We start from the raw sequence: 57,315 nt of genomic DNA, 5'->3' as shown, positions 1-57,315 counted from the left end.
CAAAAGGTCAGCTTGCCCGGGAAGCTGCGGAACTGGAAATTAATCGTCTAGGACGAAAAATAGGGACGCAAGACCACTATGCTGCAGCATATGGTGACTTTAATATTTTCCGGTTTTATCCGAACTTACGCACATCGGTCACTCCGGTTTTGTATAAAGCCGAAAGAGTCACCGCGCTGGAACAGCGATTGCTGTTGTTCTACACCAGAAAAACCCGAGATGCCGGTGAACTGCTGGCTGTACAATCACAAGAAATGAGTCAAAAACAAAAGTTTGATTCCTTGAAACAAATGCTTCAGTACATTCAACCACTTGAAGAGACGTTGACTGGAGGCCGACCTCTGGATGACTTTGGCGAGATCCTTCATACCGGCTGGATGTTAAAAAAGCAGCTCAGCAGTTTGATTGCTGATCAGCAAATTGACGAGATGTATAGCAAGGCCAGAGCGGCCGGGGCTATTGGCGGAAAATTACTGGGCGCAGGTGGTGGTGGGTTTCTGTTGGTTTATGTCCGCCCTGAGCAGAGACAACAAGTGATGCAAGCAATGAATGGCTACTTTTGTCTGCCCGTAAGATTCGACACCGCAGGGTCCCGCATTACGTATTTTGATAGTTTTAGTTTGTAATCTGAAGCATTTAGAGAAGGCATTTATGAATACTGATTATACAAAAATGGGAACTAGCCCATTTGATGGCGATATATGGTCTGAGCTGGCTCAAGTGATCAGCGACAATCAATTGACCAGTCAGGATGTGCTGGAAAACTTTATGTTGTTCTATCGCCGGGTAAACTTTGCCAAATTTGTTACCCATATTGAGTTGTTTAAGCATACTGTGGATTTACCAGGCTCTATTGTCGAGCTTGGTGTCTTTAAAGGTGCATCTTTTATGACTTTTTTGAAACTCTGTGATGTGTACTGCGCAGGAGACACTCTCAAAAAAGTTATTGGTTTTGATACCTGGACAGGGTTTGTGGACTTAGATGTAAAGGACGGTGCGGAAAACATCAAACGGGACAAAGTCGTTGGTGGTTTTAACGCATCGACCTTCCTTCCAGTGCTGCGCCAAGCGATCGAAATTGAGCAAAGAGACTCGATGATCCCCCGGTTTTCCCGAGCGGAACTTGTACAAGGGGACTGTCGCCATACAATTCCTCAATATCTCGAGAAAAATCCTGGTTTGCGTATCTCCATGCTACACCTTGATTTGGATTTATATGAACCAACGAAGGTAGCACTCGAGCATTTGTATGACAGGGTTGTACCTGGCGGAGTTGTGATCCTTGATGAGTATGGTATGGAAGGTTTTCCCGGAGAAAGCCTTGCTTTTGATGAATTTTTTGCGGGACGTAGACCTGTACTAAAGAAATTCCCTTTTATCTCTACGCCGGGTGGTTATTTCATCAAAGGTGAATAAGGAGCCTGACATGCAGCCCAATCAGGAACTGTACAATCAGGAAGGCATCCTGAAAATACAACTTGGAGCCTCGGTGATGGAGCTCAAATTGAAGCTAGCCGAGGAGATTTGTGCATGGTTAGCATATTGGGGATATCCATATTGTCGTCCGTCGTCACTGGCAACCGATTTAATGCAAATAGCCCGTAGTGATAGGGCTTTGCTTGGCAAACTTTACAAAGTTTGCCGACGTTTTCCTTCTATTAAACAATTGGCGGCTGCACCGGATTTCGTTCGGATCGCCGGCCAGTTAATGGCTTCCCCATTAGTTTCATGTTGCAATTTTGTTTGTTTACGGTTTGATATTCCGGGAGAAGATAAATATTTGCTTGGTATACATCAAGACTTTCCCTACATTCAGGGCAGCGAAAATGGCCTTACATTCTGGCTTGCTCTCGGAGATGTTGAATTGGAGATGGGGCCACCAGCTTATGTCAAAGGCTCACATTTAAATGGGACTTTGCATGTGACTGAAAAAAAATTGTCGGATACTTATGGGAAAAATGGCGGAAGCACTATTCAAATAGCGAACTTGGATCTGATGAAGGATTGTAAGTTTGAAAATGAAGCGGTGTCAGATCATGAGTGTCTGGTTTTTTCGACGTTGTTATTACATCGAAGCGAACAAAACGTAAGTAATAAAGTCAGAATCAGTTTGCAGCTTCGGTTTGATGACTTATGCAATATCAAAAGTTTTGAGAGAAATTATCCGGAAGGGTTGTATCTGGGAAATCAGTTTTCCGATAGTTATCCAGAGTACATTCGTTGAAACAAAATACTCGACTATTTTAACAATCGTCGATAAAAAACAATGGGAGGCGTTAGCCTCCCACCATGTCGAGCTTTGTATTTGCCGGATGTTGTAACCAGGCTAGTCCTGTGCGAGCCAGAAGGCCTGATTTACCATTGTCGGTAATAATTAAAGGTAACAGTCTGCGTTCCACACACACCTGGAAAAAAGCATTTGCCCAATTTAAGTCGTCCGCTAATATCACTGCATTTTCGCTGAGTTTTGGCCAAATGATCTCGAATTCTCTAAGAACAAAATTGTGAGCATGGTCACTGTCATGCATAAAAATATCAATTTGTTTATCAAATAATGGCAACGTTTGATGACTATGGCCACGAATTAATGTCCATGCCTTTTTTAGATTCTCATGGACCATGAATCCCACATCTAATCCAGCTGGAATTATTTCTGAATCACCAACGAGATGATGCCTGTTTAGATCCTGAATTTCGTTGGCTGCCAGATCAAATGAGTACAGATGGCCTTTGCCATTACGACGTAGCGCGTTCAGAATGAAAGCTGTATTGCCGCCATAAAAGACTCCGGTTTCAACAAAAACTTCAGGCTGTCTCATCCGAACCAATACATACAAGAGTATTCGCTGAATCCCAAACCAGTCGACGCTATCTAAGGATTCATGCCTAAAGATGCCTTTTTGATGATACTGACGACAGAATGCTAATTGCTGATTAATTTCACCGAGGAACTGCTTGTCATCCAAAAGCTCCTGATAAATTTGCTGTATTTCCAGTTCCGGAGCCCCAAAATAATCAGCCAGTAACGTGATAGTCATTTTATTTATTTCACGGCAGATAAAAGCATCCATATGAGATCCCGAAAAAATTGATTTGTTATAAGCTAACACGTGTTTGGAGTTTCCGGGAGTCAAGCAGCTTACAAATTCAGTTTTATCCTTTCGGTTTATCCAAAAAATAAACAGTCGGATGCCGAAGTACTTTTATCGCTAAACATTTTGCCGTGATCGTCGATAAGGTAAAAACACAATACGGTGGAATAAAAAAATGCAAAATTTAGAAAAACTAACCATCGTCATACCTACATATAACAGGCCTGAGTTCGTACTTCGAAACATGCGCTATTGGTCCGGCAAGGGTTGCACCGTGATCGTGATGGATGGCAGTTTAACACCCATTGCCGAGAGCCAGTTAAACGGACTGGCTGTTAATATTCAATACGTCCATTCTCCAGTTGGATTGACAGAGCGCTTGCTTCAGGCGTGCGATATGATCCAGACGCCTTATGCATCCATGTTATCAGATGACGATTTTTTCTCAGAACAAGGCATCTCCGAGGCCATTGATGAACTAAACGAAAATACTTCGTATGCTTGCGTCAATGGCAATTGCGCTAGTTTTCTGTGGAAGGCCAGTGAACAACAGATATCGACTCGTATGCATTATGCGGAGCAAGCGCAGTTTGAAATGCTTCAGGAACAATCCCGTGACCGGCTATTGACTCACTTCAGACATTACACGCCTGTCTCATGTTACGGAGTTCATCGTACGGCAGGTTTCAAGCTGGCTATGCGAGCTGCGGCTCATAAAAATAGTTGTATTTACAGTGCCGAACTTGCGTTCGAATTGGTGACTGCCTGGTTGGGCAAAACTAAAACGATTCCACATTGTTATTGGTTACGTAGTATGGAGAATGAGCCGGTAAACGTGCCTGGGTCTCCTCGCAGTTTCCGATTTCATCATTGGTATACAGATCCAAAATATGTGAAGGAAGTTGAAAGCTGGTATGTGCATATCAGTGCAGTACTCGGTTTTAGGCCTGGGCCGGAACGAGTGAACTTTTATCGTACCTTGAGGCAATCCTGCGAGAACTTTATGGATTTTTGCCGTGAGTACTTCGCAGGCCAAAATCGTGCGGAAAGAGAAAATCCTGGTTGTTGGCAAAATACCGCTGAGAATTGGCAGGTACGAGGCGTGAAAGTCTCCAGCGATATCGTCGAATTTTTAGACCAAGTAAAACAATTCCATATGCAATCTGACCATCATTCACTTCCTTCAGTAATATTAGAATCGGTATGAAAACAGTCATCACTTACGGCACCTTTGATTTATTCCACATTGGTCATTTGAATCTGCTGAAACGCGCTAAATCGTTGGGCGACAAATTGATTGTCGCGGTGTCCACCGATGAATTTAATGCCGGCAAGGGCAAAACTACCTTAATGCCATTTGAGCATCGGGTTGAATTATTACGCAGTGTGCGGTTTGTTGATGAGGTGATTGCTGAAACCTGTTGGGAGCAAAAAATCACCGACGTGCAGCGCTTGGGCGTGGATGTATTTGTGATTGGTGACGACTGGCAGGGGAAATTCGATTTCCTGCAAGAATTTTGTGAAGTCGTCTATCTGCCGCGAACCGATAATATTTCATCCACCGATTTGAAAAAAGCGATACAAGTTTTTATGCAGCTCAAACGCGACTTTTTGGATTAAGAGGTACAAGTGGCCCCAAGCTGTTATCCGCCTGAATATTTCAGACAACTCAAAGTTTATGTTGCACCGGACAATCCGGCAGGGCGTCATCTGGTTGAGGAGTTGTCAGCGTCTGGTGTCCAGGTGTTGGGGATCATCGATAATCTGAAAACCGGTGTCGATGTGATTAATCATGCTGAGCGGGCCCTGCCTTATGACGCTGTTTTAATTGCCCGTAGTGATTACCAGCCGCAAATTGCGGCCGGGATGTGCGAACGTGGCTTTGATAATGACCGCATCTGGTGTTTGCAGGCGGACGGCAAACACTATCAGCGTTATCGCATACCTTCGCTGCTCCAGCGCTGGTCGCAACGGCTGTTGAGTCGGTTGCAGCGCTTACCTTTATTATTTCCGCAGCTTTTCACTGTCTATTACGCAGAAAAATTTGTCGACAGCAATGTGCTGGTGGCGTTTGATTATCATCAGGCTATCGGGTCCAGAGTACGGTTGGTTGTACGTGAACCAGATCGTGAGTTTCATCCGGAGCAGTGCCGGTATCCCTGGCTGGGATGGCTGTATTTATGCTGTGCCCGGGTCGTGGTGATGGATCACGAATCGACCAATCCACTGTTAAATCAACTGCGTCAGCAGCGAAAACTGGTGCAGCTCTGGCATGGGTTGCCATTTAAATATCTGGCTGGCAACAAACATTTTCCGCATGTATTGGACCATTGCTTTGTCTCGAGTTCGGCCTGGTTTAACCGGCACGTTTTTCCGCAGATGTTCAAAGCGAGCAGTTATCTTGCTTTAGGTTATCCACGCAACGATGCACTGGTGCAGATTTCAGAAGCAAGATGTTGGTATAACGCGCTGAGCGCAGCGCAGCTGCAGCAGCTGCGTCAAGGCCGTAAACTGGTGCTGTATATGCCGACTTACCGCGATAACGGTAAAGACCAGCCGCCCATCGACTGGCTGGCGCTTGACCAGCTGTTGCAGGCGTTGGGTGCAGTACTGGTGGTAAAAAACCATCCGTTTCTGGCGCCGTTTGACGAGCTGCGTGCGCAGCCTGATTGCGCGGCTATTTTTCATTACCCGGGCCGGCGCAATGTGTATCCCTGGCTGGCAGACGCCGACCTGCTGCTCACGGATTACTCCTCCGTCGCTTTTGATTTTCTTGGCGTCGACCGGCCAATCATCCATTTTATGTACGATCTTGCAGAGTACCGGCAAGTGCGTGGCCAGTTCCTGATCGACAGTGAAGATTTTATTGCCGGCGACGTCGCGACCGATTTTGCTGACTTATGTCAGGCGCTGCAACATAACCTGACCCAAGACCAACACAGTGAAAAACGACGTTTACTGCGGGAGAAGTTTGCCATCAATACTGATGTCGCCACACCCGCGTTGGTGAGCTATATCGAACAACTGCGCTGACATGCTGTTCAGCTGACGCGGATCTGCTGGCTCAATGCATGGACCAGGTACTGGCCAGCCCATTTCAATGTGAACTCCCGCCCGGGCCTTCGGTGAAGGTCTCTCCACTGGCGATACGCTGCAAGGCCTGATAATGCACTTTACCGTTACTGGTATAAGGAATGTCCCTTACTAAAAGTACTTTAAATAAACTGGGATGGAGTTGCAGACTTTGTTGCAGATAGGTGCTGACAATATTTGCGGCGCTGGATTCGGCATTGGCGTCTATCACTGCGACCACTAAAAAGTCATCGCGGCCGGTACAGACTGTTTGCCAGTGCTCACGCTGCAGCAGTTGTTCGAGCTGGTCGAGTTGCAGGCGTTTACCCTGTAGTTTCAGCATCCGTTTTAACCGGCCAGTGATTTTATAGAGCCCGTTTGGTAGCCGTATCGCCAGATCTCCGGTTGCCAACTCACTGAGTTTATCGGTCGAGCGCAAATCTCCGGAGTTTTGCGCATAATCCAGCATTACATTCGGTCCCTGATAGCAAAGTTCGCCTTCGGTATCGGCCTCAGTAATGACGGCGCGGCTTTGCACCTCGCGCAACATTAAATTGCCACCAGGGATAGCTTCACCAATACAATCGGCGTGATCAGCCAGATACTCAGGCCGCAGCCAGGCAATCCGAGCTGTCGCTTCCGTCTGACCGTACATCAGATAGACCGGCAGGTGCTTCTGTGCCGACAGCTGCTGCACATATTGCCGTAAGTCATCATCCAGCGGGCCGCCGGCCTGTGTCAGATAACGCAGCGCAGGCAAGGGTAAACGCTCAAATCGCAAGGTCTTTAACATCTTATAGCTAAAGGCGACACCGGCCAGGCTTGTGACTGCAAAATCGCGCATCTGCTGCCAAAACTCTTTATTAACCACCGAATAGTCGCTTAACAACACAGTCGCGCCACATAGCAAATGGCTGTTGACCACCGAAAGTCCATAGGAATAGTGCATCGGCAATGCGGTGATGGCGACATCAGACATCTGAATCGGCAGATAACGTGAAATGGCCAGCGCATTACTGTGCAAATTATCCAGCGACAACATCACACTTTTCGGGTCGCCAGTGCTCCCTGAAGTGCTGAGTAATAATGCCAGATCAGGCCGGGTACGAAAGGCACTGGCGCTGACCCGCCGCATCGTTCCTAAATCATCAATCAGCACGGCAATTTCGAGCTGGCGGACCAACAGATCCAGCTGGCTTTGCGGCAGGTTAGGGTCCAGTAATAACAAAGGCCGCTGGTGGCGTAAACAGCACAGATAGGCGACTATCGTCGTGAGGTTGTTGCGGCACTGCAAAGCGCAGGCTTGGTGCGGCCAGACGTCAAACTGGACAAAACGTTGTGCGTAATGATCGGCCAGCTGCGCTAGTTTCAGATAGCTAATCGCAGTGCCGTTGGGCAGTAATAACGCGGTTTGTTCGCCAAATCGTTCCAGATTTTTCGCGAAGTGCAGACTCATAACACCAGACCACCTTCAATAGTCATCTGCTTGGCTGGGACACAGCCTGCGGCGTCCGTATATATAAAGGCAACCGCAGCGCTCAGGCACTTAGCAATGCCCGACAGGTAAAATAAAAAAGTGGCGTTAACATCCAGCGTAAGTGACGTCGCCAGAGGACTGGGTTTGGTCGAAGCAAGGTTGTTGCCCTGCATCATATTGGCGCTCGAGGTGAATGTAATAAGTCTAGGTGCCGAATTCGTCATACAAAGGCCTGCTGCAGCTCGTTGTGGTTGCTTTGCTGTAATTTTTGATATTGCATACGCATCTCCACAGGTTGGCTGTTAACGGGTAAAGCGGGCAAACCGGCTGGTTGCTGCGGTAAATCCGGCCAGGTCAAGCTGCATCTGCTGCAAAACAACCGGGCCAGCTGCAGTGCTGAACTCTCGTTGCACTGTGCTCTGATAACCCAGCTGCTGGTTAAAGCGCAGGGCTGCGCTATTGTCCAGTTTGACATGTGCCAGCAGTGTCGTACAGCCAAGCGTTTTAAAGCAAAACTGATTGAGCGCAAGCGCCGGAAAAAACGCCAGCATAGAGCCCCTAAAACGCGGGTCTGCCAGATAAAAACCGCTTTCCAGTACTGCACTGCCAGAAACAGGCTGGCCCTCAGGCTGTTTCAGATTACAGGCGCCGACCGCGTCGTTTTTATAGCGGATGACAAAATGCTGCTGACTGGCATCTGGCTGAACGCGTTCATACCAGCGTTGTTGGTCGGCTTCGGTTATCTGGCGCTGGTCCAGCATCTGCGCACTGATATCAGGCCGATTGCGCCATTGCCGCAGCAAGGCTAAATCATCAGTAGTGACCGGCGTTAGCACCACGCCATAAGCGGCAATTGGTTCTACCGGTGTCATGCCAATAAATTCCAGCTCAGCGCTGTGCCGCGCGCGACGTCGGTTTTGACGGTTTTGCCCAGTACCATTGGTAGGTATTTAGGTGCAAGACCAAGGCCAGGCCGAATTGAACGCACATTGTCAGTGCTCAGCACATCACCGGCTTTTAAATCCATCGAAATGTATAAGGAGCGACGATGCCGGCGTGAAGCCACTTCTTTGCTGGTGACGCCATAATGTACGGTACCCAGCGCCAGCTGGGCGCGACGGGTTTCATCGACCAGCATTTTTAATTCTGCCGGTTCCAGCGAAAATTCGGCATCGACGCCACCTTCGCAGCGGTCCAGCACAAAGTGTTTTTCAATCACAGTCGCGCCTAAAGCGACGGCGGCGACTGCGACGCCAATTCCGGTGCAGTGGTCGGATAAACCAGCCTGGCACTGAAAAAGTTCAGCTAAATGCGGGATAGTGCGTAGGTTGGCGTCGATCGGTTCAGCCGGATAATTGCTGGTGCATTTGAGCAGGATCAGGTCTTTACAGCCATGAGCACGCAGTACTTCAACGGCCTCAGCCAGCTCGCTCTGGCTTGCCATGCCGGTGGACATGATCACCGGTTTGCCGGTGCGCGCTACGGCAGCGAGCAGGGCATGGTCAGTGTTTTCAAAGGAAGCGATTTTGTAGCAGGGCACCTGCAATGTTTCGAGGAAATCCACTGCAGTCAAATCAAATGGCGTACTAAACGCCACTAGGCCGAGGGCTTTGGCGCGCTCGAAGATAGGTGCGTGCCAGTCCCACGGCGTATTAGCGATTTGGTACAGTTTATAGAGGCTTTGGCCGAACCAGAGACTGTCCGGGTTATCAATAAAAAAATCACCGCTGTCGATGTCGAGGGTCATGGTATCTGCGGTATAGGTTTGCAATTTAATCGCATGGGCGCCAGCGGCAGCGGCTGCATCGACCATGGCTAAGGCTTTATCCAGCGACTGATCGTGATTGCCGGAAAGCTCGGCGATGATAAAAGGGGCTTGCCCGGCACCCAGCTGGTAAGAGCCCAGTTGAATATTCTCAGCTTTGGTCATGTCCGCTGTTCCGTTGGTTGATTATTGGTTGTTGTCAGGAGTCTGAGCCTGTTTCCAGCAGTGCAATAAGCTTTGCTACACCACCGCCGGCGGGCACCAGTTGACTGGCGGTCGCAGACATCTGGCGTCGGCGCTCCGGCTGCGCCAACAGATAGTCGACTATTGACGCCAGACTACTACTGTCCAAGGTGCTGGCAACGCCCAAATCCACGCAAGCGCCTAGGCTTGCCATGTAGGCGGTGGTCGCCAGTTGATTGTCCGCCAGCGCCACAACCACTGCGGGTAAGCCCAGACAGGCGCGCTCCCAGTGGGTGGCGCCGCCGGCGCCAATCATTAAATCCGCAGCTGCCATCAGCCCGGCCATCCCTGGCGTCTGTATGTGCAGGGTCAGACGCCGGTCCTGTGCACAAAGTTGCTGCAACAACAGACGGTGCGGGTTGGCCTGACCGATCACGATATCGGCCAGCCAATTCGGTTCCTGAAGTTGCTTCAACGCATTAATTGCGATGTTGCTTAAATTGTCGCCATCCGTGCCACCGAAAAAGATCAGCAGCCGGGCTGGAAGTTGCGCGCTAAACTGTGCCGGGAATTGTCGGTCGGCAGTGTGGAATGCCGCAAATTCCGGTCGCAATAACGCCCATTGTGGTCCGAGCAAAGCCCGGCATGGCGTTGGTAGCAAGCCGTCGTAACGGCTGTTGAGATCCGGCAACAGGTTCTGATCCAGCAGCAGGTCGCAGTCATAGTGCCGGTTGGCTAAATCGTCGATATGTAAAATTGCCCGGCAACCCGGACGCATCGCCGCACAGAATTTAGCGCCAAGGCCGTAGTGGTCGACGACCAGCCAGTCAAAGCGGTGGCCAGCGAGCTCTGGCATCAGTGCAATCACCTGTTGCAGAGCCGACGCATCTTCCGCTTCAGTGGCCCCCAACCAGGCGGCATAACCGTGTTCTGGCGGCGTAGATAATTCAGCGAGTGTCAGCGTTGGAAAACCTTCAGCCTCGAGCACACTCAGCATATGGCCGGGGTGCTGCCTGCAGGCAAACCAAATCTTGTGGCCTTTCACTCGCAGGGCACGCGCAAGCGTCAGGCAACGCATCAGGTGACCGGACCCGATGGTCAGGGAAGCATCAGTGCGAAACAGCAGCCGCATCAGCGACTCCGGTTTTGTTGTATTAACAGTTGCTGTAACAGTTCTGCCCGTTGCCAGTCGGCTTCAGTATCGATGTCCTGTACCCGGTGCTGCGGCAGTTCCTGCAGATAACTATGCGCGGCAAACATTGGTGCGCCGCTTAGCCAGGCCTCAGCGCTACCGAGATAAAACTGGCCGGCATCGTGGAAGGTTTCAGGTAAATCCTGCGAGCGTTTTGGCATAGCATCCGGTTGTACAGGTTCAACCTGACCTTGTGCATTGCGATACAAGGCGCGCTGAATAGGGAAGCTGAAGCGGCAACCGGAGAAGACAAATTTCAGCGCAGGATTTTCTGCGAGTGCTGCCGCGGCCTGCGAGAGATCTTCAGGGCATAATAATGGTGCTGTTGCGTAGATACAGCCAACCAGAGTCACTTGTTCGCGTTCTGACAGCCACTGCGCAGCATGGCGTACGACTGCACTGGTGCCGGTGTGGTCATCTGCCAGCGTGGCCGGGCGCATAAATGGCACTTCAGCACCAAAGGCGCGCGCGACGTCAGCGATCTCCGCATCGTCCGTCGACACAATCACCCGGTCAAAGACGCCGCTTTGCAGCGCGGTCTCCACAGACCAGGCCAACATCGGTTTTCCGTTAAACAGGCGGATATTTTTGCGCGGAATGCGTTTGCTGCCGCCCCGGGCCGGAATAATCGCAACCTTCATCGCTCACCTCGTACCGCATGCCTGACGCAGTGCATCGGCGACTTGTTGCTGTTGCGCGATGGTGATGCCGGCAAATAGTGGCAAACTAATGATTTCGCTGTAAAAACTCTCAGAATGCGGGAACTGGCCCCAATCAAAGCCAAGGTTCTGGTAATAGGGCTGGGTGTGGATTGGAATGTAATGTACATTGACCCCAATGCCCGCAGCGCGCAGTTGTTCAAACACCTGCAGCCGCTGCAGAGGCTGTTGCAGCCGGATTATATAAAGATGCCAGGCCGATATACCGTCGACAGCTGGCACTGGCAAATTGACCGGTAAATCCTGCAGCAATTGCTGATAAATCTCAGTGGCTTTGATCCTTTGTTGCACAAACTGAGGCAGACGGTCAAGCTGACTTAGCCCCAGGGCTGCCTGTAAATCGGTCATCCGGTAGTTAAAACCAAGACCGATTTGCTGGTAGTACCAAGGGCCATGGGACTGTTCGGTCATCTCGCCTGCATCGCGCGTGATGCCGTGGCTTCTAAGTAATCGGAGCTGGCTGTCGAGTACCGGATCGTTGCAAAGGGCCATGCCGCCTTCGGCGGAGGTAATTATCTTTACCGGGTGAAAGCTGAAGACGGTGATATCGCTGTACTGACAACAACCCACCGGTCGCTGTTGGTACAAAGCGCCAATAGCGTGTGACGCGTCTTCAATAATCCTGATACCGAAGGGGCTGCAAATAGCAGCGATTCGTTCCATATCGCAGCTGTGGCCAGCCAGATGGACTGGGATCACCACTTTGGGTAAAGTGCCGCTGGCTTGTGCTTGCTGCAGTTTCTGCTCTAAAGCTGCAGGGTCCATCAAACCGGTTTGCTCATCGACATCAACGAAATCGATATTGGCACCGCAGTACAAGGCGCAGTTGGCCGAAGCTACAAAGCTGATGGGGCTGGTCCAGACCACATCGCCAGGGCCGACCTGCAAGGCTAGGCAGGCAAGGTGCAACGCCGACGTTGCGCTATTCATTGCGACAGCAAAACGCGCCTGGCAATGTCTGGCGACTGCTTGTTCAAACGCCGGTACCTTAGGACCTTGTGTTAAAAAATCTGATTGCAGGGTCTCAATGACCGCAGCGATATCCGTAGCGTCAATTTGCTGACGCCCATAAGGGATCATAACATCGCATCCTGATTAAACTGGCAGATCTCCTCGGGCGTCAGAAACCACGGGTTTTTATCTGAAACGTACTCAGTACCCGGTTCCACTTTGCGTCCCCGTTCTTTGAGCGCATTGATGGTGAAATCGTTACTTCGGTTTGAAAACAGAATGGACGGAGCTATTACAAAGTGGTCATCGTATTCATAAGTGTTGTAAGACATATCACCCGGACACATCATCTCATGTAGTTTTTCGCCAGGGCGGATGCCGACATTTTTCAGTGGCAGGTTCGGCGCAATCGCTTTGGCCAAATCAACAATTCGGATCGAAGGGATCTTCGGTACGAAAATTTCACCACCCAGCATGCGTTCAAAGTTTTTCAAAACAAAATCAACACCTTGCTGCAAACTAATCCAGAAGCGAGTCATGTCGGGGTGGGTGATTGGGATATGGTCTGCGCCGCTATCGCGCAGCTTTTCGAAAAATGGCACGACAGAACCGCGTGAACCCACCACATTACCGTAACGCACTACTGAAAAACGCGGTTTACTGCCGCCGGAGATGTTATTGGCGGCCACAAACAATTTGTCTGACGCCAGCTTGGTGGCTCCATACAGATTGACCGGGTTTGCCGCTTTGTCGGTTGACAGCGCTATGACTTTTTCAACGTTGTTTTCAATGGCGGCGTTGATGACGTGCTCAGCGCCATTGATATTCGTTTTGATACATTCCATCGGATTGTATTCCGCGGCGGGAACTTGCTTCAGCGCTGCGGCATGGATCACATAATCCACTCCTCGCATCGCCCGGATCAGCCGTTCCTGATCGCGCACATCACCGATGAAATAACGCATACAAGGTGCGTCAAATTTTTGCTGCATCTCATATTGCTTTAATTCATCGCGGGAAAAAATGATGATTTTGTTTGGTTTATAGCGCCGGAGCAGGGTTTCCGTGTACTTATGGCCAAAAGAGCCGGTACCACCAGTAATAAAAATATTCTTACCATCAAACATTGCAACCCCCTGACGAGCGTGCGAGAACCGTATTTTTCTGCGTCTGCCAAACCATAGCATAATTTATTCCATCAATAAAAAATCCTTGTAGTTAAAGGTGTTAGCCTTGTTCCGTGGAAGGCTGGTTGTGACAAACTCAAATTGTACGAAAAATATCCGGTAAAGACTTTGCGGACATTCGCTATATTCGCGTAGACTGAAGCAACGCCCAGTGTTGGAGGAAGATGTGATGAATATCGGTAGTACTTCATCTCTAAACGATACATTGCTGCGCCTGAATCAGGCGGAGCAGGACGACCGGCTGAAAAAGCTCGCGTCCGCTAAACGTATTAACTCAGCCGCTGATGACGCCGCAGGCCTGCAAATCGCCAACCGGCTGACCGCGCAGAACTCCGGCACTCTTCAGACTGAGCAAAACTTGTATGATGGTTTGTCGCTGGCGAATCTGGCGGATCAATCCTTACAAGGTGTCACCGACGGCCTGAATGAAATTGGCCGGCTGGCCGCTCAGGCGGGCAGTGGTATCCTCAATGCCGACGATAAAGCTGCGCTGCAAAAGCAGGTCAATGCTATTACCGCCGGTATCAAAGACCAGATTGCCAACACTGAATTTGCCGGGAAAAAGTTGTTTTCAGCCGACGGCAGCATTGCACTCGGTGGCGAAAAAGCACAGCTAACCCTTAAAACCAGCGATCTGACCAAACAACTGCAGGATGGTGGAGTTTTCACCATTGATTTGACTCAGGCGGATGGCGTTGAAAAAGCCTTAGCTGTAGTGAAAAGCTCGACAACGCAAATCGATAATCAACGTACTGATATTGGTGCCACAGCCAATGCGCTGACATCCGCAGCACGGAATCTGTCGAACCAAAACGTCAATGAGCAGGCAGCGATTAGCCGTATTGCTGATTTGGATTATGCCAAAGCAAGCACTGAGCTGGTACAAAGCCAAATCCGTGAGCAAGCCGGCATCGCAGTGGCTGCGCAAGGTCGTGTGCAGTCTGAACAAGCGCTGCAACTGCTGAGTTAACACCAGCAACGCTGTTTTTTTGACGCAGTATTCATTGAAGTGTCAAAAAACCAGCGTTTGTTGCTTGCAAGGGCGGCAGGCCTTTGCAACAATAAGAAAAAAGCTGGCAGTTCGACCATATGAACCCACAATTATTTATTCTGGATCAACAGGATAGCCGGGCGCAGCGCCTGAGTGTGATCCTGAACTTTATTCATGAGCCGCATGCTCTGCTGACTGAAGAACAGCTGACAACGACGCTCAATGCAGATCCAAAAGCCGTGGTGCTGCTCGGTGCTTTGACCTCGCAACAACATGAACACATTCTGCAGCAGTATCCGGCCTGCGCCTTTTTGTTATTAGGCGAAACCTTAAAGCCCTTACTTAAACACGCCAACGCTGTTGGTCTGCTGACGGAGCCATTTGCTTATGCGTCTTTAACGCAGCAGCTGCGGGATTGTCAGGAATATCACCGCTTACTACCCGGCCAGCGTCAGCATGATTTGCAGCACCGTTTTGTCGGTATGGTCGGCACCAGTCCGGTGATGCAGCAGGTGCGATTTTTAATCCAGCAAGTTGCCAAGACCGACGCCAATGTGTTGATCCTCGGTGAATCCGGCACTGGTAAAGAAGTGGTAGCCCGCAACATTCACGTGCTTTCGCATCGCTGTGACGGGCCTTTTGTGCCGATCAACTGTGGAGCTATTCCGGCAGAATTGTTGGAAAGCGAATTATTTGGCCACGAAAAGGGCGCCTTTACCGGCGCTATCTCAACCCGTAAAGGCCGGTTTGAACTAGCGCAGGGCGGCACTATTTTCCTCGATGAAATCGGCGATATGCCGCTGCCGATGCAGGTCAAACTGCTGCGGGTGTTGCAGGAGCGCACGTACGAGCGGGTCGGCGGCAGTCAGCCGATCCGTGCAGATGTGCGGATCATCGCTGCGACGCACCGTCAGCTGGAGGGAATGATTGAGGACGGCCGGTTCCGCGAAGATTTGTACTACCGGTTAAACGTGTTTCCAATAGAAACTCCGGCGCTGAAAGAGCGTGCTGACGATTTGCCGTTGTTATTAACCGAATTACTGCAACGACTCGAATTGCAGGGCCAGTCCGGCGTCAAGTTTACCGAACGGGCAGTCGAGAGCCTGAAGTTACATCCCTGGCCTGGCAACGTGCGCGAGCTCGGCAATCTGGTGGAACGCCTGACCATTATGTTTCCAAACCAGGTGGTTGATGTGGCGGATTTGCCACAAAAGTATCGGCATATTGATGTCGAGACTTATGTGCCGCATTATCCGGAAGCATTATTGGAACGCGACGCCATCAACGAATTGTTTCAATTCGGCAGTGATGATGAAGACAGCGCAGAGGATGAAGTGGGTCAGGCGCCGGGTGGCGATGCGCTTGGATTGTTGCCGGATGCGGGCATGGACTTAAAACAGTTCCTTGCTGATTTAGAAGTCAGTCTGATTAATCAGGCGCTGGAACGTCACGACTTTGTGGTGGCGCGTGCGGCGGATATCTTATGTCTGCGACGCACCACGCTGGTGGAAAAAATGCGTAAATACAACCTGATGCGCGACGAAGCCGATGCAGCAGAAAACGACTGACTGCCAAAAAATTGGCAATGAAAATTGCCGTAAGTATCTGAAATACAACATTAATATATATGGCATGATTTCTGCTTAGTTAGGGTGTGTTCAAAACCCTGACGGTGAAATTATGCTCACTTCCCCGCAAGCTGTACTGAAAAAGACGCCTGCGCCCGCGTTGTCGATGCCGCCATTGGCTGCGTCGCCCGGACTGGCGCCCGCTGCCGCGCCCGTGGTGATGACTGACGCTGAACGTCAGGAACTGCAACGTCTGCAACATCTGCTGCAAGTGCTGCCAAACGGCATCGTTGTGCTGGATCAGCGTGGTTATGTGATGCAGGCCAATCCGGTGGCGGTGGCGATGCTCGGTGAACCTCTGCACGGACAGCGCTGGCTTGACGTGATTAACCGCAGTTTCAGACCGCGCAATGACGATGGTCTGGAAGTATCGCTGCATGATGGGCGGCGTGTTCAGCTCGCCATCAGCCCGCTGGAACCTTTAGCGGGCCAGTTAATAGTGCTGACCGACCTCACCGAAACCCGGCAGCTACAAAGCCGCCTGTCGCATCTGCAGCGTTTATCTTCTCTGGGCAAAATGATGGCGTCGCTGGCGCATCAAATCCGCACGCCTCTATCCGGCGCTTTGCTGTATGCCCGCAATTTGCGTAACCAAAAATTAGATCCGCTGGCCCGCGAGCAATTCAGCCAGAAATTATTAAATCGACTGACCGACTTAGAGCAGCAGGTCAACGACTTATTGCTGTTTGCCCGTGCCGGTCGTGAGCAGCAGGCTCAGCCATTGTCAATGCAGCAACTGCTCAGTGAAGTGTTTGCCGCAGTGGAGCCGCTGGTACTGCAGCAGCAGGGCACTGTGCTGGTTGAACTGCCAGATCCGGACGTGATGGTACTTGGCAATCATACCGCTTTGGCCGGCGCACTCAGTAATCTGGTGCACAACGCGCTGGAGCACGCTGGGCCCGGCGCCCGCATTCAGCTGTCCGCCATTGCCAGTGCTGACGGGCGTCAGGTGGTGCTGGCAGTCGAAGACGAAGGCCCTGGAGTCCCTGAACATCTGCGTCAGCAAATTTTTGAACCGTTTTATACCACCCGTAGTAACGGCACCGGCCTTGGTCTGGCTGTCGTGCAGGCAGTGGCCACATCACATAGTGGGATCGCCCGATGCCTGCAAGGTGCAACAGGTGGCGCCCGTTTTGAATTAGTCTTGCCGGTTTGTCCGGTAACTGTTGGCACCACCTTTGGCGGTGTAAGCTCAATCAAGGAGTTCAGTCATGCAGAAGCCTAAAATTCTGGTCGTAGAAGACGACGCTGGCTTACAGGAGGCGCTGGCGGATACGCTGAGCCTGGCACAATATGATGTGCTGCTGGCCAGTAATGCCGAGCAGGCGCTGCAACAGCTCAAACAGCATAAAATCCGCCTGGTGGTTAGCGACGTGCAGATGGGCGCCATTTCGGGTCTGGAGTTGCTGAAATCAATCAAACTGAATTATCCACAGCTGCCGGTTCTGATGATGACGGCTTATGCGACAGTGAATGATGCAGTGACAGCTATCCGGTTAGGAGCGGTGGATTATCTGGCAAAACCTTTTTCGCCGGAAGTGCTGGTTAATATGGTCGGTCGTTATGTCAGCCCAGAGGAAGTATTGCCGTTTGAGCCGATTGTGGCGGCGCCATGCAGTCAGCAGCTGGTGAAACTGGCGGCCAAAGTCGCACGGGCCGATGCCAATGTGATGGTACTGGGCCCCAGTGGTTCTGGTAAAGAAGTACTGGCACGTTATATCCACTTGCAGTCAGCCCGTCACGAAGGCCCGTTTGTCGCCATCAACTGCGCGGCCATCCCGGAGAACATGCTGGAGTCAACCTTATTTGGCTATGAAAAAGGCGCCTTCACCGGGGCTATTTCAGCTTGTTCCGGTAAATTTGAACAGGCGCAGCATGGCACCATTCTGCTGGATGAGATCAGTGAAATGGATTTAAATCTGCAGGCTAAATTACTGCGTGTGTTGCAGGAACGCGAAGTTGAACGTTTGGGCAGCCGCAAAACCATTAAACTCGATGTGCGGGTGATAGCGACCAGTAACCGCGACTTGCGTCAGGCTGTTGCGCAAGGTCAGTTCCGCGAGGATCTGTTCTATCGCCTGAACGTGTTTCCACTGACCTGGCCGGCGCTGTGGGAGCGTCCGGAAGATATTCTGCCGTTGACCACTCATCTGATCGAGCGGCACTGTCAGCAGCAAGGCGCCGCAATACCTGAACTCTCACCAGGCGCGAAGCGGAAATTGTTGGCGCATGAATGGCCGGGCAATGTACGTGAACTGGATAACGTGATCCAACGCGCGCTGATCATTCACAATGATGGAGTGATCACCGCAGACGATGTTTTGCTGGAGAGTAGTCCGGTCAGTTTGAACCGCTCGGAAGCTGTACCAGCAAATCTGGACCCTGACATCAGCGTGTTTAAGTCCGGTGTCTATGAACAAGAGCATCGGATCATTTTGGAAACGATGCGCGCCTGTGCCAATCGTCGCAAAGATGTGGCGGAAAAACTCGGGATCAGTGCCAGAACGCTGCGTTATAAATTAGCCAGAATGCGGGAGTCTGGTATCCCATTACCCGGTTGACATCATTCAGTCATAAGCCACTTGTCGCTGGCAGCCATCCTGGGTTGCCGGCACTTCTTGTTTAACTCTATTACCCTCCCGCCAGCAAATTTGTTCCTACGTTGTTTGGCAGAAAATCATTGCGTCTTGAAAGTGTCGTTTTTTTGACTCCGGAAAATTCGGTTAGGTTATTGAATTTTATCAATAAATCATTGGCACGACTTGTGCTTAAGCCTGTTATATCAATAGCTTTACAGGCGGCAGCATCATGGATATCAAAGGCGCAGGGCTTTATCAGGAAATGCAGGCATTTGCCCGGCAGGCCCGGAGTGTGTCCGCTGACATGCAGACAGGTCCGGTTCAGGTCGACAACACCAGCCAAAGCGATTTTTCCCAGTTGTTCAAACAGGCGTTGAATACCGTGAATGGTTTGCAAAAGAACAGCAATGAGCTGGCCACTGCAGTTGAATTAGGCGATCCGAAAGTGTCACTGGCGCAGGCAATGATTGCCGGCCAAAAAGCGTCGGTTGCTTTTGAAGCCACTGTGCAGGTGCGCAACAAGCTGGTCGAAGCCTACAAAGAAGTCATGGCCATGCCGGTATGATGGGAGCAATCTAAATGGCTGAATCAACAGAATTAACTTTAAGCTCAAACGACTTTAACCAACCGGTGGACAGCAGCACGCCGGTGGAACAAAAGTCGGGTTTTATCGGCTCTATGGGTGGCATGGATATCGTGCGTCAGGTTGCGCTGATTATTGCGCTGACTATTTGTATTGCCATTGCCATCCTCATCATCATGTGGGCGCGAGAACCCGATATGCGTCCGCTCGGTACTTTTGAAACCACTGAGCTCATCAGCCATCTGGACCATCTGGATGCGCAAAAAATCGAATACAAACTCGAAGGCAACACCATCTTGGTACCTGGTGATAAGTACCAGGACATCAAACTGGGGTTAAATCGTGCTGGTCTGGAAAAAGCAACCAACAGCGGTGATGAGATCCTGATGCAGGACAGCGGCTTTGGTGTTAGTCAGCGGCTTGAGATGGAACGGCTGAAGCATAGTCGGGAACAACAGTTGGCCCGCACCGTCGAAGAATTCCAAAGCGTCGCCCGTGCACGCGTCTTATTGGCTATTCCCAAAGAAAACATTTTTGCCCGGGTTGAAAAACAACCTTCTGCGACTGTGATGATCACCGCCAAAGGCGGCAAAGCCATTAAAGACAGCGAAGTAGACGCCATCGTTGATTTAGTCGCATCAGCGGTACAGGGGCTGGAACCTTCTAAAGTGACGGTCACCGACCAGAATGGCCGGTTGCTCAATAGCGGCTCGCAAGATGCAGCTTCTGCCCGGTCCCGCCGCGAGTACGAAATCGAATTAAAGCGCGAAGATGAATATCGCCAGAAAATTGACTCTATCTTAATTCCGATCCTCGGGCTGGAGAATTATACGGCGCAGGTCGACCTGCTGATGGATTTCACCGCGACTGAACAGACGCAAAAACGCTACAACCCGGATTTGCCGGCGGTCCGCAGCGAGATGACGTCAGAAGAAAACAGCGTTGGTGGCGGAGCCATGGGGATCCCTGGCGCGTTATCCAATCAGCCGCCGCTGGATTCAAACATTCCGGAAAAAGCCAACAACGGTGAATCGCCCGTGGTGCCGGGTCGCAACAGTAAAGAAGTGACCCGTAACTATGAACTGGACACCACGATTAGCCACAGCACGCAGCAAAGCGGAGTCATCCGCCGTATCAGCGTGTCAGTGGCTGTAGATTATAAGTTAGGTGAAGGCACTGCCGAAGCGCCAGCCAAGCCTGAGCCGCGCTCACAGGCTGAGCTGCAAAACATCCGGCGCTTATTGCAGGGCGGTGTTGGCTTTGATGTACAACGTGGTGACACCATCGAAGTGGTATCAGTGCCATTCACCCGTGAAGCTGTGGTGACCACCGCTGAGCAACCAATCTACGAACAAGAATGGTTTATGCGCGTCGTTCGTCTTGCACTGGCAGCTCTGGTCATCATCGTGCTGATCCTGGCGATTGTGCGGCCAATGCTGAAGAAACTGATCTACCCTGAAGATACCTCTGAGACTTATGACGAAATGTCGCTGTCGCGTGGCGTGGATCTCGGTGACGATACCATTGACATGCTGAGTAAGGAATTTGATGCGAAATCTGTTGGTTTCGCTGCAGATGGCACCTTAATGCTGCCTGATCTGCATGGTGATGAAGACTTATTAAAAGCGGTGCGGGCGCTGGTTGCCAATGAGCCTGAACTTTCCTCTCTGGTCGTGAAAAACTGGTTGGCTGAAGATGAGTAACGTAGAAACCACACAAAAACCGGCGTTTGACGTTGGTAAACTGGATGGCGTGGAAAAAGCCGCCATCCTGCTGCTGAGCTTGTCGGAAGAAGATGCGGCGCAGATTTTAAAACACCTGGAACCGAAGCAGGTGCAAAAAGTCGGTATGGCGATGGCGTCGATTGAGGACCTGAATCAGGCCAAAATCTCGGCAGTGCACCGCCTCTTTATCGAACAAATTCAAAACTTTAGTACCATCGGCTTCCAGAGCGAAGACTTTATCCGCCGCGCCTTAACGGCTGCCTTGGGTGAAGAAAAAGCTTCGAACCTGATTGACCAAATCATCCTGGGTGGCGGTGCTAAAGGTCTGGATTCACTGAAGTGGATGGATTCGAAGCAGGTTGCTAACATCATCCGTAACGAACACCCGCAGATCCAGACCATAGTTCTGTCTTATCTGGAGCCGGAACAATCGGCCGAGATTTTGTCGCAGTTCCCGGAAAAAGTCCGTTTGGATCTCACCATGCGGATCGCCAATCTGGAAGAAGTTCAGCCAGCGGCATTGCAGGAATTAAACGAGATTATGGAGAAACAGTTCGCCGGTCAGGCCGGTGCGCAGGCGGCGAAGATGGGCGGCCTCAAAGCTGCAGCCGACATCATGAACTACCTCGATACCAATATCGAAGGCCAGCTGATGGATTCTATCCGCGAACACGACGAAGAAATGGCACAGCAAATTCAGGACTTGATGTTTGTGTTCGAAAACTTACTGGAAGTCGACGACCGGGCTATTCAGGCCATTCTGCGCGAAGTACAGCAGGATGTGCTGATGAAGGCGCTCAAAGGTGCCGACGACAATCTGAAAGAGAAGATCCTGAAAAATATGTCAAAACGGGCGGCAGAAATGCTGGCCGACGACCTCGAAGCGATGGGGCCGGTGCGGGTCAGCGAAGTCGAAACGGCACAGAAAGAAATTCTATCCACTGCACGGCGTCTGGCCGATGCCGGCGAAATTATGCTCGGCGGCGGTGGCGGAGAAGACTTCCTGTAATGAACCCCGGGTGGGGCGTACGGCTTTAGGAGTAGCAAATGAGCCTGAACGATTTTATCAAGCACCGGCCTTTTGAGCCGGATGCTGAAGTGCTGGAATTGCTGCGAAATTGGCCTGCGCCGGATTTTCAGGCAGCGCCACAGAAAAAAAGCCTGAAAACCAATGCGTTGTATAAAACGCCGCCTCAGCCTGGGCAAAAACTAGTCGCCCGGGCGCCGGAAGAAGAAGAGATTAAACCGCTGACGGCGGAAGATATCGAACAAATCCGTCAGGCCGCTTACGACGAAGGCTTAGGTCAGGGCAAAGAAGAAGGATTTAGTCAGGGTTATGCAGAAGGCCGTGAGCAGGGTTATCAGGACGGTCTGCAGCAAGGCCAGGCCGAAGGCCGCAAAATCGGCCTTGCCGAAGGCGAGGGCCTGATCCGGGAGCAACTGGCGCAGCTGCAACTCCTGCTTGATCAGCTGCAACAGCCGCTGCAGCAAGTCGACCAGCGGGTTGAACAGAGTCTGCTGGAATTAACAGTCGCGATGGCGCAGGCCGTGGTTGCGGTCGAAGTCAAAACCAATCCGCAGGTGATTTTACAAACCTTGCGTCAGGCGATTGACGCGCTGCCACTCAAAGCCAGTCAGCTGCAAATCCGGCTGCATCCTGAAGATTTGGCGGTGATCCAACAACATTACAGTGCAGACGATTTGGTCGAGCGCCAGTGGCAGTTGCGCGCAGAGCCTGCGCTAGAACGCGGCGATATCCGTATTGATGCTGGTGATTCTTCCGTCGAGCGCAATTTAAAACAGCGCCTGCAACACAGTCTGGAACACTTCCTGCAATCCAATACTCAGACTGATTAATTGCCGTGAAGTGTCAAAAGCATGACATTTGAATCCAAAGCTACAGCCCTCGCCGGGCGACTGCAGCAACAGCAGCAGTACATCCGGCAAAACCGCCCGGTCGTGGCGGGCCGCCTTGTGCGGGTGGTCGGGCTGACACTGGAAGCCACCGGCCTTAGCGCTGCCATTGGTCAAACCTGCAGTGTCGACACTTTCGACGGGGAATTGCTGGCCGAAGTGGTGGGGTTTGCACAGGACCGCATTTTCCTGATGCCAAAAGATGACATCACCGGTGTGATACCCGGCGCGCGGGTAACGCCTCTCAGTGATCATCTTGGTGTACCGCTGACGATGGCGCTGCTAGGCCGTGTCATTGATGGTGCCGGCAATCCGCTCGATGGCAAAGGCCCGGTGCGCGCCACCGAATTTGCCCGGCAAAAGAAAAATCCAATCAATCCACTGAATCGCCGGCCTGTAAAACAACCGCTGGATGTTGGCGTGCGCGCCATCAACAGCATCATCACTGTCGGTAAAGGTCAGCGTATGGGCCTGTTTGCCGGTTCCGGTGTCGGTAAATCGGTATTGCTTGGCATGATGACACGTGGCACGGCCGCCGATGTGATTGTGGTCGGTCTGGTCGGTGAACGGGGCCGTGAAGTCAAAGAATTTATCGACGAAATTTTAGGCGACGAAGGCCGTAAGCGTTCAGTAGTAGTGGCGGCGCCTGCCGATGTGTCGCCGCTGATGCGGCTGAAAGGCTGTGAAACCGCGGTGCAAATTGCCGAGTATTTCCGTGACCAGGGACTCGATGTGCTGTTACTGCTCGATTCCGTCACCCGTTATGCCCAGGCACAGCGGGAAATCGCGCTGGCCGTTGGCGAGCCACCGGCAACCAAAGGTTACCCGCCTTCTGTGTTTGCCAAATTGCCGGCGTTGGTAGAACGCGCTGGTAACGGCGGGGAAGGCCAAGGTTCTATCACGGCATTTTATACCGTGTTGTCGGAAGGCGACGATCTGCAAGACCCTATTGCCGATGCGGCACGGGCTATCCTCGACGGCCACATCGTTCTATCGCGTCAGCTGGCGGACAGTGGCCATTTCCCGGCTATTGATATTGAACGCTCGATCAGCCGGGTGATGCCGGCGGTGACCAGTATGGAACACCAGAAGCTGGCGCGTGCGGTCAAACAGCTCTACGCCAGTTTCAGTCAGAGCAAAGATTTAATTTCCATCGGCGCTTATGTCAAAGGCTCAGATCCGATGCTGGATCAGGCTATCAGCCTGATGCCCAAAATTAACCGTTTCCTGCAACAGGGCATGACCGATGTGGTGCCTTATGACGAATGTCTGGCAGGGCTGAACACCTTATTACCTGCGAACCGGAGCTTTTAAGTATGGCGCTGAAACAACTGCAATTATTAGTACAGGTCCAAAAAGAAAAAGAAGAAAAGCTGCTGGCTAATTTTGTGCAGGCGCAACAGTTTCTGCAGACCTGTAATGACCGCTATCAGGGCCTGGCCGACTATCGCACTGACTATATCCGCCAGACCCAACAGCGTGGCGCCGAGGGCGTGCAAAGCCGTCAGTTTAACCAATATCTGAATTTTATTACCAAACTGGACCAGGCGCTGGAGCAACAAAACCTGCAGATCCAGCAAGCCCAGCGTGTGGTCGATATGCGTCGCACCGCCTGGCTCACTATGCAGAAAAAACGCAAAGCCATCGAGTTATTGATCGACAAAGAACTAGCCTCCAGTCAGCAACGGCAAAACCGCCTCGAGCAAAAGCTGTTGGACGAAATAGCCACGCAGCAGTTTTTCCGCCGACTACAGCAGCAAGGGGTTTGATTTCAGCCAGTCTGGCGTGAAATTTGTATAAGTTCGTAAAAGTTTGGCTAAGAAACCGAATAAAGTCCGCGAACCATGCGGCCGGAGACAAGATGATGAACCTCAGTATCAACCTGACTTTGGGTAGCCCTGGCGCTGAGTCGGTTCTCAACACCGCGCCGGTGCCGGAAGATGGCGCCGTGGACAGTTTCAGCCTGAAGCTGGCAGACGAACTGAGTGAACAGGAATTAACCCCGCCTATTGTGGTTGAGGACACCAGAGCAGTTGACCCGGCCTTGTTGGAAGCCATTGCCGCGCGGCAGAAGCTTGCCGCAGACAGCGAAGTGGCCACCGCAAAAGATGGCAGAGTCTGGTTAGATGATCCTTTAGCCGGTTTGCCGGTCACCGCTGAGAACGAAGCTGAACTGACAGATACCGGGACCGAAGATAAACCATGGTTTGATATCATCGAAAAAGCCAAAAGCTATGGCCCGGCACTGCAGGCCAATAAAACCACTGAAGGTTCGAATACAACCGCTCTGCTGAACCAAGACCACGCCTTGGTTGGGGCTGAGGACCTGCCGCAGTTACCCCTCGCTGATTTGCTGACGTTGCCAGAGCAACCTGCAACGATCAGCTCAGACGCAGCAACAGCAGAAGCGGTGTTGGCAGCGGCCCGGGTTGAAACCGACTCAACGGCACTAACTAAAGCTGCAAGCCCCGCAGCTGCAGTGGTTAGTGCAGAAGAGCCTACAGCCCCTGCGCATCAGGTGATGGCTGAAGCCAAAGTATCGGAGCTTGTGAATAGCGGGATCACACAGCACGACGCTATGTCCCAGTCAAGTCATAACCTGGTGACTCAAGCCGCGGTTGAGCAGGTTGTTGCTGAACAGCAGGTCGTCGGTTCTGACGGTGCCAGCAATAACAGTGCACCGCAAATGGCGGACGCAACTTCATCAGATCCAAGCGCCGCAGCCTCGGCGGCTACAATTGTTACAACTGAATCTGTATCAGGTACGGCACAAAAAACAGCACTGGCTGCTGGTGCTGAACCTTTAGCGGAGAAATCCATCGTTGCAGATGAGGCTGAGTCTCTACTGGCAACAGCTGTCGCCGGTCACACTGAGACAGCGAAGGACGTGGAGACGACTGTACAGTCAGCGAAGCAGCCAGCTGATGTCAAAGCCAGTGGTTCTGTGCTGGCAGCTGCAGCATCTGCTGAAAATGCAGTGTCAGCAGCCTCGCAACAGACTGAATCCCTGCAGCAAGCCGAGCTGGTGTCACCGGCAATGGCTGTACCGGTGAATCCTGGCCGGACGACTACAACTGTCAGCGGCGACAAAACTCAGACGGTTAATACATTTGCTGAACATATGAAGGCCGTCAATCAAACACAACAGCAACAACTGCAACAGCAAGCCGGTGAGGAACAGCAAACCGGTCAGGGCCAGTCAAAAGCTGCTGCTGAGATGATGCTGGCGAATCAACCGGCGCCAACAGCTGTAAACGCCGTATCATTCAGCCAACACTTACAACAGCTGCAACCAACGCAGCCATTGACCGAGCAGACTGCAACAACTGCAGCGCTGACTCAGCCAGTAGCACAGAGTTCAGCAGCTGGTCAGGCGACTCAGCTGGCGGCCCGGCCGGCTGAAACTTCAGGTTGGCAAGCGCCGCTGGCACTGACTGAGCCTGCGGCAGCTCAGCAACTGAAAGATCGGGTGATGGTGCAGATCCAGCACAAACTACAAACAGCAGAAGTGCAGTTGCACCCAGAAGATATGGGGTCAATGCAAATTAAGCTGAATCTGCAACAAGATCAATTAAGTGTCCAGTTTGTGGTGCAACAAGGTGCCGCGAAAGAAGCGCTGGAACAACAGATGCCGAGATTACGTGAATTGTTAGAGCAGCAAGGCATTGCCTTAACAGAAGGCCAGGTTGAGCAGCGCCAGTCGGGCGGACAACAAGAGCAGCGGCAAGGCCGGTCCGGTCCATCCGCTGGTGGTGAGACAGATCTCCCCGCAGTGCAAACGGTACAGATGAAAGTGTCGGACCGGATGGTGGATTTTTATGCGTGATTGCAGGCGTGATGCAGACAAAACCGGCAGATCCGCCGATGTTGATTGCCTTTGTCCCGTAACGAAGTAAATAATAACAAAAATAACGGAGACGGAGTCCAGTCATGGCGGCGGAAAAAGAACTCGAAATTGCTGATGGTGGCAATAAAAAGAAAAAAATGATCATCATTGCAGCGGCAGCAGTGGTGCTACTTGGCGGCGGCGGCGCGGCTTTTATGATGATGGGTGGTGATCCGCCACCAGCCGCAGAAACTGCAGCTGAAGGGGCTCCGGCGGCCGACGGTGCCGCGGCACCCGCTGCGGATGGCGCAGCACCGGCTTCAGGTGGCGCTGAAGTAGGGTCTGCTTTGTATGTCGGGATGCCAAGACCTTTTGTGTTTAACGTGTCCGGCGCAAACCGGGACCGCTTAGTGCAAATCAAAGCGCAACTGTTAGTACGTGGTACGCAGAACGAAGAAACGGCAAAACAACATATTCCGTTGATTGAAAGTACCATGCTACGCACTTTCAGTAAGGCAAATGCCGATGAACTGGTCACAGCGGCCGGCAAAGAAACCATCAAAGCCGCAGCCTTAAAAGATGTTCAGGAAGCGTTAAAAGGTGTGGCAGGGTCTCCGGTGGTTGAAGAGATCCTGTTTACCGGTTTTGTTATGCAGTAAAGCCGGTTTGAACCGGAGGGCAACAGATTGACTGATTTATTATCCCAGGACGAAATTGATGCGCTATTACATGGTGTTGATGACGTCGAAGAAGAAGAGATAGAAGACAGTTCCGGTCCGGGCGGTCGCCGCTCGGCTATGGAATACGACTTCTCTTCACAGGATCGGATTGTCCGGGGCCGGATGCCGACTTTGGAGATGGTCAACGAGCGTTTTGCCCGCCATATGCGCATCAGTTTATTCAACATGATGCGCCGCACCGCGGAGGTTTCGATCAACGGCGTGCAGATGATCAAATTCGGCGAATATGTGCACACCCTGTTTGTACCAACCAGTCTGAATATGGTGCGCTTCCGGCCGTTAAAAGGCACCGGCCTGATTACGATGGAAGCGCGGCTGGTGTTTATTCTGGTAGATAACTTCTTTGGCGGCGATGGTCGTTACCATGCCAAAATCGAAGGCCGTGAATTTACCCCGACCGAACGGCGTATCATCCAGATGCTGCTGAAACTGATTTTTGAAGACTACAAAGAAGCCTGGGCTCCGGTGATGGACGTGTCCTTTGAATATCTGGACAGCGAAGTGAACCCGGCGATGGCGAACATCGTCAGCCCGACAGAAGTGGTAGTGATCAGTTCTTTCCATATTGAGCTGGACGGTGGCGGCGGTGATTTCCATGTCGCTTTACCTTATTCGATGCTGGAGCCTATCCGCGAATTACTCGACGCCGGTGTGCAGAGTGATAAAGAAGACACCGACTTACGCTGGAGTAAGGCGCTGCGTGATGAAATTATGGATGTCAAAGTCAATCTGACCACCAAAATGATGGATGTCGATTTGACGCTGGAGCAGGTGATGAACCTCAAAGCCGGCGACATTATTCCGGTTGAAATTCCGGAAACCATTACAGTGCTGATTGAAGACTTGCCGACTTATCGCGCCAAAATGGGTAAATCCCGTGACAATGTGGCACTGAAAATTGTCGAAAAAATCAAAAGACCTGAATCGGTTAAATCTGAACTGCATGTGTTTACCAAAGGCGGTCGCCGCTTAGACAGTGACGCAGATATCAGTGAACTGGAAGCCGATTTGATCCTGAATGAACGTAGTGAGGAAAGATGGTAATGGCTGACGACAAAGACACAATGGACGAATGGGCCGCCGCCCTGGCCGAAGCCGAAGGCGGTGCCGATGGCGTCGAAGCGGCCGAACTGGACGAGTTGCATGAAGAACATGCGCCGTTATCCGGTGATGAGCGGCGCAAACTCGATACGATTCTTGATATTCCGGTCACCATTTCGATGGAAGTCGGTCGCGCTAAAATCAGCATCCGCAATCTGCTACAGCTCAATCAGGGCTCTGTCGTTGAACTGGAGCGGGTCGCCGGTGAACCGCTGGACGTGCTGGTCAACGGTACGCTGATTGCGCATGGTGAAGTGGTTGTGGTCAACGATAAGTTCGGTATCCGCCTGACGGATGTGATTAGTCAGATTGAACGTATTAAGAAGTTGCGCTGAGATGCATCACAGGTTGTTATTGTTGTGTTCGCTACCGGCAAGCGCTGTCGCACAAGTGACGGTGCAAACGGGTTCTCAGGCTGATGTAGCAACACAGCCGCTGCGCCAGAGTGCCAATTTACCGGGCCTTGGCCAGATCGTCATTTCTTTGGCGCTGGTGGTTGGTGCTATTATTGTGCTGGCGCTGCTGTATAAAAAATTACAGTTGAAAATGCCCGGCTCCAAACATTTTAAGGTGGTCGCCACTTTACCGGTTGGCCAGAAAGAACGCATCTTAGTCATTGAAATACAAGGGAAACAGCGTGTCATCGGCGTAACGCCACACAGCGTCAATTTCCTGTTTGACCTCGAAAATCCTCTTCCTGAAGAAAAGTTGGCATCAGACTTTCATACGCAGTTACAGTCGTTCCTGAAAAAGTAATCTGCAGTTATGTTTCGAATCCTTTTAACGCTGCTGGTGCTGTTAAGCCCGGCAGTGCTGGCTGACAATAGCGGCCTCTCTGCGCTGCAAATCACCACCAACCCTGATGGTAGTCAGGAATACAGTGTGACTTTACAAGTGCTGGCGATGATGACGGCGCTGAGCTTCCTGCCGGCCGCTCTCATCATGATGACCAGCTTCACCCGTATCATTATTGTGCTGGCGATTTTGCGCCAGGCGATGGGACTGATGTCGAGCCCGTCGAATCAGGTATTGATTGGTATTACGCTGTTCCTGACTTTTTTCATCATGGCGCCGACTTTTAAACAAGTGAATGACACCGCCATTCAGCCCTATTTAAAAGAAGATATCACCTCAGTGCAGGCTCTAGATGCTGCGATTATCCCGATGAAAGCCTTTATGCTGCATCAGACCCGGATCAAAGACTTAGAGACTTTCGCTGAGATCGCCGGTCATCCGAAAGTGGCCAACAACCAGGATTATCCAATTACTATCGTGATCCCGGCTTTTGTTACCTCAGAGCTGAAAACCGCCTTTCAGATTGGTTTTATGATTTTTATCCCGTTTTTAATCATCGATTTAGTCGTCGCCTCCGTGCTGATGGCGATGGGGATGATGATGTTGTCGCCGATGATTATTGCGCTGCCGTTTAAGCTGATGATGTTTGTGCTGGTAGACGGCTGGCTATTAGTGATGGGCACCCTGGCTAACAGTTATGGCATAGGAGTCTGACATGACGCCGGAAACCTTTGTCGATATCCTCAATGACGCTTTGTATCTGGTGATTTTGCTGGTCAGTATTATCATCATGCCGTCGCTGGCGGTGGGGCTGGTCGTGTCGATTTTCCAAGCGGCGACGTCAATCAACGAACAAACCTTAAGCTTTTTGCCGCGGCTGATTGTGACCTTGCTGGCGCTGATTTACGGCGGTCACTGGATGACGCAGACGCTGATGGATTACACGACCACTTTGTTTTTGTCGATCCCGAGTCTGGTGAGCTGAGATGGAATATCCGCTATCCGTGCTGATGCAGGGCATCGCGGACTTTTTACTGCCGCTGTGCCGTATTGGCGCTATGTTTGCGTTGATGACCGGCATTGGTGCTAAAACAGTACCCAACCGCATCAAAATTGGTCTGGCTGTGATGTTCACATTGGTGGTGATGCCGGTGATCCCACCGGTGAAAGATACCAACCTGATGTCGGCATTTACCGTTATCCAGGTCATGCAGCAATTGCTGATTGGCACTGCGATGGGCTTTATCTCGATGATTTTTATCAATGCCTTTGTGCAGGCGGGGCAAATTCTGGCGACTCAGACCGGCCTGGGTTTTTCCTCACTGGTCGACCCTTCCACCGGGGTGAACATACCGACCATAGGTCAGTTTTACCTGATCCTGGCGACGCTGATGTTTTGGGTGTACGACGGTCATTTGATCATGTTTCAGATGATTGTGTTTAGTTTTGAGTCCCTGCCAATTAATGGTGAATGGTGGGATGTGGACAATTACCTGACCATTGCAGAATTTGGCAGCTGGATCTTTGCCACATCACTGGCGATCACCCTGGCTCCTGTGACGGCGATGTTATTGGTCAATCTGGCTTTTGGCGTGATGACACGCGCGGCGCCGCAGCTGAATATTTTCTCGATTGGTTTTCCGGTCACGATGATCGCTGGTTTATTGATCCTGTGGCTGACGATGAATACCTTTATGTTCCATTTTAATCTGCAATGGCAGCACGGCATCGAAGTGACGTGCAAGCTCATTGGTTGCTGACGGAGGACAGAAATGGCTGCCGACAGTGATATGGAAAAAACCGAAGACCCCACGAGTAAAAAACTCAGTGATGCGGCGGAAAAGGGCAATATTGCCAGGTCGCAGGACCTGGCAACTGCCATGGTGTTAATTGGCAGTAGTCTTGGCATTTTAATGTACGGCACAGAACTCGCCGACACTACTTTGCAGGTATGCCGGCGATTGCTTAGTCTGAATCAAAAAGATGTGCAGGACCCGACCATGATGACAGCGGCTGCGCATGCCGCGGTGGTCGCAGTGGCACCAGCCTTTTTGAAGTTGTGTCTGGTGATCCTGATCGCCGGTTTTGTTGGCAATATACTGCTCGGCGGTTACAACTTCACCTGGTACGGCGCCAGTTTCAGGGCAGACAAACTAAGTCCTCTCGCCGGCATCAAACGCATGTTCAGTCTCAATTCAGTGATTGAATTATTCAAAGCAATACTAAAAGTTTCAGTCGTGGCCGGCAGTGCCTATCTGCTTTTAAAAATATTCTTTAACGACATTATGGCGTTGTCGCTGATGACCAGTCCTGAAGATATTGCAGCTGCTGTCTATTTGCTGTGCTGGATGTTTTTCGGGCTCTGCGCCAGCACACTGATTATTGCCGCGATAGATGCGCCATATCAGAAGTGGCGGCATAACGAACAAATGAAAATGACCAAACAAGAGGTTAAAGACGAATACAAAAACTCTGAGGGTAACCCGGAAATTAAAGGTCGGATCCGGGGGATGCAAATCCAGATGTCGCGTCGGCGCATGATGCAGGCAGTGCCAACGGCCGATGTGGTGGTCACTAACCCGACTCATTATGCTGTGGCGCTGAAATATGAACACGGCAAGCAACGGGCGCCTGTCGTGGTGGCCAAAGGTGTCGACGAAATGGCGATGTATATCCGTCAAATCGCTGAAGCGAACAAAGTGCCGATTATCCGCTCGCCGGCACTGGCCCGTTCGGTCTATCACACCACAGAGCTTGACCATCCAATTCCGGAGCAGCTGTTTTCGGCAGTGGCTCAGGTGCTGGCTTATGTCTATCAGCTGAAAGTATACCGGCGTGGTAAAGGCCAGAAACCGAAACCACTGGCCAAAGATTTACCGATCCCGGAAGGTTTCCGCCACTAATCCGGTATTCTGCGGGGCAACCAGGCATTGATGGAACGAATTTTGCCTTGAATGACTGAATGTCAATTTTCCGGCGGAATTTCAATGCAGCTAGCCAATGTACTGACACGATTCGATCGTTCGCAATTACAACATCTGAAAGGAACCGGTACTCCGTTGCTTATCCTGGCCGCACTGGCCATGATTGTGCTGCCGTTGCCGCCTCTGCTGCTCGACATCTTGTTCTCTTTTAACATAGCACTGGCACTGGTGGTGTTGCTGGTGACTATCTATGTGCAAAAACCGTTGGATTTTGCGATTTTTCCGTCGGTGATTCTGGTTGCTACCATTCTGCGTCTGGCCTTAAACGTTGCCAGTACCCGGGTCGTGCTGTTGGAAGGTCATACCGGGCCTGACGCGGCTGGCGCGGTGATTGAAGCCTTTGGTCATGTGGTGATCGGCGGCAACTATGCAGTAGGTATCGTTGTCTTTGCCATCCTGATTATCATCAACTTTGTTGTTGTGACCAAAGGTGCTGGCCGCATTGCGGAAGTCACCGCACGCTTCACCCTGGACGCGATGCCAGGTAAACAAATGGCGATTGATGCGGATTTAAACTCCGGGTTTATCGATCAGGATCAGGCGCGTAAACGCCGGGAAGAAGTAACAGCCGAAGCGGATTTTTATGGTTCGATGGACGGTGCGACTAAGTTTGTCAAAGGTGATGCAATCGCCGGTTTGATTATCTTGTTTGTTGGTCTGATTGGTGGGATTTTCATCGGAACATTGCAGCACGACCTGGCATTTAGTGAGGCGCTGGAAGTATATACATTGTTGACCATCGGTGATGGCCTGGTCGCGCAAATCCCGGGGTTATTGCTGTCGATTGGCACCGCGATTATCGTCACGCGGCAGAATAAAGAAGGTGACTTTGGTGAACAAATGAGCGGCCAGCTCGGTAACCTGAAGGTACTGGTTGTGTCTGCGATGTTACTGACAATCATGGGCATAGTGCCCGGTATGCCGCATCTGGCGTTTTTGAGTCTGGCTGCCATGCTCGGTGGTGTTGCTTATTTCATCTATAAACGCAGTCAGGTGCCAGCAGTTGCTGCAGGGCAGGCGAGATCTGAACTGGTGCCGGCGGCGGATTTAGCGCCGCAAAAAGAGATTGGCTGGGACGATGTGCATCCGGTGGATGTGATTGGTCTGGAAGTCGGTTATCGCCTCATTCCGCTGGTCGATAAGGCACAGGGGGGCGAGTTACTGGCGCGGATTAAAGGGGTGCGGAAAAAACTGTCGCAGGAGCTTGGATTTCTTATTCCGGCTGTGCACATTCGCGACAATCTCGATCTGGAACCAAACACTTACCGTGTGACTTTGATGGGCGTCAATACGGGGCAGTCTGAGCTTCGGCATGATAACGAGCTGGCAATCAATCCGGGCCAAGTATTTGGCAGTCTGAAAGGCATACCAACCAAAGATCCGGCCTTTGGCCTGGAAGCAGTCTGGATCCCACGCAATCAGCGGGAACATGCTCAAACACTGGGTTATACCGTGGTTGATGCGGCCACAGTGGTGGCGACCCATCTCAGTCAGATCCTGACGAATAACGCTGCCAGTTTGCTGGGTCATGAAGAAGTACAGAATCTGTTGGATATGCTGGCAAAAACTTCGCCGAAGCTGGCCGAAGCGTTAGTGCCTGATACCTTACCGCTACGCTCTGTGGTCAAAGTGTTGCAGAATCTTCTGCATGAAGGCGTGCCTATCCGCGACATGCGTACTATTGCCCAGACGCTGGTGGATACCGGCGCACGCAGTCAGGATATTGATGTGCTGACGGCATCTTGTCGTATCGCTCTGCGCCGGTTGATCGTGCAGGAAGTTGCTGCCGGCGCTGCAGAAATTCCGGTGATGACTTTTGCTCCTGAGCTGGAACAGATGTTACATCAGTCTATGCAGGCAGCGGGTAGTGACGGAGCCGGCATTGAACCGGGTCTGGCTGAGCGCATTCAGCAGTCGCTGCGCGACGCGTCACAACAACAGGAATTGGCGGGTGAACCGGCAGTGCTGCTGACGTCCGGCATTTTACGAAGTGTGATGGCACGATTCGTGAAATACACCATTCCAGGATTGCGGGTATTGTCATATCAGGAAATTCCGGATGACAAACAGGTTCGCATCGTCAGTGTGGTTGGCCAGGCGGGTTAGGAGTTTAAACGATGAAAATTAAGCGCTTTGTAGCAAAAGATATGCGCACTGCTTTGGCAGAAGTAAAAGAGTTTTTAGGCCCTGATGCCATTATTTTATCGAATAAAAAAGTAGCCGGAGGTATTGAGCTGGTCGCTGCTGTCGACCCGGAGGCTGCGCCAGCTAAGGCTCCGGCTGCCGAACCTCAGGCTAAAACAACGGCAAGCGCCGCAGGCAGTACTCTGAACATCCGCGTGGACGACGATGAACCTGAGCAGGACGCGCCAGCAGATTCATTACGCGCGCTGCTGGCCAGGCAAATGATTAAACAGCAAAAAGCTCACGTTGAGCCCATTGGCGGCAGCGACAGAAAATTGACTGTAAAAACCTTGGCCGAACCGATTCAGTCGCCGTTGTTGCAAAAAACAAAAGCAGTGGCACCAGAGCGTCAAAATCCCGCCATATCATCATCGATGATGGCTGACCTGAATAAACTGCAACAGCAAAATATGCAATTGATGCAGCAGCAGTTCGAGACTATGCGCCAGGAAATGAATTCCATGAAGCAGTTATTGCAGCACCAGGTTTCCGGCCTGATGTGGCAAGACCTGGCGCGGCGCGAACCAGTGCGGGCGCTGGTGATTGAAAAGCTGCAGCAGCTGGGTTTAAGCGAAGCCATGGCCGATCAGCTGGCCTGCTTTATGCCCGAAGATATTGCCGATGGGGAAGCCTGGGACTGTGCCCTTGAATTGCTGGCGGGCCAACTGACGACAACCAACGACGATTTAATGCGCCGCGGCGGCGTTGTTGCGCTGGTTGGGCCGACCGGCGTCGGCAAAACCACTACTGTAGCGAAACTCGCGGCACAGTTTGCCCGTTTACACGGAGCGGATCAGGTCGCATTAATCACCACCGACACTTTCAGAATTGGCGCTTTTGAACAATTAGCCACTTTTGGCCGGATCATCGGCTGCCCGGTGAAACAAGCCAAAGATCATGAAGAATTAGCCATTCTGTTAACCCAGTTACAGCAGCGTAAACTAATCTTGATTGACACTGCAGGTATGAGCCAGCGCGATGTACGACTTGCTGAAAAACTGTCCGCTCTGATGCATAATTCGCGTGTCAAAATAAGAAGTTATCTGGTATTGTCTGCGACCTCGCAAGCCCGCGTGATGCAGGAAACTGTGGAACACTTCAAACGAATTTCGCTGTCGGGTTGTATTTTCACAAAACTTGATGAATGCTTAAGCTTGGGTGAGATTATCAATATCGCAATTCAAAATGCTTTACCAGTCAGTTATTTGACCAATGGCCAACGAGTGCCTGAAGATATTGAAGCAGCGCAGGCGAAAGCCATGATCGACCAGGCTGAGCAGTTACGTCTGGCACATGCCAGTGCAGGACATCAGTGGTATCAGGATGTAGCAGCCCGGGCGGATGGAACCTATGCATAATCATGAATTAATGTATGATCAAGCCAGCGGCCTGAGAAGAATGAAACAGCAGATGGTAAAAGTAATCGCAGTGACAGGTGGTAAAGGTGGTGTTGGTAAAACCAACGTCACTCTGAACCTTGCCATGGCGATGGCCCAAATGGGCAAAAAGGTGCTGGTACTGGACGCAGATTTGGGACTTGCCAATTGCGACGTAATGCTGGGCCTTCGAGTTGAAAAGAATTTATTTCACGTCCTGTCCGGCGAGGCTGAATTGGATGATATCCTGATCGAAGGTCCGTTCGGTATTAAAATTGTGCCGGCAACCTCGGGTACTCAGTCGATGACGGAGTTAAGTCCGGCTGAACATGCAGGACTTATCAGAGCGTTCAGTGAGTTACGCACCGCTTTTGATGTGTTACTGGTCGATACAGCTGCTGGTATTTCAGACATGGTCCTGAGCTTTTCCCGTGCCTCGCAGGACGTGTTAGTGGTTGTTTGCGATGAGCCCTCATCGATCACTGATGCTTATGCACTGATGAAAATTTTAAGTCGCGAGCATTCGGTGCAGCGTTTTAAAATTGTCGCCAATATGGTGCGGAGCCTGAAAGAAGGGCAAGAATTGTTTGCCAAACTGAGCCGGGTAACGGATCGCTTTCTTGATGTTACGCTTGAGCTGGTGGCTACTATTCCATTTGACGAGAACGTGCGTAAAGCAGCGCGCAAACAAAAAGCATTTATCGACGCTTTCCCCAAATCTCCGGCATCACTGGCTGTGAAAACCCTCGCGACCCGCGCTGTACAGTGGCCGGTGCCACCCAGTGCTTCCGGGCATCTGGAATTTTTCCTCGAACAACTGGTACAGCCGCAGTCCGAAAGGCGGGGGATGATGTGAATAGTCGTTTAGCTGCATATGGCGGAAATAATCAGCTGCAGTTGCTGGTTGAAAAGCATGCTCCTCTGGTTAAACGTATTGCATATCACTTGCTGGCCCGATTGCCGGCCAGTGTGCAGGTTGATGATTTAATTCAGTCAGGCATGATTGGTCTGATTGAGGCTGCTAAAAATTTTGACAGCACAAAAGGTGCCAGCTTTGAGACTTTCGCCGGTATTCGCATCCGGGGGTCTATGCTTGATGAGATCCGCCGCGGTGACTGGACTCCGCGTTCTGTGCACCGTAATTCACGTTTGATTGCTGAAACAATAGCCGAACTGGAAGCAACATTAGGCCGTGACGTAAAAGATGTTGAAGTTGCTGAAAAACTTGATATAACTTTAGATGAGTATCATCACATGCTCAGCGACGCCAGCAATGGCCGCATTATCGGCATGGAAGATTTAGGCATCAGTGAAGACGCGTTGGTCACAGCAAACGATAAGCAAGATGATCAACTGTTCGAAGAGCAGGCCAACGATTCGTTCCAGCAGGCATTGGTAAAAAATATCAGTAGCTTACCGGAGCGTGAGGCAATAGTATTGTCGCTCTATTATAATGACGAACTCAATTTAAAAGAGATTGGCGAAGTGCTCAGCGTCAGCGAATCTCGGGTCAGTCAGATTCATAGTCAGGCGTTATTGCGATTAAGGTCGCGGATGCAAGACTGGTTGTAATTTTTGTGGATAACCACTGGGGTATCTCGTCGGAGGGGATTTTGGATAAAAATATGAAAATTCTCGTGGTAGACGACTTTTCTACTATGAGACGCATCATTAAAAACCTGTTACGTGACTTGGGCTTTACCAATGTACAGGAAGCAGATGATGGCAGCACGGCTCTGCCAATGCTGCAAAATGGTGATTTTGATTTTGTCGTCACCGACTGGAATATGCCTGGTATGCAAGGGATCGATTTGTTACGTGCGATCCGTGCTGATGCGAAGTTAAAACATATCCCGGTTCTGATGGTCACCGCTGAAGCTAAAAAAGAACAAATTATCGCGGCTGCTCAGGCTGGTGTGAATGGTTATATCGTAAAACCTTTTACTGCTGCAACGTTACAAGAGAAGTTATCAAAAGTCTTCGAGCGCTTAGGTTAATCCGTATCTGACACAGGAGTGGCGCTATGTCTGCATATACGGCACCTATTATCACCCTTGAACAGGCGCGCGAGCTTGTGCAGTTGTTGGAGATGGGCGAGCAGGATGCTGCTAATGAGCTGGTTCAGGGACTTGCAGTCCCCGGCTCTTCTGAACTCTTTGCCGAAGTTGGAAAACTGACGCGTCAACTGCACGATTCATTAAAAAGTTTCCAGGTCGATCCTTCCATCAGCAATTTATTGGAAGAAGATATTCCTGATGCCAAGCGCAGGCTTTCCCATGTCATAGATATGACTGAGCAGGCAGCCAACCAGACCATGGACGCAGTCGAGTCCTGTTTGCCTATCGCCGATAAGCTGGGCGTCAGCTTAAACGCAATCCTCCCGGAATGGCAGAAATTGATGACCAGGAATATGAAACTTGGTGAATTCAAAGCCTTATGCCATAGTTTGAACAGCTTTTTACACGAATCATCGACCAACGTTGCCGCGTTGCAAGGGTCTATGACCGAAGTTTTGATGGCGCAGGGATTTCAGGATTTAACCGGGCAAATCTTGCGCCGGGTTATTGAGCTGGTGCGCGAAGTGGAAGACAGCCTGATCGGCTTATTAACAGCATTTGGACATGTCACTGTCGCTGCAGAAGCTAAACCTGCAGCAGTGCGCAAACCGAAAGCGGGCCATGAGGCCGAAGGGCCAATTATCGATGCCGCCAGCCGGAATGATGTGGTGCAGGGGCAGGATGATGTTGACGATTTATTATCGAGTTTAGGGTTCTGAGAGAGGTAAAGTGGCATGGGCTTTGATTTAGATGAGGATATTTTACAGGATTTCCTAGTCGAAGCCGGCGAGATCCTTGAAGCATTAGCTGAACAGTTGGTCGAACTAGAAAACAACCCCGACGATTCTGCTTTGCTGAACGCGATTTTTCGTGGATTTCATACGGTAAAAGGTGGTGCTGGTTTTTTATCGCTGACAGAGCTGGTTGACGCCTGTCACGGTGCAGAAAACGTGTTTGATATTCTGCGTACCGGCAAGCGCCGGGTGACTTCCGAACTTATGGATGTCATCCTGCAAGCGCTTGATGCGATCAACGAAATGTTTGCTAACGTCCAGGCCCATCAGCCGCTGGAGCCTGCCGCGCCGGAACTGTTACATGCCCTGCATCGGCTGAGCGAACCTGAAGCGGAAGGCGAAACTGCTGAAGAGCAGCATGTCGCTGCTGCAGAACCTGAGATGAGCCTCGAATCCTTCGACGCGGCGGTTTCTTATGAAACTGAAGCGGAGCCGGTTGCAGAAACCGGTTCACTGGATGATATCAACGAGGACGAATTTGAACGTCTGCTCGACGAGCTGCATGGCTCAGGTGCGCCTGGCCGCGATAGTACGCCGGTAGCTGCTGCGCCGGCTACGGTTAGCTCTGACAGCACAGACATCACTGATGATGAGTTTGAAGCTATCCTCGACCAGTTGCACGGCAAAGGCTCTTTTATTCCGGGTCAGATTGATGCAACACCTGCTGTACCTGCCACGCCGGCTAAATCAGTGGCTGCCTCGCCAGCCGCACCTGCTGGTGGTGATGATATTAGTGACGATGAGTTTGAGTCACTGTTAGATGAGCTGCATGGCAAAGGCAAAGCTCCGGCAGGTCCGGCTGCGCCAACGCCACCACCAGCGGCAAAACCGCCGGTCGCTGCTAAGCCTGAGCCAGCAAAACCTACTCCGGTTCCAGCACCGGCCCCGGTAGCCAAAGCGCCTGCCGCGAAGCCTGAAGAACCAAAAGCACCTCCTGCTGCCCGGGAAAAAGACAGTGGAGATGGCGAAAGTAAAGGCGCAGCTCAGGCTGATACCACGGTTCGGGTCGATACCAAACGGCTTGATCAAATCATGAATATGGTTGGAGAGTTGGTACTGGTTCGAAACCGCCTGGTCAGTCTGTCCAGTGGCGCCCAGAATGAAGAAATGAGCAAAGCCATTTCCAATCTGGATGTGGTAACTGCTGATTTGCAAGGCGCGGTGATGAAAACCCGCATGCAGCCAATCAAAAAAGTATTTGGCCGGTTCCCACGGGTGGTTCGTGATTTAGCCCGCTCGCTGCAAAAAGAGATCAATCTTGAGCTGGAAGGTGAAGAAACTGACCTGGATAAAAACCTGGTTGAGGCTTTAGCCGACCCTCTGGTGCACTTAGTGCGCAACTCCGTCGATCATGGCATCGAGATGCCGGATGTCCGGGTGAAATCCGGCAAACCGCGTACCGGTCTGGTAAAGCTTGCTGCACAGCAGGCCGGCGACCATATTCTGTTGACCATTCAGGATGATGGTGCAGGTATGGATCCGGAGAAGCTGAAGTCTATTGCGATCAAACGTGGTGTGCTCGATCCGGATGCAGCAACCAGAATGTCGGACACTGAAGCCTTTAATCTGATTTTCGCGCCTGGTTTTTCTACCAAAGAGCAAATCTCGGACATTTCCGGTCGCGGCGTCGGCATGGACGTGGTGAAAACCAAGATCAATCAGCTCAATGGTACCGTCCACATTCATTCGAAGTTAGGTCAGGGGACCTTGCTCGAGATCAAAGTTCCACTGACGCTGGCGATCTTGCCAACCCTGATGGTCGTCGTCGGTAAACAGCCGTTTGCATTGCCGTTGGCAACAGTTAACGAAATTTTCCATCTGGACCTGTCTAAGACCAATATCGTCGACGGCCAGTTGACTATTGTCGTGCGGAACAAAGCTATCCCACTGTTTTATTTACAACACTGGCTGGTCAAAGGCGCCGACAAAAAGCTGCGGCGGGAGCAGGGCCATGTAGTCATTGTTCAGATCGGTACGCAGCAGGTCGGTTTTGTGGTCGATTCGTTGATTGGCCAGGAAGAAGTTGTGATCAAGCCACTTGATGCGCTGTTACAAGGGACTCCGGGGATGGCTGGCGCAACAATTACATCCGATGGCAGTATTGCGCTGATTCTGGATGTACCCAACTTGCTGAAGCATTACGCCAAAAAATCGAAAATTAAATTCGACCGCTTCAATAACTTAGTGTCATAGGAGCAAACTCTATGGCAATCAGAGTATTAGTGGTGGACGATTCCAGCTTTTTCCGTCGCCGGCTGACAGAAATTATTGCTGCAGATCCGGAGATGATTGTCGCTGGAACGGCAAATAATGGTAGAGAAGCGATAGAAAAGGCTGCTGAGCTGAAGCCAGATGTGATCACCATGGATGTTGAGATGCCGGTGATGGACGGCATTCAGGCGGTCAGAGAAATTCTCAAGGTGCAGCGCACGCCAATCCTGATGTTCTCTTCTTTAACGCACAATGGTGCGAAAGCAACGCTGGATGCACTTGAAGCGGGTGCAACTGACTTTCTGCCGAAAAAGTTTGAAGACATCGCGCGGGACAAAGCCGACGCTATAGATCTGTTGCGTCAGCGCATCAAAGCAGTGGCTAAACGCCGTGTTGCGCCAAAAATGCCGTCAGCTTCTGTGTCCGCACCCGCACCCGCACCCGCATCCGCACCGCGAACGGTGCCAGCGCCGATTGCGCGTACTCCGGCGAGCAGAGCCGAATTACTGAGTACCGTCGAGCGCCTAGATACTGCTGAAAACCATGACCGACCCTTTAAAGTGTCAGGTAAGTCTTACCGCTTGGTGGCAATTGGAACTTCTACCGGCGGCCCGGTAGCCTTGCAGACGATTATTACTGCGCTGCCAGCTAATTTCCCGTTACCTGTGTTATTGGTACAGCATATGCCTGCTGCTTTTACCGGGGCTTTTGCAGCACGCTTAAATACCTTAGCGAAGATTGAAGTAAAAGAAGCTGCCGATGGCGATGTATTGCGTCCGGGAGTCGCTTATCTGGCCCCCGGTGGCAAACAAATGTTGTTGGAAGGCTCTGACGCACATTGCAAAATCCGAATTAAAGAAGATGATTCGCCGCGTATCACTTTCAAACCCAGTGTCGATATCACCTTTGGCAGTGCGGCCAAGGTATTTCAGGATAAAGTGTTGGCAATCGTTTTGACTGGTATGGGCTCCGATGGGCGTGATGGCGCCCGGCTGCTAAAACAATTTGGCTCGAAAATCTGGGCTCAGGACGAAGCCAGCAGTGTTGTTTACGGCATGCCGCAGGCAGTTACGGCCGCAGGCCTGACTGATGTGGAAGTCAGTTTGGTGGATGTAGCCAGCAAAATGCAGGCGGAAGTCGGACATGGATAGACTTGCTTTACTGGGTTTGACACTGGGTTTATTTGCGATTGCCAGCGGATTTACGTTACATGGCGGTCACTTGGACACCCTGTTTGATTTGCCGGCTTTAGTGATTGTCGTCGGTGGAACCTTAGGCGCAGTACTGTTTCAGACACCGCTGCCGCAATTCACCGTTGGTGTAAAAATGCTTGCCTGGGTGTTCAAAGCGCAATATGTGCCATTAAATGCGACTGTTGAGCGACTCATTAATTGGGGCACCGCGGCCAGAACTAACGGTTTTTTGTCGCTTGAAGCTGAGGCTTTACAGGAGACGGACCCTTTTCTGCATAATGCGCTGAATTTATTAGTCGACGGGATTGAACCTGCCATTATTCAGGATGCGCTTGACGCGGAACTGACTCTGGAACGTGAACGTCTATTGCGCAGTGCACGTATCTACGAAGCCATGGGCGGGTACAGCCCAACCATCGGTATCATCGGTGCAGTGTTGGGGCTTATTCAGGCCATGCAAAATATCAATAATCCGGAGTTACTTGGCAATGGTATTGCGACTGCCTTTGTCGCAACTATTTATGGCGTTGGTTTTGCCAACCTGATTTTTATTCCGGTTGCGAACAAATTAAAAGCGGTGGTTGTGCAGCGCTGTTTGTATCAGGAATTAATAGTCGAAGGTGTCGTCTCTATCGCAAATGGTGAAAATCCGCGGGTGATCGAGCGCAAACTCGCCGCTTATCGGGTGAGCTGAGATGTATCGCCATCGGGTGCGGCATCAGGAAAACGAGCAGGAGCCACTGGACCGTTGGCTGGTGTCTTATGCCGATTATGTCACGCTGATGTTTGCGCTGTTTGTGGTGTTGTATTCCATCGCTATCCACAAAGAAGAACAATATAAAACCATTTCAGAAACACTGTCGCAGGTCTTTGAGAAACCTGCGGCGGACCAAACCGGTGTGACCGGTGATGCAGTGCTTACCGACAATAAGCCGCGCAGCGATTACCAGCAATTTGGGACTTCGCTTGAGGTACCAAGTGGTCCGGAGATTGTGGCAGACGCAAAGGAACAGCCTGTGCTGGAGAAGCCGCAGTTTGGTAACCCGCTGGTGTCATTACAAGAGCAGCTGACGCAGTCGCTGGCTAATTTAATTGAAAAAGGCGTGGCTAAAGTTGAGTCTGATGAAGACTGGCTGACCATTCAGCTTAATAGTGGTTTGCTATTTCCCAGCGGCAGTGGCTCACCTATTGCTTCCGCCGACATAGTGCTGAAAGAAATTGTTACGCTGCTGAACCAGACCAATAATGTGATCAGGGTCAGAGGCTACACTGACAATGAAACGATCCACAACGAAATTTTTGATTCGAACTGGGAATTGTCGATGGCCAGAGCAATGGCCGTGTTACGTCGTTTGCAGGCATTAGGTGTCAATCCGGAGCGAATGGCTGCAGAGGGTTATGGCCAATACTCACCTTTTGCGGATAACAGTACTGCAGCTGGCCGTACTGAGAACCGCAAGGTAGTCATTGCGGTTTCTAAGTTGTCGGCGCAGGTACCGCAATCAGCGGCTGAGTTGCCGGCTAAAAACGCAGCGGCCAAACCGAGTGACACAGCGGCTTCATCTGAACAAACGCCGGCTTTAGCCTCGGAAGATGTGGAAGTGTCGGCGGACGGCACTATTAAAGTGATTCGATTGCCACACGGTGGTATTAAAATTACATCGGCTGCTGATAACGCAGCACCGGTGCAGCAGAAGCGGGATAATTGAATTGGTAGTCTGGACTATTGCGAATCAGAAAGGCGGCGTTGGAAAAACCACATCGACGGTGACGCTGGGTGCCTTGTTAGCCGGCCGTGGCTTTCGTGTGTTATTGATCGATACTGATCCGCATGCGTCATTAACTTATTATTTTGGTATCGACGCGGAAGAACTGGAAAACAGTGTTTACGACATTTTTATTCGCGGCAAAGACATTACCAAAGAAGAGATCCTGCAATCATTATGCCCCAGTGGGGTCGATAATCTGGATATTTTGCCGTCGTCAATGGCTTTGGCTACGCTGGACCGCTCTTTGGGTGACAAAGGCGGCATGGGCCTTATTCTAAAAAAAGCGCTGGCGAAGGTTGCCGATGAGTATGACTATGTACTGATCGATTGCCCACCCGTCATCGGGGTGTTGATGGTTAATGCGATGGCGGCTTGTAACAGGATTTTGATACCGGTGCAGACAGAGTTTTTGGCACTCAAAGGCCTGGACCGGATGCTGGCCACTATGCAATTGATGCAGTCGCCGTCCCAGCCCGCATATGATTTCACCATAGTGCCGACGATGTACGACAAGCGGACAAAAGCGTCACTGGAAGCATACAAAGAACTCAAAGCAAAATATGGTGATTTGGTCTGGTCAGCGGTTATTCCGATTGACACCAAAATGCGCGATGCCAGTCTGGCGCAGACGCCGCCGCCGGTTTTTGCACCAAAGTCTCGGGGTGTGTTTGCTTACAATACCTTGCTGACATATTTACTCCAGTTAAATCAGGAGTCTGCGCATGAGTGATCTGTTCGCCAGCCGCAAGGTGATGCGCAGTTATCTGAATGCCTTACTGACCGAGGAGCAGGAGCCGGCGCCGGTTACGGTGCAGAAGCAACAGCTGAACAAGCTGCTTGCTGATGTAAAACCTGCCGCCGAAGTTCAGGTGCCGAAGGTCGTCGCTAAGCCTGTAGCTGAGGCGCAGCCTAAAATTGTGGCCCCTGTTAAGCCACAAACTACAGCGGTAGCAGCAAAAGTCACGCCGGTACAAGCAGAACCTGTAGTACAAAAAGTTGTCACGCCACCGCCACCTGCAGCTCCGGTTGTGGAAAAGAGCTATCGGCAGGGCAAGTTTCAGGCACTGTTTTTCGAGGTCGCAGGTTTAAAAGTAGCGCTGCCATTAAAAGAACTTGGTGGCATCCATCAAATGGGGACTTTAAACACCTTGCCGGGTAAGCCAGACTGGTACAAAGGTGTCATGCTATATCGTGACCAAAAGATAAACGTGGTCAATACTGCCATGTGGGTGATGCCAGAAAAATATGACCAATCACTGGCAGAAAAGCTAAACTATCAATATGTTATTATGCTTGGTAAGAGCTCATGGGGCCTTGCCTGCGAGACACTGGTCAATACAGTTTCCCTTGAACAAGATGATGTGAAATGGCGGTCCTCCGAAGGCAAACGGCCTTGGCTCGCCGGATTAATTAAGCAGCATATGTGTGCGTTGTTAGATGTTGACGCCCTGATTGCCCTGTTGGCAAAAGGTGCAGCGAGTTCTGACTGAACGCTGAGAATGAATCAGGTAGAGGAGCGTTAAATGAGTAATTTACTGGCCCAGTCCGGCAAAGGCAAAGAGACCACCGATCAGGTTCTGCAATGGGTGACTTTTAAGCTGCAGGAAGAGACTTACGGCATCAACGTGATGCAGGTGCAGGAAGTGCTGCGGTATACCGACATTGCGCCGGTGCCGGGTGCTCCGATCTATGTATTAGGTATTATCAATCTGCGTGGTAACGTTGTGACCGTTATCGATACCAGAGCCCGTTTTGGTTTACCTCCATCCGATGTTACCGAAAATAGCCGTATTGTCATTATCGAAGCAGATAAACAGGTCATTGGGATCCTCGTCGACAGCGTTGCTGAAGTTGTGTACCTGCGTGCGTCAGAAATTGATACGGCGCCGAATGTTGGCACTGATGAAAGTGCCAAGTTTATTCAGGGTGTGTCAAACCGTGATGGCGAACTGCTGATTCTGGTCGATTTGAACAAACTGCTCACTGATGAAGAGTGGGAAGAAATTACCAGTATCTGATGATTATCCTGTGACATTGTCTTTCGAATTGCTCGTTTTGCTTACCGTGCCGGCAGCCTGTGTGCTGCTGGTCGTTTTTGTGCTTTGGCAACACAAAAGCCAACGTGAAGAGCGGATAGCACAAAGCCTGCAACATCAGCTTGCTCTGGAACAGCTCCGGTTGCTCAATGCTGAAATTGAAGAGATCCGGGCCGGATTTATAGGTATCGGCCAACGGGTGATTGCATTGGAGCAGCAGCAGCGTTCGTTGAGCAATCAGCTGTCTGAAGTAGCCGAGAATCAGGCTCAGCTTGCTGAGCAACAGCAAAAAATTGACATGTTTGATCCGGATTCAAAGCTGTACAACCGAGCGATGAAAATGGTACAGCTAGGTGCGCCGCTGGAAGAGGTTATGCGCGAGTGTGAGTTGCCACGCGCTGAAGCTGAACTGCTGTATAACCTGCATAAAACTTAACTTGACAGCCTTTTTGTGCGGTGTTGCTCATTTGTATCTATTTATTAACTAAAGTTTGCTGTTTTTTCCACTCATCCATAAAGTCCCCGGCAAGCGCCCCTATGCGCAGCGCCTCAGTTTTGTTAAGCTAAATGCCATTTTTGGTATGATCGCAATGGAATCCGCTGATGATTAAAGTCCTGAGTGTCTTTGGTACCCGCCCTGAAGCCATAAAAATGGCACCACTGGTCAATTTGTTAAAACAAGATCCGGCTATAGACAGCCGCGTTTGTGTCACAGGCCAGCACCGGGAAATGCTTGATCAAGTCCTGAAACTGTTTAACATCGTGCCAGAGTATGATTTAGCGATCATGAAAGCGGGTCAGGACTTATATGACGTTGCGACCAGCATTCTGCTCAATATCAAGCCTGTTCTGCGTGACTTCCAGCCAGATATCGTGTTGGTGCACGGCGATACCAGCACGACTTTTGCTGCCGCATTAGCCTGTTACTACGAAAAAACAGCCGTTGGCCACGTTGAAGCTGGTCTTCGGACCGGCAATATCTACAGCCCATGGCCAGAAGAAGCAAACCGGCGTCTGACTGGAGCTATCACCACGCTGCATTTTGCCCCGACGGCGACCTCCCGTGACAATCTGTTGCGCGAAAACACGAATCCGGCAAACATCGAAGTTACCGGTAACACGGTCATTGATGCGCTGCATCAGGTCGTCGCAAAAATAGACGCAGACCAGACGTTGAGTCAGCAGTTCGCCAGCCAGTTCCCTTATGGTCAGGACGGTCGCCGGTTGATTTTGGTGACGGGCCATCGCCGCGAAAGCTTTGGCGCCGGTTTTGAAAATATCTGTGCCGCTTTAGGGACGATTGCAGAGCAGTTCCCCGATTGTGATGTGGTGTACCCGGTCCATCTGAATCCAAATGTGCGTGAGCCCGTGTACCGTTTGCTGAGCAACAGCCCGAATGTGCATTTGATTGCGCCGCAGGACTATCTGCCATTTGTCTATCTGATGAGCCGAAGCTATCTCGTGTTGACCGATTCAGGTGGAATTCAGGAGGAAGCCCCATCCTTGGGCAAACCTGTGCTGGTGATGCGCGATACCACAGAGCGTCCTGAAGCTGTCGCGGCAGGCACAGTCAAACTGGTGGGAACCGACCAGCAAGTCATAGTGTCAGAGGTGCACAAACTGATGACTGATCAACATTATTACGACAGCATGAGCTTTGCGCATAACCCTTATGGTGACGGCTTAGCCTGCGGTCGTATTGTTGAATGTATCAAAGCGCATTTTCAAAACGCCGGAACTCATGGCCAAACGAAGTAAAGGAATACCCATGTTGAATTTGTCGGAAGTAAAAATTGGTGTGATTGGTCTCGGCTACGTTGGACTGCCACTTGCTGTAGAGTTTGGTAAAAAATTCCCGACTGTTGGTTTTGATATTTCAGCAGCACGTATTGAGGAATTAAAGCAGTTTAAGGATCACACACTTGAGGTCGATTCTGAAGAATTACGTTCTGCCCGGTTGCTGACATATAGCTGTGACAAATCAGAACTAAAAGCCTGTAATTTTTTTATTGTTACCGTGCCGACCCCAATTGATGAGCACCATCGTCCGGATCTCATTCCGTTGATCAAAGCCTCAGAGACACTCGGTGCGGTCGTCAAACCGGGTGACATTGTTGTTTATGAATCCACCGTCTATCCGGGAGCGACAGAAGAAGATTGTATCCCCGTCATTGAGCGTATATCCGGCTTGAAATTCAATCAGGACTTTTTTGCCGGCTATAGTCCGGAGCGGATTAACCCGGGAGATAAACAACATCGTCTGGTCAATATCCGCAAAGTCACCTCTGGCTCAACGGCAGAGATCGCAGATTTTGTTGACCGGGTCTATGGCAGCATCATTACTGCCGGCACTTACAAAGCCAGCAGTATTAAAGTTGCTGAAGCCGCAAAGGTCATTGAAAACACGCAACGTGATTTAAATATTGCTCTTATCAATGAATTAGCAGTTATTTTTAATCGCCTTGATATTGATACTGAAGAAGTTTTGTTAGCCGCAGGCACAAAATGGAATTTCCTGCCGTTCCGTCCGGGCTTGGTTGGCGGTCATTGTATTGGTGTTGATCCTTATTATCTGACTCATAAGGCACAAGCTGTTGGCTATCACCCGGAAGTGATTCTGGCTGGTCGCCGGATTAACGATAACATGGGCCGTTACGTGGTTTCACAGCTGATTAAACAAATGATCAAACAACAAGTCGCAGTATCAGGTGCTCGTGTCCTGGTGCTGGGCCTGACCTTTAAAGAAAACTGTCCTGATATTCGAAATACCAAAGTTATTGATATTATTAATGAATTATCAGAGTACGGTATTGTGCCCGACATTTATGATCCATGGGTTGATGCGGAAGAAGCCCAGCATGAATATGGCATCACCCCGGTGAAACAAGCGAGTGCTGGTGGCTACGATGCAGTCATTCTGGCAGTCGCGCATCAGCAATTTAAAGCCTTAGGCGCTGCAGGTATCCGTGCTTTTGGTAAAGAAAATCATGTGCTGTACGACCTGAAGTATGTGTTGTCAGCACAGGAATCTGATATTCGGCTTTGAGAAAGAGATATGACAAATAAATACCGGCAGGTATGCGATACCCTCAAAGCAAATCCAAAAGTGTGGCTGGTAACCGGAGTCGCAGGATTTATTGGCTCTAATTTGCTGGAGCAGCTTTTGAAACTTGACCAGCAAGTGGTTGGTCTGGACAACTTTGCGACCGGGCACCAACGTAATCTGGACGAAGTACAGACCAGTGTGGCTGCTGAGCAGTGGCAGCGTTTCCGCTTTATCAGAGGCGATATCCGCGAATTTAGCGATTGCCAGCAAGCGGTGCATGGCGTCGATTACGTGTTGCACCAGGCTGCCCTGGGTTCAGTTCCCCGTTCCATCCATGATCCTATTACGACTAATGCCGCGAATATCACCGGATTTCTGAATATGCTGGTTGCAGCGAAGGATGCCGGCGTCAACAGTTTTACTTATGCAGCCAGCAGTTCAACTTACGGTGACCATCCGGCGTTGCCAAAGGTTGAGGAAAATATTGGCAATCCATTATCGCCTTACGCCGTGACTAAGTATGTTAACGAGTTGTATGCAGGGGTGTTTGCCAAAACTTATGGCTTTAAATGCATAGGCTTACGTTACTTCAATGTGTTCGGTAAACGGCAGGACCCGGATGGCGCTTATGCAGCGGTCATTCCAAAGTGGACAGCCGCTCTGCTGAAAGGCGAAACGGTTTTCGTCAACGGCGATGGCGAAACCAGTCGGGATTTCTGTTACATCAATAATACAGTGCAGATGAATATTCTGGCTGCCACTGCGCCGGATGATGCAAAAGACCAGGTTTATAATGTGGCTGTCGGTGACCGCACCACACTGAATACCTTGTTTGCCGCGATTCGGCAGGCGTTATTGGCTGAGGGCGCCGCAGTATCACAGCAACAACCTGAATACCGCGATTTCCGCGCTGGCGATGTCCGTCATTCGCAGGCTGACATCGGGAAAGCAAAAAAACTACTGGGGTATGACCCGCAATACCGGATAGAGCAGGGCATAGCCGAAGCGATGGGGTGGTATGTAAAATTCTGTAACTGAAATGTGCAGATCTTCATAATCGCCGCCAGTTTTACTCGTAGTGTTATTGAACTGAAGGTAGAATGCAGCCCCTGAAATGCAGACGCATATTATTTACATTCAGAATGCCGGCATCTTTGCTTAATTTTTAACAATCACGGAGCCAGAGAGTGATTAAAATAATCAGGTTATTCATGCTGTTATTAGCAGTGTGTTTTCCTATCTCCGCAATGTCACAAACCGCAGCTATGTCGCCGGCGATGATGGCGCAATTCAAAAAATTACCAAAAGCTGAACAACAGCGCCTGATGAAGCAATATGGTCTGAAAGCCTCAGATTTAAAAAAGCAATCTGCCAAAGATAAGTCAATGACTGACTCGGACGCCGAAGAATACTTAGACGACGAGTCAGAACAGCAAGAAACACAGGTTGAAGATACCGGCGAAAAAAAGGCTGAACGTTTCGGCCTCAACCTGTTTAAACGCAAGCAAAATTTGTCGCTGGAAAACGTACCGGTGCCGGATTCTTACATTGTTGGGCCCGGCGACCAGTTATTACTGCAGGTTTTTGGCAAAGAAAGTCTGACCGAAGAATTGACTGTTGAGCGTAATGGCGCTGTGTCTATTCCGGATATTGGTGCCTTTCCGGTCTCAGGCCTTACATTTGCACAGACGCGACAGCTTCTGAGCGACAAAATTAAATCGCAAATGTTGGGTGTCGAAGTCGCGCTCAGCATGGCTGAACTTCGGACAATCACCGTCTTTGTCGCTGGTGAGGTGAACAATCCAGGGAGTTATGCTGTACCTGCCATGGCAACAGTCAGCAGCGTGCTGACATTAAGTAAAGGCATATCCGATATCGGTTCCTTACGACAAATTCAAATTAATCGCGATGGTGAAATCATTGGCCATTTTGATGTTTATGACCTGCTTTTGCATGGCGATGCCTCAGGCGATATTCCGGTGCAACAAGGCGATGTCATCTTAGTAAAACCGGTTGCAGGTTTGGTTGAAGTTGTTGGGGAAGTGGTTCGGCCGGCGATCTACGAGATTAAACCAGGTGAAACTGTGGCACAACTGCTGGAAATGGCTGGAGGTGCGAAACCCGGTGCTTTCACACAGAATGCCATTGTTGAGCGGGTTAATAAGCAAAATGTCCGCGATTTGCTTAATCTGGATTTAACGACCGCTGAAGGTTTGCAGGTACAGGCTAGAGCTGGTGACGTCCTTCGTTTAGGCGCTACATCCCCTCGGTTTGAGAATGAAGTTGTAGTGGCAGGTGCCGTTGTGCGCCCGGGCAAATACGCCTGGAAGCAAGGCATGCGGGTGAACAGTCTGTTGCAGTCATTCTGGTCTGATTTACATACAACCGCAGATCTCGATTATGCATTGCTGGTGCGTGAGGTCAGCTATGGCGGTGAAATCCGTGTGTTCCAGTTTGATTTGGCGGAAGCGATCAACAACCCGCTGTCCACCGACAATATGCAGCTGCAGCCGCGCGATCAGATTTTAGTCTTCCATCATGAAGATAAAGCGTATGAGCGGCAGGATTTAAATGAGTTTTTCCGTAAAAAGGCTGAAAAGGCAGGGTGGTTTGATGAGGAATCTATTCTGAAGTTTCAAAAAGCCAGAGAAGAAAATGGCAGTGCTGATGTCAAACAACAAGACGGCCTTGTCCTGCAAATAGAATCATTAGCGGATCAGGCATTTGAACTGATTTTAGAACAGAAAAAGGCGACCCAGTTATTCTCGGAAACCAGACAGTGGGCTAACGAAGAGAAATGGTTAATGGCAGAGTTTCAGAGCTTTTTGGATAAAGCTTTAACGGATCCTGAAACCCTGGCAAAGACAGTTCATTTGCGTCGATCGGAGCTGTTGTTTGGTGTATTGGAAAAACTGAGAAGCGGTAAAAATGCTTTAAACGGGCAACGTATTGTTTACGTCTCCGGCGAAGTAAAAGTATCAGGTGATTATCCCCTTGTTGAAAATGGCTCCGTAAAAGGCTTAATCGCTGCGGCCGGTGGCCTTAAAGGCAGTGCTTTTATGGACCGGGCCGAGCTGACGCGCGCTTACATTGAGGCTGACTCCGGCGATATGCAGGTCAAACATATCAGTTTCAGCTTGCGCAACGTTATTGCTGGTAAAGCAAACCAAGCCCTGCAAGCGCGGGACAAACTCAACATTTTTGCTATCCCAAACTGGAACATCGAACGCCAGGTTCGCTTGACTGGTATGGTGCGCTTCCCTGGTGTTTACACTATTGTTCCGGGCGAAAAACTATCAAATGTGCTGAATCGCGCCGGTGGCCTGAAACCTGATGCCTTTGCCGAAGGTGCAGTGTTCACGCGGTTACAAACCCGCCAGCGCGAATCTGAGCAGATCCAAAAGCTGAGTCAACAGTTACGTGCTGACATCGCTGCGCGTAGCCTGACACCGGACGGTGCCGGTGTTGCGCCCCAGGAAGCTATGGCCATGATTGCAGAAATCGAAAAGGTGAAGCCGGTTGGGCGCTTGGTTGTTGATATCAACGCAATTCAGCAGGCTGACGAAGGTGCAGATATCGTTGCTGAACACGGTGATGAGCTGTTTGTACCGCCGATGAATACAGCAATCAGTGTGGTTGGCGAAGTACAACACGCATCTAGCCACAGATACAGAAAAGAGCTGCTGATCGATGATTATCTGGCTCTGGCCGGTGGTGTGCGCAAACGGGCAGATGCCGACAGGGTTTATATTATCCGCGCTGACGGTTCAGTGTACGTGCCGCAAAGCTCTCAGTGGTTTGCGGTGTCAGAGCAAGGTTTAAAACCTGGTGATACCGTCGTGGTGCCACTGGATACTGAGTTTAAAGATAGTATGACTCTATGGACTCAGGTCACTCAAATCTTCTATCAAAGCGCCGTTGCACTGGCTGCTATTAATAGTTTCTAAAGCTTTGAGCAACTTGGAGAGCCATATTATGGAAGACGCACAAAATAACGTGCAGATAACTTCGCGTGGTGAGATTAATTTTGCGTGGATTGCCTCGACGCTGTTAGCTGCTAAAAACACTATTTTGATCACAACTTTTGTATTTGCCGCCGTGGCTGTTGGGTATAGCCTTTTGCTACCGGATATCTATAAATCTCAAGCGATATTAGTTGCTGCAGATGAAACCGCCGGTATCGGTATGACCGGCCAGTTAGGTAGTCTTGCCGCTATGGCTGGGGTGAATTTAGGCAAAGGTAAAGGTGAGGATAAATCTGAGCTCGCTGTGAATATTCTGAAATCGAAGGACTTTATTATTCGATTTCTAGAAAGGCATAACGCTGCGATAGATCTGATGGCCGCAGAATCCTGGGATCCGATAAGCCGTACTCTGAGGTATGACAACACGGTTTATGACCACAGTATTTCAAAGTGGACGCGGAAAGTTGACGCTCCTCTTACTCCTGAGCCGTCTGGTCAGACACTTCACAAAGAATTTATCAAAATATTCGCGGTTAGTAAGGACAAACTTACCGGAATTATCACTATTTCTATTTCGCATCCTTCGCCGATTGTTGCACGCCGTTGGCTTGATTCGATGATTACCGATATCAATGAAGAGGTCAGGGTACGAGATCAAAAGCAAGCAGAAAAAAGTATCAATTACTTAACTGTAAAGGCTTCTGAAACGAATCTTACTGAGTTACGGTCAATTTTTTATAAAATGATCGAGGAGCAAACAAAGACGTTATTACTCGCTAATGTTCGTGACGAGTACGCGTTAAAAGTTATTGATCCGCCGCTGGAAGCAGAGGAAAAGTCTGAACCGAAACGGGCTCTAATCGTTATTTTGTTTACAGTGATTGGCTTTCTTCTCAGTGTTGTTGTGGTTTTATTGCGGGCATCTGCTGTGCGTCGCTGATTCAGATAATTAAGGTGCAGATGCGAAATCGTCGTCACCTTCAAGCTCTGATTTCAAATTGTTATTTGAGTTTTGAGCTTTCAAAATAGAACTAGAGTTAATTATGTCAAAAAAAATTTTAGTGACTGGTGGTGCCGGATTCATCGGTTCTGCAGTTTGTCGGCATATCATTAATGAAACATCAGATGCGGTTTTGAATCTTGATAAGCTCACTTACGCTGGTAATCTTGCCTCGTTAGGAAGTATTGAAAAGTCTCCAAGATATCAGTTCCGTCAGGCGGATATTTGTGATGCCGCTGCGCTGGCAGAGATTTTCGCATCATTTCAACCTGACTGTGTAATGCATCTTGCTGCTGAAAGTCATGTAGATCGTTCCATAGATGGACCTTCGGCATTTATCCAAACGAACATAGTGGGCACCTATACTTTGCTGGAGGTTGCTCGTAGCTATTGGAAAAGCCTTGACGAAAATAGAGCAGCAGCATTTCGTTTCCATCATATCTCAACCGATGAAGTCTATGGTGACCTGCATGGTACCGACGACTTGTTCTGCGAAACGACACCTTACGCGCCGAGTAGCCCTTATTCTGCCAGTAAAGCGAGTTCAGACCACCTGGCGCGCGCCTGGTTACGAACTTATGGATTGCCGGTCATTGTGACCAATTGCTCAAATAACTATGGTCCGTACCATTTTCCTGAGAAATTAATCCCCCTGACTATTTTAAACGCGCTAGCCGGTAAGAATTTGCCAGTCTATGGACGTGGTACTCAAATTCGTGATTGGCTGTACGTAGAAGATCATGCGCGCGCCTTATATCTGGTAGTTAGTCAAGGTGTAGTGGGCGAAACGTATAACATTGGTGGTCATAACGAAAAACAGAATATCGAGGTGGTAGAACTCATTTGTGATCTGCTGGAAGAACTTGCGCCTGAAAAACCAACAGGAGTCAGTCATTACCGTGATTTGATTCGTTTTGTTTCTGACCGTCCAGGGCATGACCTGAGATACGCGATCGATGCCAGTAAAATTGAACGAGAATTGGGTTGGCGTCCGCAGGAGACATTCGAAAGCGGATTACGTAAGACAGTGTTCTGGTATTTATCAAATAAGCCGTGGTGGCAAGCAGTGCTAAATGGCAGTTACAAACTAGAACGGTTAGGCCAGGGAGATGGTCATGAAAAAGTATAAAGGAATTGTCCTCGCAGGTGGCTCTGGCACGCGTTTGCATCCGATTACCCTTGGGGTTTCAAAACAGCTGCTGCCAATTTATGACAAACCGATGATTTTTTATCCGCTGTCCGTGCTGATGTTGGCGGGTATTCAGGATATTTTGATTATTTCCACTCCTGAAGATTTACCTGCTTTTAAACGTTTGCTCGGAGACGGCAGACAATATGGTTTGAATTTAGGTTATGCGGAGCAGCCAAGTCCAGATGGCTTGGCACAGGCTTTTATCATCGGTGCTGAATTTATCGGACAGGACAATGTCTGTTTGGTTCTTGGCGACAATATCTTTTATGGTCAGCATTTTAGCGACAAGCTAAAGGCGGCAGTCAAGGTGCAACAGGGGGCCACTGTATTTGGCTACCGTGTTACGGATCCGGAACGATTTGGTGTCGTCGAGTTTGATTGTGACGGCAAAGTATTGTCGATTGAAGAAAAACCGCAAAAACCCCGGTCGAATTTTGCTGTGACCGGTTTGTATTTTTACGATAATGACGTTATTGATATCGCTCGCAGTATCAAGCCCTCTGCTCGCGGAGAGCTGGAAATTACAGATATCAACATGGCTTACCTAAAACGCGGAGATTTGAACGTTTCATTGCTTGGGCGCGGGTTTGCTTGGCTTGATACCGGAACACACGACTCATTGTTAGAAGCTGGTCATTTTGTCCAGACTATTGAGCATCGGCAGGGGCTCAAAGTCGCTTGTTTAGAAGAGCTTGCGTTTCGACAGCAGTGGATAAGCAAGGACGAGCTGCTGGAGCGCGCGGCAGAATTTAAAAAGACCGGCTATGGACAGTATTTGCAAAAGTTGGCGGATGGTGAAATATGAAAGTGATCCCTACCAAACTTCAAGACTGTCTGATTATCGAGCCTAAAGTGTTTGGTGATGAACGTGGCTTTTTCTTAGAGGCATTCCAGGCTGAACGCTACAAACAACAGGCGGGTATCGACCTGCCATTTGTTCAGGACAACCACTCGCGATCTGCCCATGGGGTTCTCAGAGGCCTGCATTTCCAAAAAACTAAGCCTCAGGGCAAACTTGTCCGAGTGGTTCGGGGAGAAGTTTTTGATGTTGCGGTAGATATCCGTCCGCACTCGGAGACATTTGGCAAATGGGAAGGTGTGATTTTGTCTGAACAAAACCATCGCCAATTCTGGGTCCCCCCTGGATTTGCTCATGGTTTTTTGGTGTTGTCCGAGTTCGCTGATTTTGAGTATAAATGTACGGACTACTATGATCCATCGGACGAAGGTTCAATCTGCTGGAATGACCCGCAGCTGTCTATTGAGTGGCCGTTGAACATTCAACCATTATTGTCAGCAAAAGATGCAGCAGCGCGACCATTTGGAGATCTGCTGGTATGAATATTTTGCTGACAGGTGCTACAGGCCAACTCGGTCAGTGCTTGATGGCGCGCGCAAACAGGCTTGGACACAAGGTTACGGCGTTATCTCGCAGTGACTGTGATCTTAGTCAACCGTCCATGTTAGCCGACATTTTTTCTCGAGTGAAACCTGACCTCGTGATCAATGCTGCTGCATATACGGCGGTTGATAAAGCTGAAACTGAAGCTGAAATAGCCTTTGCCGTCAACGCCGAGGCAGTCTTTCAGTTGGCGATGTTATGTCAAAAGTATGAATGCCCGTTGATCCATGTATCAACGGATTATGTGTTTGATGGTCTAGCGACAAGTCCTTATCAGCCTGACGATAAAACCGGTCCTACTTCTGTATATGGCACCAGTAAACTTGCTGGTGAACAAGCGGTCTGCCGCCACACATCTGCTTATTTGATTATCCGTACTTCCTGGGTATTTAGCGAATATGGTCAGAATTTTGTCAAAACCATGCACAGATTAATGACCAGTCGCGATCAGCTTTCTGTTGTGAGTGATCAGCTTGGCCGGCCCACTTACGCCGGCGATTTAGCTGACTTTATTCTGCATGCGGTGGCGCGGATTGAAGCAGGCAGTTGCCCCTGGGGGACTTACCATTTCAGTAATGCAACCACGC

57 protein-coding genes (2 of these 57 running past the window's edge) are annotated in these 57,315 nt (G+C 50.4%); 48 read left to right on the top strand and 9 right to left on the bottom strand.

Going from position 1 to position 57,315, the window contains the following annotated elements; translation table 11 throughout:
* The 3 genes in view from Q399_RS0119060 to Q399_RS0119050 are tightly spaced (at most 25 nt apart) and all read left to right on the top strand, a layout consistent with a single transcriptional unit that may run on beyond the window.
* A protein-coding gene (locus tag Q399_RS0119060) for a GHMP family kinase ATP-binding protein (RefSeq protein ID WP_031571364.1) crosses the window boundary here: on the top strand, positions 1-626 show its 3' portion. The gene continues 373 nt to the left of window position 1, outside the view; the window shows 626 of its 999 coding nt (coding positions 374-999); its start codon lies beyond the left edge, outside the window; its stop codon occupies positions 624-626.
* 25 nt (positions 627-651) lie between these two features.
* Positions 652-1,416: a TylF/MycF/NovP-related O-methyltransferase gene (locus Q399_RS0119055; RefSeq protein ID WP_031571363.1), complete on the top strand. Its 765-nt coding sequence runs from the start codon at positions 652-654 to the stop codon at positions 1,414-1,416.
* Between the two features lie 10 nt (positions 1,417-1,426).
* Positions 1,427-2,224 (top strand): phytanoyl-CoA dioxygenase family protein, encoded by a 798-nt coding sequence (locus Q399_RS0119050; protein ID WP_031571361.1) that lies wholly within the window; start codon positions 1,427-1,429, stop codon positions 2,222-2,224.
* Positions 2,225-2,276: 52 nt separating this feature from the next.
* On the opposite strand, the gene Q399_RS0119045 is transcribed toward Q399_RS0119050, so the two are convergent.
* Positions 2,277-3,071, bottom strand: coding sequence for a class I SAM-dependent methyltransferase (locus Q399_RS0119045; protein ID WP_031571360.1), 795 nt, complete (start codon positions 3,069-3,071; stop codon positions 2,277-2,279).
* 196 nt (positions 3,072-3,267) lie between these two features.
* Here Q399_RS0119045 and Q399_RS0119040 point away from each other — a divergent pair, with 196 nt between their 5' ends.
* The 3 genes from Q399_RS0119040 to Q399_RS0119030 are packed head-to-tail and all read left to right on the top strand — an operon-like array spanning position 3,268 to position 6,125.
* A complete protein-coding gene (locus tag Q399_RS0119040; RefSeq protein WP_031571359.1) occupies positions 3,268-4,299 on the top strand; it encodes a TIGR00180 family glycosyltransferase in 1,032 nt (343 codons plus the stop codon).
* A complete protein-coding gene (gene tagD, locus Q399_RS0119035; protein ID WP_031571357.1) occupies positions 4,296-4,712 on the top strand; it encodes a glycerol-3-phosphate cytidylyltransferase in 417 nt (138 codons plus the stop codon). Before Q399_RS0119040 ends, tagD begins: the two co-directional genes overlap by 4 nt.
* A gap of 9 nt (positions 4,713-4,721) precedes the next feature.
* On the top strand, positions 4,722-6,125 hold the full coding sequence (locus Q399_RS0119030; protein WP_031571355.1) for a CDP-glycerol glycerophosphotransferase family protein: 1,404 nt from the start codon (positions 4,722-4,724) through the stop codon (positions 6,123-6,125).
* Positions 6,126-6,189: 64 nt separating this feature from the next.
* Here the strand turns inward: Q399_RS0119030 and Q399_RS0119025 are convergent, their stop codons facing one another.
* The 8 genes from Q399_RS0119025 to pseB form a co-directional block, all read right to left on the bottom strand.
* Complete coding sequence (locus Q399_RS0119025) at positions 6,190-7,620, bottom strand: AMP-binding protein (protein ID WP_037046662.1); 1,431 nt, start codon at positions 7,618-7,620, stop codon at positions 6,190-6,192.
* Positions 7,617-7,865 carry a hypothetical protein gene (locus Q399_RS0119020; RefSeq protein WP_031571351.1) on the bottom strand — a complete coding sequence of 83 codons (249 nt, stop codon included), beginning with the start codon at positions 7,863-7,865 and terminating at the stop codon, positions 7,617-7,619. The genes Q399_RS0119025 and Q399_RS0119020 overlap by 4 nt, the downstream gene beginning before the upstream one ends.
* 78 nt (positions 7,866-7,943) lie before the next feature.
* Positions 7,944-8,513: a GNAT family N-acetyltransferase gene (locus Q399_RS0119010; RefSeq protein WP_051686177.1), complete on the bottom strand. Its 570-nt coding sequence runs from the start codon at positions 8,511-8,513 to the stop codon at positions 7,944-7,946.
* Positions 8,510-9,571: a pseudaminic acid synthase gene (gene pseI / locus Q399_RS0119005; protein ID WP_031571349.1), complete on the bottom strand. Its 1,062-nt coding sequence runs from the start codon at positions 9,569-9,571 to the stop codon at positions 8,510-8,512. Before pseI ends, Q399_RS0119010 begins: the two co-directional genes overlap by 4 nt.
* Positions 9,572-9,605: 34 nt before the next feature.
* Entirely contained in the window at positions 9,606-10,721 is a 1,116-nt protein-coding gene (gene pseG / locus Q399_RS0119000; RefSeq protein WP_031571348.1) for a UDP-2,4-diacetamido-2,4,6-trideoxy-beta-L-altropyranose hydrolase, read from the bottom strand.
* On the bottom strand, positions 10,721-11,422 hold the full coding sequence (pseF, locus tag Q399_RS0118995; RefSeq protein WP_031571347.1) for a pseudaminic acid cytidylyltransferase: 702 nt from the start codon (positions 11,420-11,422) through the stop codon (positions 10,721-10,723). Before pseF ends, pseG begins: the two co-directional genes overlap by 1 nt.
* A 3-nt stretch (positions 11,423-11,425) precedes the next feature.
* The gene (gene pseC, locus Q399_RS0118990; RefSeq protein WP_031571346.1) at positions 11,426-12,580 is read right to left on the bottom strand and encodes a UDP-4-amino-4,6-dideoxy-N-acetyl-beta-L-altrosamine transaminase; all 1,155 of its coding nucleotides are present in this window, start codon (positions 12,578-12,580) and stop codon (positions 11,426-11,428) included.
* Complete coding sequence (pseB, locus tag Q399_RS0118985; protein ID WP_031571345.1) at positions 12,577-13,578, bottom strand: UDP-N-acetylglucosamine 4,6-dehydratase (inverting); 1,002 nt, start codon at positions 13,576-13,578, stop codon at positions 12,577-12,579. Before pseB ends, pseC begins: the two co-directional genes overlap by 4 nt.
* 229 nt (positions 13,579-13,807) lie before the next feature.
* On the opposite strand from pseB, the gene Q399_RS0118980 reads away from it, so the two are divergent.
* The 42 genes from Q399_RS0118980 to rfbD form a co-directional block, all read left to right on the top strand.
* Positions 13,808-14,608: a flagellin gene (locus Q399_RS0118980; RefSeq protein WP_031571344.1), complete on the top strand. Its 801-nt coding sequence runs from the start codon at positions 13,808-13,810 to the stop codon at positions 14,606-14,608.
* A 119-nt stretch (positions 14,609-14,727) separates the two neighbouring features.
* The gene (locus tag Q399_RS0118970) at positions 14,728-16,197 is read left to right on the top strand and encodes a sigma-54 interaction domain-containing protein (protein WP_031571343.1); all 1,470 of its coding nucleotides are present in this window, start codon (positions 14,728-14,730) and stop codon (positions 16,195-16,197) included.
* A gap of 112 nt (positions 16,198-16,309) precedes the next feature.
* Entirely contained in the window at positions 16,310-17,482 is a 1,173-nt protein-coding gene (locus tag Q399_RS0118965; RefSeq protein WP_245612935.1) for a sensor histidine kinase, read from the top strand.
* The gene (locus Q399_RS0118960; RefSeq protein ID WP_031571340.1) at positions 17,469-18,818 is read left to right on the top strand and encodes a sigma-54-dependent transcriptional regulator; all 1,350 of its coding nucleotides are present in this window, start codon (positions 17,469-17,471) and stop codon (positions 18,816-18,818) included. Before Q399_RS0118965 ends, Q399_RS0118960 begins: the two co-directional genes overlap by 14 nt.
* Positions 18,819-19,065: 247 nt before the next feature.
* Positions 19,066-19,401: a flagellar hook-basal body complex protein FliE gene (gene fliE / locus Q399_RS0118955; RefSeq protein ID WP_031571338.1), complete on the top strand. Its 336-nt coding sequence runs from the start codon at positions 19,066-19,068 to the stop codon at positions 19,399-19,401.
* 14 nt (positions 19,402-19,415) lie between these two features.
* Positions 19,416-21,122, top strand: coding sequence for a flagellar basal-body MS-ring/collar protein FliF (fliF, locus tag Q399_RS0118950; protein WP_031571335.1), 1,707 nt, complete (start codon positions 19,416-19,418; stop codon positions 21,120-21,122).
* On the top strand, positions 21,115-22,152 hold the full coding sequence (gene fliG, locus Q399_RS0118945) for a flagellar motor switch protein FliG (RefSeq protein WP_031571332.1): 1,038 nt from the start codon (positions 21,115-21,117) through the stop codon (positions 22,150-22,152). The genes fliF and fliG overlap by 8 nt, the downstream gene beginning before the upstream one ends.
* Before the next feature lie 38 nt (positions 22,153-22,190).
* Positions 22,191-23,000, top strand: coding sequence for a flagellar assembly protein FliH (gene fliH / locus Q399_RS0118940; RefSeq protein ID WP_031571330.1), 810 nt, complete (start codon positions 22,191-22,193; stop codon positions 22,998-23,000).
* 21 nt (positions 23,001-23,021) lie between these two features.
* Positions 23,022-24,371: a flagellar protein export ATPase FliI gene (gene fliI, locus Q399_RS0118935; protein WP_031571329.1), complete on the top strand. Its 1,350-nt coding sequence runs from the start codon at positions 23,022-23,024 to the stop codon at positions 24,369-24,371.
* A gap of 2 nt (positions 24,372-24,373) precedes the next feature.
* Entirely contained in the window at positions 24,374-24,826 is a 453-nt protein-coding gene (fliJ, locus tag Q399_RS0118930; protein ID WP_031571327.1) for a flagellar export protein FliJ, read from the top strand.
* 92 nt (positions 24,827-24,918) lie between these two features.
* Positions 24,919-26,883: a flagellar hook-length control protein FliK gene (locus Q399_RS0118925; protein WP_031571325.1), complete on the top strand. Its 1,965-nt coding sequence runs from the start codon at positions 24,919-24,921 to the stop codon at positions 26,881-26,883.
* 104 nt (positions 26,884-26,987) lie between these two features.
* Entirely contained in the window at positions 26,988-27,542 is a 555-nt protein-coding gene (gene fliL, locus Q399_RS0118920; RefSeq protein WP_031571323.1) for a flagellar basal body-associated protein FliL, read from the top strand.
* Positions 27,543-27,569: 27 nt separating this feature from the next.
* Positions 27,570-28,667 (top strand): flagellar motor switch protein FliM, encoded by a 1,098-nt coding sequence (gene fliM, locus Q399_RS0118915; RefSeq protein WP_031571321.1) that lies wholly within the window; start codon positions 27,570-27,572, stop codon positions 28,665-28,667.
* The gene (gene fliN, locus Q399_RS0118910) at positions 28,667-29,059 is read left to right on the top strand and encodes a flagellar motor switch protein FliN (protein WP_031571319.1); all 393 of its coding nucleotides are present in this window, start codon (positions 28,667-28,669) and stop codon (positions 29,057-29,059) included. The genes fliM and fliN overlap by 1 nt, the downstream gene beginning before the upstream one ends.
* 1 nt (position 29,060) lies before the next feature.
* A complete protein-coding gene (fliO, locus tag Q399_RS0118905) occupies positions 29,061-29,480 on the top strand; it encodes a flagellar biosynthetic protein FliO (protein ID WP_031571317.1) in 420 nt (139 codons plus the stop codon).
* A 9-nt stretch (positions 29,481-29,489) separates the two neighbouring features.
* Positions 29,490-30,233 (top strand): flagellar type III secretion system pore protein FliP, encoded by a 744-nt coding sequence (fliP, locus tag Q399_RS0118900; RefSeq protein ID WP_031571314.1) that lies wholly within the window; start codon positions 29,490-29,492, stop codon positions 30,231-30,233.
* Position 30,234: 1 nt separating this feature from the next.
* Entirely contained in the window at positions 30,235-30,504 is a 270-nt protein-coding gene (gene fliQ, locus Q399_RS0118895) for a flagellar biosynthesis protein FliQ (RefSeq protein ID WP_031571311.1), read from the top strand.
* Between the two features lies 1 nt (position 30,505).
* Complete coding sequence (fliR, locus tag Q399_RS0118890; protein ID WP_031571308.1) at positions 30,506-31,279, top strand: flagellar biosynthetic protein FliR; 774 nt, start codon at positions 30,506-30,508, stop codon at positions 31,277-31,279.
* Between the two features lie 12 nt (positions 31,280-31,291).
* Positions 31,292-32,422 (top strand): flagellar biosynthesis protein FlhB, encoded by a 1,131-nt coding sequence (flhB, locus tag Q399_RS0118885; protein WP_031571306.1) that lies wholly within the window; start codon positions 31,292-31,294, stop codon positions 32,420-32,422.
* A gap of 84 nt (positions 32,423-32,506) precedes the next feature.
* Complete coding sequence (gene flhA / locus Q399_RS0118880; RefSeq protein WP_031571304.1) at positions 32,507-34,609, top strand: flagellar biosynthesis protein FlhA; 2,103 nt, start codon at positions 32,507-32,509, stop codon at positions 34,607-34,609.
* 11 nt (positions 34,610-34,620) lie between these two features.
* Positions 34,621-36,045, top strand: coding sequence for a flagellar biosynthesis GTPase FlhF (gene flhF, locus Q399_RS0118875; protein ID WP_031571302.1), 1,425 nt, complete (start codon positions 34,621-34,623; stop codon positions 36,043-36,045).
* The gene (locus Q399_RS0118870) at positions 36,038-36,919 is read left to right on the top strand and encodes a MinD/ParA family protein (protein ID WP_031571300.1); all 882 of its coding nucleotides are present in this window, start codon (positions 36,038-36,040) and stop codon (positions 36,917-36,919) included. Before flhF ends, Q399_RS0118870 begins: the two co-directional genes overlap by 8 nt.
* On the top strand, positions 36,916-37,635 hold the full coding sequence (locus Q399_RS0118865; protein WP_031571298.1) for an RNA polymerase sigma factor FliA: 720 nt from the start codon (positions 36,916-36,918) through the stop codon (positions 37,633-37,635). The genes Q399_RS0118870 and Q399_RS0118865 overlap by 4 nt, the downstream gene beginning before the upstream one ends.
* 53 nt (positions 37,636-37,688) lie before the next feature.
* Positions 37,689-38,060 carry a chemotaxis response regulator CheY gene (gene cheY / locus Q399_RS0118860; RefSeq protein WP_031571296.1) on the top strand — a complete coding sequence of 124 codons (372 nt, stop codon included), beginning with the start codon at positions 37,689-37,691 and terminating at the stop codon, positions 38,058-38,060.
* A gap of 26 nt (positions 38,061-38,086) precedes the next feature.
* A complete protein-coding gene (locus Q399_RS0118855) occupies positions 38,087-38,839 on the top strand; it encodes a protein phosphatase CheZ (protein ID WP_031571295.1) in 753 nt (250 codons plus the stop codon).
* 15 nt (positions 38,840-38,854) lie between these two features.
* Complete coding sequence (locus tag Q399_RS0118850) at positions 38,855-41,107, top strand: chemotaxis protein CheA (RefSeq protein WP_031571293.1); 2,253 nt, start codon at positions 38,855-38,857, stop codon at positions 41,105-41,107.
* Between the two features lie 11 nt (positions 41,108-41,118).
* Entirely contained in the window at positions 41,119-42,276 is a 1,158-nt protein-coding gene (locus Q399_RS0118845) for a protein-glutamate methylesterase/protein-glutamine glutaminase (RefSeq protein ID WP_031571291.1), read from the top strand.
* Positions 42,269-43,012 carry a flagellar motor protein gene (locus Q399_RS0118840; RefSeq protein ID WP_031571289.1) on the top strand — a complete coding sequence of 248 codons (744 nt, stop codon included), beginning with the start codon at positions 42,269-42,271 and terminating at the stop codon, positions 43,010-43,012. Before Q399_RS0118845 ends, Q399_RS0118840 begins: the two co-directional genes overlap by 8 nt.
* Before the next feature lies 1 nt (position 43,013).
* Positions 43,014-44,027 carry an OmpA family protein gene (locus Q399_RS0118835; protein WP_031571288.1) on the top strand — a complete coding sequence of 338 codons (1,014 nt, stop codon included), beginning with the start codon at positions 43,014-43,016 and terminating at the stop codon, positions 44,025-44,027.
* 1 nt (position 44,028) lies between these two features.
* Positions 44,029-44,817, top strand: a complete 789-nt coding sequence (locus Q399_RS0118830; protein WP_031571286.1) for a ParA family protein — start codon at positions 44,029-44,031, stop codon at positions 44,815-44,817.
* A 22-nt stretch (positions 44,818-44,839) separates the two neighbouring features.
* On the top strand, positions 44,840-45,577 hold the full coding sequence (locus Q399_RS0118825) for a chemotaxis protein CheW (protein WP_245612934.1): 738 nt from the start codon (positions 44,840-44,842) through the stop codon (positions 45,575-45,577).
* Positions 45,578-45,610: 33 nt separating this feature from the next.
* Positions 45,611-46,105 (top strand): chemotaxis protein CheW, encoded by a 495-nt coding sequence (locus Q399_RS0118820; RefSeq protein ID WP_031571282.1) that lies wholly within the window; start codon positions 45,611-45,613, stop codon positions 46,103-46,105.
* 10 nt (positions 46,106-46,115) lie between these two features.
* The gene (locus Q399_RS0118815) at positions 46,116-46,559 is read left to right on the top strand and encodes a DUF2802 domain-containing protein (RefSeq protein WP_245612933.1); all 444 of its coding nucleotides are present in this window, start codon (positions 46,116-46,118) and stop codon (positions 46,557-46,559) included.
* Positions 46,560-46,726: 167 nt separating this feature from the next.
* A complete protein-coding gene (gene wecB, locus Q399_RS0118810; protein ID WP_031571278.1) occupies positions 46,727-47,881 on the top strand; it encodes a non-hydrolyzing UDP-N-acetylglucosamine 2-epimerase in 1,155 nt (384 codons plus the stop codon).
* A gap of 10 nt (positions 47,882-47,891) precedes the next feature.
* Positions 47,892-49,169, top strand: a complete 1,278-nt coding sequence (gene tviB, locus Q399_RS0118805) for a Vi polysaccharide biosynthesis UDP-N-acetylglucosamine C-6 dehydrogenase TviB (protein WP_031571276.1) — start codon at positions 47,892-47,894, stop codon at positions 49,167-49,169.
* 9 nt (positions 49,170-49,178) lie between these two features.
* Positions 49,179-50,207, top strand: a complete 1,029-nt coding sequence (locus Q399_RS0118800; RefSeq protein WP_031571275.1) for an NAD-dependent epimerase/dehydratase family protein — start codon at positions 49,179-49,181, stop codon at positions 50,205-50,207.
* A 173-nt stretch (positions 50,208-50,380) separates the two neighbouring features.
* Positions 50,381-53,116: an SLBB domain-containing protein gene (locus Q399_RS0118795; protein ID WP_051686175.1), complete on the top strand. Its 2,736-nt coding sequence runs from the start codon at positions 50,381-50,383 to the stop codon at positions 53,114-53,116.
* 28 nt (positions 53,117-53,144) lie between these two features.
* Positions 53,145-54,074 (top strand): Wzz/FepE/Etk N-terminal domain-containing protein, encoded by a 930-nt coding sequence (locus Q399_RS0118790; RefSeq protein WP_031571273.1) that lies wholly within the window; start codon positions 53,145-53,147, stop codon positions 54,072-54,074.
* Positions 54,075-54,177: 103 nt separating this feature from the next.
* A complete protein-coding gene (gene rfbB, locus Q399_RS0118785) occupies positions 54,178-55,263 on the top strand; it encodes a dTDP-glucose 4,6-dehydratase (protein ID WP_031571272.1) in 1,086 nt (361 codons plus the stop codon).
* A complete protein-coding gene (gene rfbA, locus Q399_RS0118780) occupies positions 55,250-56,131 on the top strand; it encodes a glucose-1-phosphate thymidylyltransferase RfbA (protein ID WP_031571271.1) in 882 nt (293 codons plus the stop codon). The genes rfbB and rfbA overlap by 14 nt, the downstream gene beginning before the upstream one ends.
* On the top strand, positions 56,128-56,667 hold the full coding sequence (gene rfbC, locus Q399_RS0118775) for a dTDP-4-dehydrorhamnose 3,5-epimerase (protein ID WP_031571270.1): 540 nt from the start codon (positions 56,128-56,130) through the stop codon (positions 56,665-56,667). Before rfbA ends, rfbC begins: the two co-directional genes overlap by 4 nt.
* Positions 56,664-57,315, top strand: partial view of a dTDP-4-dehydrorhamnose reductase gene (gene rfbD, locus Q399_RS0118770; protein WP_051686174.1) — the 5' portion only. Its footprint extends 227 nt past the window's final position; the window shows 652 of its 879 coding nt (coding positions 1-652); it begins with the start codon at positions 56,664-56,666; the stop codon falls past the right edge of the window. Before rfbC ends, rfbD begins: the two co-directional genes overlap by 4 nt.

The organism is Rheinheimera texasensis DSM 17496, assembly GCF_000711985.1.
GTDB lineage: Bacteria > Pseudomonadota > Gammaproteobacteria > Enterobacterales > Alteromonadaceae > Pararheinheimera > Pararheinheimera texasensis.
Note: the sequence above shows the minus strand (reverse complement) of the source record. Positions and strands in the feature narration are given on the sequence as shown.

Excerpts from the sequence above, each read along its gene's own strand:
- Q399_RS0119055 (WP_031571363.1), top strand. The coding sequence starts at position 652 with ATGAATACTGATTATACAAAAATGGGAACTAGCCCATTTGATGGCGAT.
- Q399_RS0119050 (WP_031571361.1), top strand. The coding sequence starts at position 1,427 with ATGCAGCCCAATCAGGAACTGTACAATCAGGAAGGCATCCTGAAAATA.
- Q399_RS0119045 (WP_031571360.1), bottom strand. The coding sequence starts at position 3,071 with ATGGATGCTTTTATCTGCCGTGAAATAAATAAAATGACTATCACGTTA.
- Q399_RS0119040 (WP_031571359.1), top strand. The coding sequence starts at position 3,268 with ATGCAAAATTTAGAAAAACTAACCATCGTCATACCTACATATAACAGG.
- tagD (WP_031571357.1), top strand. The coding sequence starts at position 4,296 with ATGAAAACAGTCATCACTTACGGCACCTTTGATTTATTCCACATTGGT.
- Q399_RS0119025 (WP_037046662.1), bottom strand. The coding sequence starts at position 7,620 with ATGAGTCTGCACTTCGCGAAAAATCTGGAACGATTTGGCGAACAAACC.
- Q399_RS0119020 (WP_031571351.1), bottom strand. The coding sequence starts at position 7,865 with ATGACGAATTCGGCACCTAGACTTATTACATTCACCTCGAGCGCCAAT.
- Q399_RS0119010 (WP_051686177.1), bottom strand. The coding sequence starts at position 8,513 with ATGACACCGGTAGAACCAATTGCCGCTTATGGCGTGGTGCTAACGCCG.
- pseI (WP_031571349.1), bottom strand. The coding sequence starts at position 9,571 with ATGACCAAAGCTGAGAATATTCAACTGGGCTCTTACCAGCTGGGTGCC.
- pseG (WP_031571348.1), bottom strand. The coding sequence starts at position 10,721 with ATGCGGCTGCTGTTTCGCACTGATGCTTCCCTGACCATCGGGTCCGGT.
- pseF (WP_031571347.1), bottom strand. The coding sequence starts at position 11,422 with ATGAAGGTTGCGATTATTCCGGCCCGGGGCGGCAGCAAACGCATTCCG.
- pseC (WP_031571346.1), bottom strand. The coding sequence starts at position 12,580 with ATGATCCCTTATGGGCGTCAGCAAATTGACGCTACGGATATCGCTGCG.
- pseB (WP_031571345.1), bottom strand. The coding sequence starts at position 13,578 with ATGTTTGATGGTAAGAATATTTTTATTACTGGTGGTACCGGCTCTTTT.
- Q399_RS0118980 (WP_031571344.1), top strand. The coding sequence starts at position 13,808 with ATGAATATCGGTAGTACTTCATCTCTAAACGATACATTGCTGCGCCTG.
- Q399_RS0118970 (WP_031571343.1), top strand. The coding sequence starts at position 14,728 with ATGAACCCACAATTATTTATTCTGGATCAACAGGATAGCCGGGCGCAG.
- Q399_RS0118965 (WP_245612935.1), top strand. The coding sequence starts at position 16,310 with ATGCTCACTTCCCCGCAAGCTGTACTGAAAAAGACGCCTGCGCCCGCG.
- Q399_RS0118960 (WP_031571340.1), top strand. The coding sequence starts at position 17,469 with ATGCAGAAGCCTAAAATTCTGGTCGTAGAAGACGACGCTGGCTTACAG.
- fliE (WP_031571338.1), top strand. The coding sequence starts at position 19,066 with ATGGATATCAAAGGCGCAGGGCTTTATCAGGAAATGCAGGCATTTGCC.
- fliF (WP_031571335.1), top strand. The coding sequence starts at position 19,416 with ATGGCTGAATCAACAGAATTAACTTTAAGCTCAAACGACTTTAACCAA.
- fliG (WP_031571332.1), top strand. The coding sequence starts at position 21,115 with ATGAGTAACGTAGAAACCACACAAAAACCGGCGTTTGACGTTGGTAAA.
- fliH (WP_031571330.1), top strand. The coding sequence starts at position 22,191 with ATGAGCCTGAACGATTTTATCAAGCACCGGCCTTTTGAGCCGGATGCT.
- fliI (WP_031571329.1), top strand. The coding sequence starts at position 23,022 with ATGACATTTGAATCCAAAGCTACAGCCCTCGCCGGGCGACTGCAGCAA.
- fliJ (WP_031571327.1), top strand. The coding sequence starts at position 24,374 with ATGGCGCTGAAACAACTGCAATTATTAGTACAGGTCCAAAAAGAAAAA.
- Q399_RS0118925 (WP_031571325.1), top strand. The coding sequence starts at position 24,919 with ATGATGAACCTCAGTATCAACCTGACTTTGGGTAGCCCTGGCGCTGAG.
- fliL (WP_031571323.1), top strand. The coding sequence starts at position 26,988 with ATGGCGGCGGAAAAAGAACTCGAAATTGCTGATGGTGGCAATAAAAAG.
- fliN (WP_031571319.1), top strand. The coding sequence starts at position 28,667 with ATGGCTGACGACAAAGACACAATGGACGAATGGGCCGCCGCCCTGGCC.
- fliO (WP_031571317.1), top strand. The coding sequence starts at position 29,061 with ATGCATCACAGGTTGTTATTGTTGTGTTCGCTACCGGCAAGCGCTGTC.
- fliP (WP_031571314.1), top strand. The coding sequence starts at position 29,490 with ATGTTTCGAATCCTTTTAACGCTGCTGGTGCTGTTAAGCCCGGCAGTG.
- fliQ (WP_031571311.1), top strand. The coding sequence starts at position 30,235 with ATGACGCCGGAAACCTTTGTCGATATCCTCAATGACGCTTTGTATCTG.
- fliR (WP_031571308.1), top strand. The coding sequence starts at position 30,506 with ATGGAATATCCGCTATCCGTGCTGATGCAGGGCATCGCGGACTTTTTA.
- flhB (WP_031571306.1), top strand. The coding sequence starts at position 31,292 with ATGGCTGCCGACAGTGATATGGAAAAAACCGAAGACCCCACGAGTAAA.
- flhA (WP_031571304.1), top strand. The coding sequence starts at position 32,507 with ATGCAGCTAGCCAATGTACTGACACGATTCGATCGTTCGCAATTACAA.
- flhF (WP_031571302.1), top strand. The coding sequence starts at position 34,621 with ATGAAAATTAAGCGCTTTGTAGCAAAAGATATGCGCACTGCTTTGGCA.
- Q399_RS0118870 (WP_031571300.1), top strand. The coding sequence starts at position 36,038 with ATGCATAATCATGAATTAATGTATGATCAAGCCAGCGGCCTGAGAAGA.
- cheY (WP_031571296.1), top strand. The coding sequence starts at position 37,689 with ATGAAAATTCTCGTGGTAGACGACTTTTCTACTATGAGACGCATCATT.
- Q399_RS0118855 (WP_031571295.1), top strand. The coding sequence starts at position 38,087 with ATGTCTGCATATACGGCACCTATTATCACCCTTGAACAGGCGCGCGAG.
- Q399_RS0118850 (WP_031571293.1), top strand. The coding sequence starts at position 38,855 with ATGGGCTTTGATTTAGATGAGGATATTTTACAGGATTTCCTAGTCGAA.
- Q399_RS0118845 (WP_031571291.1), top strand. The coding sequence starts at position 41,119 with ATGGCAATCAGAGTATTAGTGGTGGACGATTCCAGCTTTTTCCGTCGC.
- Q399_RS0118840 (WP_031571289.1), top strand. The coding sequence starts at position 42,269 with ATGGATAGACTTGCTTTACTGGGTTTGACACTGGGTTTATTTGCGATT.
- Q399_RS0118835 (WP_031571288.1), top strand. The coding sequence starts at position 43,014 with ATGTATCGCCATCGGGTGCGGCATCAGGAAAACGAGCAGGAGCCACTG.
- Q399_RS0118825 (WP_245612934.1), top strand. The coding sequence starts at position 44,840 with ATGCGCAGTTATCTGAATGCCTTACTGACCGAGGAGCAGGAGCCGGCG.
- Q399_RS0118820 (WP_031571282.1), top strand. The coding sequence starts at position 45,611 with ATGAGTAATTTACTGGCCCAGTCCGGCAAAGGCAAAGAGACCACCGAT.
- wecB (WP_031571278.1), top strand. The coding sequence starts at position 46,727 with ATGATTAAAGTCCTGAGTGTCTTTGGTACCCGCCCTGAAGCCATAAAA.
- tviB (WP_031571276.1), top strand. The coding sequence starts at position 47,892 with ATGTTGAATTTGTCGGAAGTAAAAATTGGTGTGATTGGTCTCGGCTAC.
- Q399_RS0118800 (WP_031571275.1), top strand. The coding sequence starts at position 49,179 with ATGACAAATAAATACCGGCAGGTATGCGATACCCTCAAAGCAAATCCA.
- Q399_RS0118795 (WP_051686175.1), top strand. The coding sequence starts at position 50,381 with ATGCTGTTATTAGCAGTGTGTTTTCCTATCTCCGCAATGTCACAAACC.
- Q399_RS0118790 (WP_031571273.1), top strand. The coding sequence starts at position 53,145 with ATGGAAGACGCACAAAATAACGTGCAGATAACTTCGCGTGGTGAGATT.
- rfbB (WP_031571272.1), top strand. The coding sequence starts at position 54,178 with ATGTCAAAAAAAATTTTAGTGACTGGTGGTGCCGGATTCATCGGTTCT.
- rfbA (WP_031571271.1), top strand. The coding sequence starts at position 55,250 with ATGAAAAAGTATAAAGGAATTGTCCTCGCAGGTGGCTCTGGCACGCGT.
- rfbC (WP_031571270.1), top strand. The coding sequence starts at position 56,128 with ATGAAAGTGATCCCTACCAAACTTCAAGACTGTCTGATTATCGAGCCT.